Source organism: Psychrobacter phenylpyruvicus DSM 7000 = NBRC 102152 (assembly GCF_000685805.1).
GTDB classification, from domain to species: Bacteria; Pseudomonadota; Gammaproteobacteria; order Pseudomonadales; family Moraxellaceae; genus Psychrobacter; species Psychrobacter phenylpyruvicus.
The window spans coordinates 1-57,671 of the sequence record NZ_JMKP01000012.1 but is presented as its reverse complement, the minus strand read 5'-3'; the positions used below and the strand labels follow the sequence as shown (position 1 = coordinate 57,671).

The 57,671-nt window shown below is 40.6% G+C and carries 42 protein-coding genes and 1 pseudogene (1 of these 43 running past the window's edge); 27 read left to right on the top strand and 16 right to left on the bottom strand.

Translation table 11 applies throughout. From position 1 onward, the window contains the following. The 3 genes from phaC to phbB form a co-directional block, all read right to left on the bottom strand. On the bottom strand, positions 1-919 hold the 5' end (the start) of the coding sequence (gene phaC / locus G561_RS0106675; protein WP_051584418.1) for a class I poly(R)-hydroxyalkanoic acid synthase. The gene continues 1,118 nt to the left of window position 1, outside the view; only the first 919 of its 2,037 coding nucleotides appear in the window; it begins with the start codon at positions 917-919; the stop codon falls past the left edge of the window. Between the two features lie 184 nt (positions 920-1,103). Beyond that, positions 1,104-1,640: a phasin family protein gene (locus tag G561_RS0106670; protein WP_028858845.1), complete on the bottom strand. Its 537-nt coding sequence runs from the start codon at positions 1,638-1,640 to the stop codon at positions 1,104-1,106. Positions 1,641-1,773: 133 nt separating this feature from the next. Continuing rightward, positions 1,774-2,541 (bottom strand): acetoacetyl-CoA reductase, encoded by a 768-nt coding sequence (gene phbB, locus G561_RS0106665; RefSeq protein ID WP_028858844.1) that lies wholly within the window; start codon positions 2,539-2,541, stop codon positions 1,774-1,776. 336 nt (positions 2,542-2,877) lie between these two features. Between phbB and G561_RS0106660 the strand changes: the two genes are divergently transcribed. Together G561_RS0106660 and G561_RS0106655 are read left to right on the top strand one after the other, a co-directional pair. Further along, positions 2,878-3,144: a cory-CC-star protein gene (locus tag G561_RS0106660; protein WP_028858843.1), complete on the top strand. Its 267-nt coding sequence runs from the start codon at positions 2,878-2,880 to the stop codon at positions 3,142-3,144. Between the two features lies 1 nt (position 3,145). Continuing rightward, positions 3,146-4,156: an ArsA family ATPase gene (locus G561_RS0106655; protein WP_028858842.1), complete on the top strand. Its 1,011-nt coding sequence runs from the start codon at positions 3,146-3,148 to the stop codon at positions 4,154-4,156. On the opposite strand, the gene G561_RS0106650 is transcribed toward G561_RS0106655, so the two are convergent. The 12 genes from G561_RS0106650 to G561_RS0106595 form a co-directional block, all read right to left on the bottom strand. After that, positions 4,153-5,610, bottom strand: coding sequence for a DUF3482 domain-containing protein (locus tag G561_RS0106650; protein ID WP_373277683.1), 1,458 nt, complete (start codon positions 5,608-5,610; stop codon positions 4,153-4,155). The two genes, G561_RS0106655 and G561_RS0106650, sit on opposite strands and share 4 nt — an antisense overlap. Before the next feature lie 261 nt (positions 5,611-5,871). Then, positions 5,872-7,212 carry a DUF2868 domain-containing protein gene (locus tag G561_RS0106645; protein WP_028858840.1) on the bottom strand — a complete coding sequence of 447 codons (1,341 nt, stop codon included), beginning with the start codon at positions 7,210-7,212 and terminating at the stop codon, positions 5,872-5,874. 230 nt (positions 7,213-7,442) lie between these two features. After that, positions 7,443-8,027, bottom strand: coding sequence for a GNAT family N-acetyltransferase (locus tag G561_RS0106640; RefSeq protein ID WP_028858839.1), 585 nt, complete (start codon positions 8,025-8,027; stop codon positions 7,443-7,445). A 74-nt stretch (positions 8,028-8,101) separates the two neighbouring features. Further along, on the bottom strand, positions 8,102-9,967 hold the full coding sequence (locus G561_RS0106635) for an ABC transporter ATP-binding protein (RefSeq protein WP_028858838.1): 1,866 nt from the start codon (positions 9,965-9,967) through the stop codon (positions 8,102-8,104). Between the two features lie 195 nt (positions 9,968-10,162). Then, positions 10,163-11,398 (bottom strand): 2-methylaconitate cis-trans isomerase PrpF, encoded by a 1,236-nt coding sequence (gene prpF, locus G561_RS0106630; RefSeq protein ID WP_028858837.1) that lies wholly within the window; start codon positions 11,396-11,398, stop codon positions 10,163-10,165. Between the two features lie 151 nt (positions 11,399-11,549). Next, positions 11,550-14,207: a Fe/S-dependent 2-methylisocitrate dehydratase AcnD gene (gene acnD / locus G561_RS0106625; RefSeq protein ID WP_028858836.1), complete on the bottom strand. Its 2,658-nt coding sequence runs from the start codon at positions 14,205-14,207 to the stop codon at positions 11,550-11,552. Between the two features lie 327 nt (positions 14,208-14,534). Beyond that, positions 14,535-15,665, bottom strand: coding sequence for a bifunctional 2-methylcitrate synthase/citrate synthase (gene prpC, locus G561_RS0106620; protein WP_028858835.1), 1,131 nt, complete (start codon positions 15,663-15,665; stop codon positions 14,535-14,537). 98 nt (positions 15,666-15,763) lie between these two features. Beyond that, positions 15,764-16,657 carry a methylisocitrate lyase gene (gene prpB, locus G561_RS0106615; protein ID WP_028858834.1) on the bottom strand — a complete coding sequence of 298 codons (894 nt, stop codon included), beginning with the start codon at positions 16,655-16,657 and terminating at the stop codon, positions 15,764-15,766. Positions 16,658-17,003: 346 nt separating this feature from the next. Beyond that, positions 17,004-17,960, bottom strand: coding sequence for a LysR family transcriptional regulator (locus G561_RS0106610; RefSeq protein WP_028858833.1), 957 nt, complete (start codon positions 17,958-17,960; stop codon positions 17,004-17,006). Between the two features lie 17 nt (positions 17,961-17,977). Then, positions 17,978-18,760, bottom strand: coding sequence for a hypothetical protein (locus tag G561_RS0106605; protein ID WP_227674043.1), 783 nt, complete (start codon positions 18,758-18,760; stop codon positions 17,978-17,980). Positions 18,761-19,019: 259 nt separating this feature from the next. Further along, a complete protein-coding gene (locus G561_RS0106600) occupies positions 19,020-20,282 on the bottom strand; it encodes an NRAMP family divalent metal transporter (RefSeq protein ID WP_028858831.1) in 1,263 nt (420 codons plus the stop codon). A gap of 78 nt (positions 20,283-20,360) precedes the next feature. Continuing rightward, entirely contained in the window at positions 20,361-21,620 is a 1,260-nt protein-coding gene (locus G561_RS0106595) for an NRAMP family divalent metal transporter (RefSeq protein ID WP_028858830.1), read from the bottom strand. A 416-nt stretch (positions 21,621-22,036) separates the two neighbouring features. Between G561_RS0106595 and adh the strand changes: the two genes are divergently transcribed. The 11 genes from adh to G561_RS0106540 all read left to right on the top strand — a co-directional run bounded on the left by adh (position 22,037) and on the right by G561_RS0106540 (position 34,585). After that, positions 22,037-23,563, top strand: coding sequence for an aldehyde dehydrogenase (gene adh, locus G561_RS0106590; RefSeq protein ID WP_028858829.1), 1,527 nt, complete (start codon positions 22,037-22,039; stop codon positions 23,561-23,563). Positions 23,564-23,608: 45 nt separating this feature from the next. Beyond that, positions 23,609-24,637: an alcohol dehydrogenase AdhP gene (gene adhP / locus G561_RS0106585; protein WP_028858828.1), complete on the top strand. Its 1,029-nt coding sequence runs from the start codon at positions 23,609-23,611 to the stop codon at positions 24,635-24,637. Between the two features lie 235 nt (positions 24,638-24,872). Next, a complete protein-coding gene (locus tag G561_RS0106580; RefSeq protein ID WP_028858827.1) occupies positions 24,873-25,199 on the top strand; it encodes a DUF779 domain-containing protein in 327 nt (108 codons plus the stop codon). Positions 25,200-25,369: 170 nt separating this feature from the next. Beyond that, positions 25,370-25,765, top strand: coding sequence for a hypothetical protein (locus tag G561_RS0106575; RefSeq protein ID WP_028858826.1), 396 nt, complete (start codon positions 25,370-25,372; stop codon positions 25,763-25,765). Positions 25,766-25,929: 164 nt separating this feature from the next. Continuing rightward, positions 25,930-26,322: an Mpo1-like protein gene (locus G561_RS0106570; RefSeq protein ID WP_051584417.1), complete on the top strand. Its 393-nt coding sequence runs from the start codon at positions 25,930-25,932 to the stop codon at positions 26,320-26,322. Between the two features lie 192 nt (positions 26,323-26,514). Then, a complete protein-coding gene (locus G561_RS0106565) occupies positions 26,515-27,225 on the top strand; it encodes a DarT1-associated NADAR antitoxin family protein (protein ID WP_028858824.1) in 711 nt (236 codons plus the stop codon). Positions 27,226-27,512: 287 nt separating this feature from the next. Beyond that, positions 27,513-28,115 (top strand): hypothetical protein, encoded by a 603-nt coding sequence (locus tag G561_RS0106560; RefSeq protein ID WP_028858823.1) that lies wholly within the window; start codon positions 27,513-27,515, stop codon positions 28,113-28,115. Between the two features lie 215 nt (positions 28,116-28,330). Further along, positions 28,331-29,041 (top strand): hypothetical protein, encoded by a 711-nt coding sequence (locus G561_RS0106555; protein WP_028858822.1) that lies wholly within the window; start codon positions 28,331-28,333, stop codon positions 29,039-29,041. 256 nt (positions 29,042-29,297) lie between these two features. Then, a complete protein-coding gene (locus G561_RS0106550) occupies positions 29,298-31,430 on the top strand; it encodes a hypothetical protein (protein WP_028858821.1) in 2,133 nt (710 codons plus the stop codon). 777 nt (positions 31,431-32,207) lie between these two features. Then, on the top strand, positions 32,208-33,233 hold the full coding sequence (locus G561_RS14155) for a bile acid:sodium symporter family protein (protein ID WP_081794399.1): 1,026 nt from the start codon (positions 32,208-32,210) through the stop codon (positions 33,231-33,233). Between the two features lie 221 nt (positions 33,234-33,454). After that, positions 33,455-34,585, top strand: a complete 1,131-nt coding sequence (locus G561_RS0106540) for a flavin monoamine oxidase family protein (protein WP_028858820.1) — start codon at positions 33,455-33,457, stop codon at positions 34,583-34,585. Between the two features lie 182 nt (positions 34,586-34,767). Here G561_RS0106540 and G561_RS14150 read toward each other — a convergent pair whose 3' ends face one another. After that, positions 34,768-36,090 carry an SIP domain-containing protein gene (locus G561_RS14150; RefSeq protein ID WP_051584416.1) on the bottom strand — a complete coding sequence of 441 codons (1,323 nt, stop codon included), beginning with the start codon at positions 36,088-36,090 and terminating at the stop codon, positions 34,768-34,770. A gap of 147 nt (positions 36,091-36,237) precedes the next feature. Here G561_RS14150 and G561_RS0106530 point away from each other — a divergent pair, with 147 nt between their 5' ends. From G561_RS0106530 to G561_RS14115, 14 genes and pseudogenes are all read left to right on the top strand, one after another. Next, positions 36,238-37,002 (top strand): ABC transporter ATP-binding protein, encoded by a 765-nt coding sequence (locus G561_RS0106530; protein WP_028858819.1) that lies wholly within the window; start codon positions 36,238-36,240, stop codon positions 37,000-37,002. A 1-nt stretch (position 37,003) separates the two neighbouring features. After that, a complete protein-coding gene (locus tag G561_RS14145; RefSeq protein WP_244265440.1) occupies positions 37,004-38,116 on the top strand; it encodes an ABC transporter substrate-binding protein in 1,113 nt (370 codons plus the stop codon). After that, positions 38,103-40,211 (top strand): Fe(3+)-hydroxamate ABC transporter permease FhuB, encoded by a 2,109-nt coding sequence (fhuB, locus tag G561_RS0106520; RefSeq protein ID WP_081794398.1) that lies wholly within the window; start codon positions 38,103-38,105, stop codon positions 40,209-40,211. Before G561_RS14145 ends, fhuB begins: the two co-directional genes overlap by 14 nt. Positions 40,212-40,598: 387 nt before the next feature. Further along, positions 40,599-41,948, top strand: coding sequence for a diaminobutyrate--2-oxoglutarate transaminase family protein (locus G561_RS0106515; protein WP_028858817.1), 1,350 nt, complete (start codon positions 40,599-40,601; stop codon positions 41,946-41,948). 80 nt (positions 41,949-42,028) lie between these two features. Then, positions 42,029-43,573 carry a pyridoxal phosphate-dependent decarboxylase family protein gene (locus G561_RS0106510; RefSeq protein WP_051584415.1) on the top strand — a complete coding sequence of 515 codons (1,545 nt, stop codon included), beginning with the start codon at positions 42,029-42,031 and terminating at the stop codon, positions 43,571-43,573. Positions 43,574-43,578: 5 nt separating this feature from the next. Further along, a complete protein-coding gene (locus tag G561_RS0106505) occupies positions 43,579-45,381 on the top strand; it encodes an IucA/IucC family protein (protein ID WP_028858815.1) in 1,803 nt (600 codons plus the stop codon). Positions 45,382-45,439: 58 nt separating this feature from the next. Next, complete coding sequence (locus tag G561_RS14140) at positions 45,440-46,858, top strand: lysine N(6)-hydroxylase/L-ornithine N(5)-oxygenase family protein (RefSeq protein ID WP_037031863.1); 1,419 nt, start codon at positions 45,440-45,442, stop codon at positions 46,856-46,858. 147 nt (positions 46,859-47,005) lie between these two features. Continuing rightward, on the top strand, positions 47,006-47,614 hold the full coding sequence (locus G561_RS0106495; RefSeq protein WP_028858814.1) for a GNAT family N-acetyltransferase: 609 nt from the start codon (positions 47,006-47,008) through the stop codon (positions 47,612-47,614). Positions 47,615-47,715: 101 nt separating this feature from the next. After that, entirely contained in the window at positions 47,716-49,215 is a 1,500-nt protein-coding gene (locus G561_RS14135) for an MFS transporter (protein ID WP_051584414.1), read from the top strand. 231 nt (positions 49,216-49,446) lie between these two features. Continuing rightward, positions 49,447-51,483, top strand: a complete 2,037-nt coding sequence (locus tag G561_RS14130) for an IucA/IucC family protein (RefSeq protein WP_081794397.1) — start codon at positions 49,447-49,449, stop codon at positions 51,481-51,483. Between the two features lie 42 nt (positions 51,484-51,525). Continuing rightward, positions 51,526-53,703, top strand: coding sequence for an IucA/IucC family protein (locus G561_RS14125; RefSeq protein WP_051584413.1), 2,178 nt, complete (start codon positions 51,526-51,528; stop codon positions 53,701-53,703). Between the two features lie 65 nt (positions 53,704-53,768). After that, on the top strand, positions 53,769-54,428 hold the full coding sequence (locus G561_RS14120; protein ID WP_051584412.1) for an RraA family protein: 660 nt from the start codon (positions 53,769-53,771) through the stop codon (positions 54,426-54,428). Between the two features lie 269 nt (positions 54,429-54,697). Next, positions 54,698-57,085: a TonB-dependent receptor gene (locus tag G561_RS0106470; protein WP_028858813.1), complete on the top strand. Its 2,388-nt coding sequence runs from the start codon at positions 54,698-54,700 to the stop codon at positions 57,083-57,085. Between the two features lie 339 nt (positions 57,086-57,424). Then, a pseudogene (locus G561_RS14115) lies at positions 57,425-57,671 on the top strand (IS982 family transposase); the annotation flags it as partial.

Genomic DNA, 57,671 nt, shown 5'->3' with positions numbered 1-57,671 from the left:
GATTGCGATAAACCACTTTTCCTGGAGTGGCAGCAATATTCTCACCTAGCTTAAATGCAGAGTCATCAGTCATTGTAATAGTGAGTAAGTGAGCGCTCTTTTCAAGATCCTCGGCCAATTGCTTCAGGCCACGTAGTAGATTTCTACCCTTGCTTTGTTTGGTGATACGCAATACTTCAGGATTGGTCAGTAAAAAGTTACTGGGTGCAATAGCGTTCAGCCATTGCCTAGTAAAGAAGGAAAGTCTTTGACGGGTTTTGTCATCAATACCTTCTATCGCTTCAATGGTATTCAGAATGCTATTGGCAGAGAGCAGATAACTTTGTTTGATATAATCAAAAAACAGCTGATTAGACCAAGCTTCGTCCATGAAGCGCTTGTCTCCTTTTTCAGGTTTCACCAAGGGCTTAGTTTCGGCACCCATAGCAGTCAACAAGCTGTTTTGTAGTAACTGAATTTGCTTTTGATACAGCTCTAATTGTTGTTGAAATAGCACAGCTGGACTATTGGTGATAGCTGCAGTTGTAAATTGCTGATAGTTATCAATTAGTTCAGTTAATAATGATTGGCTAGTAATGTTGTTTTGGGTAAGACGCGAGAGGTATTCATTACTAAGCTTTTGAGTTAATTTATTTAAATTCTCAAAGGGTTCTAGCAGTAGCTTTCGGGATGTATTCGAAATTGAGTGGTTATCACCGTTATTATTATGATCTCTGTTAGTTTGATTGGACTCATGATTGGCACTATTGGTTATGCTTGAAAAATCAACCGGCATAAAAAGATTCAGATAATCAACAGATTGTTGCCATAAATGTACTGGGGTATTAAATATATGAGGGAGGCTAAATAGAGGCTCTTTGGTGGAATTAGAATCTGACTTAGAGTGATTAGCTCTAATATTACTTTTCCATTTAAACATCTGTCTGCCCATATTAGTATTTGTAATAAAGTGATTTACAATGAAGTGGTTTGCAATGAATAAATTTGTAATAAACTAGTTAGTATGAAAGTCAAAGCCTAATGACTGCCCACTAGACTTAGCTGTTTTAGCTAACACCACATTGCTATGGTGCTAGCCAATTAAACTAATAACATCAACAGCTTTACGCTTTATTGGCAGTAGCTTTAGTTGTGCTACTTGGCGTTTCAGCTTCGGCGGCTTTGCCTGCGGTTGGTTTGGTTGTATTTTTAGTGGCTTGTTCCGCCATTTTATTCACAGTAGAGGTAAATTCTTTTGCCGTTTTTGCAGCTTGATCGGCTGTTTTTTGCATGGTTGACTGCATATGTTCATTAGTTTGACCATATACATCACTCATCACTTTCATGACTTCATCTTGCATGCTGCTACCAAGCTCGGTCATATGCTTTGCATCGGCCATGATTTGTTGGCTAATCTGGTTTAATATATCGGCCTGCTTTGCATTAAACTCTTTTGCTGCTTCTGGTGAGTCTATCTTTGCAATTTGACGCATATTCTCTAATCCCATCTCTGTATAAGTGCGGATGGTATTTAATGAAAACTCAGTCATTTGCTCAGCATTTTTTACAAATGCTTTATTAAGCTCTTGCCATGGTGCTAAAAGCTTTTGAGTATTTTCATTAAATTGATTGATGTAGTCATTAGAATTAAAAAAAGACATGGTATTGCTCCGTATTTTATTTAATTAACAGTTTTATTGAGTTAACAGTGGGTTATAAATAAAGCCATCACTAGGTTTAACAAAAAGCGATAACTTCAAAAGTGAACATTAAAAGGTTACAGGTTAGCCAGTCCTACGACATATACTGACCACCATTGACGGATATCGTCTCTCCAGTAACGAATAAAGCTTCGTCACTGATTAGGTACATACAGGCTGCGGCTATTTCACTAGCATAAGCCAAGCGATTCATGGGAATAGTGGCTTTGATTTTGTCCATGATATGCTCAGGAACGCTTTCTACCATGGGGGTGAGGGTATAACCAGGTGCCACAACATTTGCGGTTACAAAGGAGCTAGCTCCTTCATAGGCCAAGGCTTTAGTGAATCCAATTATTCCAGCCTTGGCGGCAGAATAGTTGGTCTGTCCGTACTGTCCTCTTAGACCATTTATTGAGCTGATATTGACAATACGGCCTGACTTTTGGTTCATCATTTTCAAAAAGACGGGATGGACAACGGTATATAGAGACATCAAATTACAATCAATAACCTGTTTCCATTGATCGAAGCTCATTTTTCTAAAGCTACTATCACGGGTAATGCCAGCGCTATTAATCAAGGCGTAAATGTTGTCATATTTATTAAGCGTCTTTTCAAAGACAGCAATAGATTGTTCGTGATTCATTAAATCGACGGTGATAAACTCAAAATCATTACTATCAAAATCATGGTCTTCACACCATTTTTTTATACGGTCTGGGTCGTCTTTACTTACTGTAGCGATAACAAAATAGTCATTTGATATCAGCTTCTTACATACCTCAGTACCAATACCTCCTAGGGCACCAGTGACCATAGCAACTTTTTTATTTTGTGACCTTGACTCTATATCTGACATGACAATCCTTAATCTTTATAATTATAGGAAGTACAACAATTGAACGTTTTAATGTTAAAAGTCGAGCAATATTTCATTTAGGCTGTAATTGATTTACCGCTCACATCTTATGTAGAACAACTTTAGTCTAGAGTCGTCATATGACAATTTGGCTAAAAAACACAGCCTGCAACATCTTTATTGTTCACTTTATGTTAACTTAACTGTCTTTACTGAGAAATTTAACTTTCTTTGTTTCAGTATATTGTTTAATGATTAATTTCTACTTTAGAACTAAATTAGTTTTTACAAAACTACAGGTTTAAACTTTTTTACTATAATTTTTACGAGGTGTTTATGAGCGAGAACAGGTCACTATTCAGCCGATTTGTAGAAGGTTTAAATGAGTTTTATCATGCGCCATACCGCCAGACCTTAGCTAGAGCAGCTCGTGATGAGGAAGACTTATTTATGCTGTTGCTTTTTTCAGAAAGTTTAGGTATTGATAATCCTGCCAGCTTTTATACCTTAGAGTTGCAGCCTATATTTTTGGAAAAATTCCATGAATGGCACCTACGCATGGGCATGCCGCGTTGCCCCTTGCAGCATGGAGGTTGCTGTTAAAATGGACAACTTAGCCAATTTAGTACAACAACTACAGCAGACTCCAATAATATTTGTTGGCGGCAAAGGCGGGGTGGGTAAAACCACAACGGCAGCTGCTTTGGCCGCAAAATTTGCTCAACGTCAGCAAAAGACCTTAATTGTCTCAACCGATCCGGCGCATAGCTTAGGTGATGTGTTTGCTATGAACCTAGCCAGCAGCTCCGCCAAAAATAAACCCAAAGCATTAACTGAGTACTTAGATGCACTCGAGCTTGATCCTGACCTTATCATTGATGAGCACTTTGCTCGAGTTGAGAAAACCATCAGTAGTTATGCTAACCCCGATATGATGCCGAAGATTAAGGAACATTTGCAGTTATCAAAAAGTGCTCCAGGGGCGCAAGAAGCGGCCATGTTAGAAGCCATTTGCCGCTATTTGGTAGATAGTGTAGAGCAAGGTATTTATCAGCATATAATTTTTGATACAGCGCCTACAGGGCATACTTTAAGATTACTGATGCTACCAGAGATGATGGAGGCTTGGACTGATGGACTGCTTACTCAGCAGCGACGTCAGGCCAAGTTAAAAGGAGCGGCGGATAACTTTGCAACCACAAAGTCAAAATCTGTAATTAATAACCCTTTTAAGGACGCAAAACCAGTTGATAAATGGCAGCAAGCAGTCGATGTGCTAAATGCTCGCAAGAATTTGTTTAAGAAGGCAGGTGAGCTTCTACATGACAGACAGCAGACAGCGGTGGTATTGGTACTTACCGCAGATAATTTGCCTATTGAGGAGACGCGCCGAGCTGTGAATCAGCTAAAAGAGGCCAAGCTGGCTCCAGCCGCCTTGGTAGTTAATCAGCTGATTCAAGCTGAGCAAAGTGATGAGTTTTGGCAAAATAGAGCATTACGTCAACAAAGCTTACTACAAGATATCAAGCAGCACTTTGTTGACTATCCGCTCTATGGCATTTATTTACAGCGCTCTGATGTGCGTGGAATAGAGGCGCTCGCTAAATTGGATTAATCTTTTTCCTCATGTCTTGAGCGCTTTAATTTATCCGATAAAGACCAAGCGGCATCGGCTCTCAACTCTTCGGCTAGGCTGCTTTTACCACTGGTTAAGCTACTCCACTGAGGTTTGCCACGCGCTTTTTTTAACTCGCTTGGCAATTTGTTTGGGTTCCAAGGCGGGGTAGATGTTTCTTGCAGCTCAGCAATAGGGGTATCGGCGTTGGCAGCATGACCCCGATGGCGCAAGGAAGCCAGTAAGTCTAAGGAGCGGGTAGCAAGCAAAGTTAAGGTAGCAGGATCAATAAATAACCGTTTTACACCTGCCAGCTTATCAGCGATAGTACCGGTATTGGACAAAATACCACCTGCCAGACCACCAATGGCCGCGCCAAGCCCCAAAGTAGTACCTAAAGCTGCAGCATCAATACCCAAGCCTAGTAGCGCTCCGGCGGCAGCCCCAGAAGTGGTGCGTAACCCGTAACTTTTTAACAGCTCTGGATCAAATGGATCTTGCTGATACTCGCTTAGCTCAAGCGGGGTAACCACTGCAGTATTGTCATAGAACTTATATAAATTTAATAACTTCTCTTGCATGGCACGCTCGCTTTGACGAACCGCTTCCTGCATCTCTTTTAGTACAGGCATCGGATCGTCATCTTCATCGATTTCACGCACATAGGCTGCCACATCAATTAAGAAGTGGGCAATGATAATAGTGGCCTGCTCATACAGTTGAATCCAATCTTCACGGCGACGCATGATGAGCTGATTCAAAGTTTCAGGATGAGTCAGCATCGTTGCAAGGTTTTGCCAAAGCGTCATTTCATCTTCAAACTCAAAGGCCACCGAATCAAATCTAGTTGAAATATGCAAATTGCGACGTGCCAGCATGGTCTGCCATTCGCTAATATTGGCATCTTGGCTATCAGTGAAGTTGAATACTGGCATTACTGGAATGGCTGACCAAGACAAAATGGCCAACTCATCTTTATATTTGCCCAATACAGGCTCTCTGGCATCAATGACATAGATAGCCATGTCGCTTGAGAGTAGTTGGCGAATAACTTTCGCTTCTTGAGAGTAATCGTTTAATGCATCATTTAGCCCACCGCCTTGGGCATCACTTTTAGCAATGTCACTGGCCAAAAACTGCTGCAAACGCTCAATGCCGTCTCGGCGACTTGCAGTATTGTCCTCAAGCCAGTCCATCAATCCTGAAGCATCTTCTAACCCTGGGGTATCAAACAAGGCTACTAAATTCTCACCGGTCTGACTGTCCTTAATCAAAGCGCGTTCTACGTGCCTTGTGGTAGCTGCTTCATTTTTAACCTCCCCAAAATACATATCGCGTAATAAGGTGCGCAATAGGGAGGTTTTACCAGTATTGGTATGGCCCACAACGGCCAGCTTTAAAGGCTCGCCCTCAGAGACAGTGGTTTTTCTAGCCTGTTGTAGGTAGTCAGACATATTTTTTTTGGAGGAATCACTCGGGATTGTTTCTGGTTCTGTGGCGAGTGCTAGCTGCTGCTGAGCAGAACCGCTATTATTTACAGTTTCAGTTTTGGAGTCAGTAGCAACGGCTCTATCATTAGGGCCATCATTAAAGGCTTTATCACTAAATAACCCACCTGACTTAGAAGTGGTATTGTTGTTGTCTTGAGTACTCATAAATTGCTCAGATTATAATAATTATTAACATAAAATTTGTTGGCTATAAATTAACAGCGGTTAAGAGACCAAGCCGATGTTACGCTCAGCCAGAGCGGTTTGCCATTGTTGTCTGCGTGCCGAATTGTCTTCCTCTAACGTATCACTATCTTGTAACAGCTGGACAATAACCCCTTGTTTGGCATGAGTAGCCAGCTTATCTAATTTACGCATGGTGCCTCGGTCAGGAAGCGCTTTGGCATGAATACCTACTAACACTTGAACATCATGGCTGTCCAAATACTGCAGCATTCGCTCCATGTCCTCTCTATCATCTAATATACCAAAATCTTCAGGAACCGTGCTGATAAAGGGTTCTCCTGCTGCATGATACCAAGTTGGATTGTGATGTTTGTACTCCAATAAAGCCACTAATTTATCCCCTTGGGTCACTTTGGCTTTGGGGGCAACTGGCTGCACTTTTTCTACAAAATCATCTTCATCAACTACTTTGCGTTGCCAAAAACTAATTATCTTTTGATAGTAAGGTAAGCTTAGATCCAGCTTCATTTTTTTACGATTGAACATCACGGCACAAAAAGCCCAGGCTATGGCGCGCGGCACAATGCCGTACATAAGTAAGCTACCCACCAACAAGCTTGCCCATTGTCTAGCGATAGAAAGTGGCATGATATCCGTGACCAACCGACTTTGCACTACCGCATCGGCATCAGGAACATTAAATCCTACCAAGCTAGGTAACCAGCCGAGCCAATGGGTCAAGGTCATTAACGCTTGATCTGATAATAGGGTGGACTCCCAGCTAAAGCTATATTGGCGCACAATTAACAAAAATATAATCGCAAATAGCATACCGGTTAAGGTTGCTAACCATAGCTGATGACTAAAGCGGCTCAGATACCAGCGCATCCCTGTGTGTTGCAGCTGCTCATCGTACAATTCAACCGCAGCTTGAGTCACATCGTCTTTGCCTCTAATAAGAGTTTTTGGGCTGATAAAGCTGGTAATGATGCTAGGCGATTGACTGCCTCTATTGATAACAGTAAAAATCAACCAACCGACCAGCATAAGGGTATGAAAGCCCAGCAGACAAACCAAGACATAGAAAAAGTTCACCACATTAGATTGAAGCAGTGCAAATAAGCCTAAGAATCCTGAGACACACCAAACAATACTCATGATAAGAATGATGCCTTTAATGCGACCATCAATCTTATTTAAGGTACCTGCCAATGCTCCATTACTATCGATACGTTCAGCACGGCGATGTATTTTCTGAAGGGGAGTGGCTTGCTCGTCCTGAAGGCGCTCCGTAATTAATAAAGGATCTGTGGCGAACACATGATTGTTGGTCTCAAGCTTGCGTACCAATTCGGTGAGTTGATCTTGTTTGGATAGCATGGCATTCCTATTGGGCTATTTTGCGTCATATACTAAAAGATAGAGCTGCTTTTAGCCTATCTATATTTTGTAATGATACTACTAAATGGAAGTAAAGACTAAACCGATATAATCACAAGGGCCAAAAAAAAGGCACTGCTTTTCCAAGCTGTGCCTATAAGTAAAACATCAGTTAAAACAATACTTTGATCTTGATTGTAATCTCAGGGATTAGTGGGGCTTTGGGTCTATTAAATCAGTAAATAGAGTAGACCGATAATGCCAATAGCCACTAAGAATAATAACAAATTAGACAAAACTCCCTTAACGGTTACCTCTTTGGCTAAGGCAGGCACTGGCACTTTTTTTCGTTTAGCGACAGTTAATATCATATCGATATGATCTAAGCCATCCTCTTCATAAGGCTGACCTAAAGGCTCAAACCCTAAGGATTGATAGAAGTGAATCAAATAAGTTTGGGCCGCAATCTGAATTGGTTTTTTGCCATATTTAGAATGACAGTACTTAATCGCTCGGACCATCATCTCTCGAGCAACCCCTTGATGTCTGTTATCTGGCAACACCAATACCCGGCCAATACGCGGATTAGGATTGGTGCCATTGCCACCCACTGCTGGCGGTATGATACGACAATAGCCAACCAGGGTTTGATCCATATGAGCGACCATATGCATACAATCAAAATCCAGCTCATCAATATCTTGATAAAGACACTGCTGTTCAATCACAAATACCTGAGAACGGGCACGAAGAATATGGTAAATATCAACGGCACTTAGCTCATCAAAGCCTTTAATAGTATATTTAACGGTCATTTACAAATATCTTATCGGTTGTTTGTCAGTAGTTGTTTGTCAGTAAAAGTACAGCGGCTTAACTTTCGTTTTTGTTAACTTTCGAGGCTATGGTCGCTGTTTAAGGTTTGGCTAATTTTATCTAAATTTAAGCTGTCTGACATGGCATTAAAGATATCATAATACGCGCCATGCTTAGCATACAGCTCTTCATGAGTACCAGTTTCGACCACGCGGCCATTATCAATCACAATCAAATCATCGGCATCAATAATTTGCGAGATATTGTGTGAGACAATAATCACCGTGCGATCTTGCTTAATTAAGTCTAAGCTGTGCTTAATCTGCTGAGTGGCAATAGCATCAAGACTGGCGGTAGGCTCATCCAAGAACACAATGGGTGGATCTTTGAGGAACATACGGGCCAGCGCGATACGCTGCTGTTGGCCTCCTGAAAGCAGTTTGGCCTCGCTTTCATAGCCCTCTGGCATTCCGATAATTTGCTCATGAATAGAGGCCTGTTTGGCCGCCTCAATAATCTCTGCATCGGTGGCGTGCATATTACCATAACGGATATTATCGGCAATGGTTCCAGAAAAAATATGATTTTTTTGGAGCACCAAGCCAATTTGTTCGCGTAGATTATGAGTGTTGTAATCCTCTAGATTATGGCCATCTAAGCAGATAGTACCACTACTAGGCTCATAAAACTTCACCAGCAAGCTAATAATGGTACTTTTACCAGCGCCGCTCAAGCCGACAAGCGCCGTAATACGGTTGGGATGAATTTCAAAGCTTACATCTTGCAGCGCTTGCTTGCCATTGGGGTAGGAGAAGTTGACGTTTTTTAGCTCGATATGACCTTTTAGATCGGTACATTCTACTTTACCAGCACTTTCGATAGCATCGTCATCATCTAAGATATCAAAGAAGCCTTCGGCATAAGTCAGCGCATTATTAATTTGGTCATAAATACGGTGTAGCTCGCGAATGGGGGCAGCAACGTTTTGGAACAGTAAGACATGGAACATAATGGCACCAATAGTCATCTCACCATTCAGCACAAAATAAGCGGTTAAGACAATAATAACCACCACCCCAATTTGCTCAATAAAGCTCTTGCCAGCATTATACATAAACGCAATACTGCGAATACGTAGCTGATTGGTGGTCATGTCTTTTTGAATTTCCCAGTGCTTTTCGGACTCAATAGGCTCACGCACAAAGGACTTGATAACGGTGATAGAGTCAATAATTGAGATAACCAGACCGCTTTTGGTCTCGCGGTATTTGCGCATTTGCTTACGAAAGCCTTGTAAGCGGTTGGCCTGTTTTTGGCTAACAAAAAAGTAAATCGGCACAATAATTAAACCGACCATACCTACCCAAAAATTGGCATTAAACATAATTATTAACGACACAATGGCACTGGCAAACAGTGGTAGCATGTCGATAAAGAAGTTTTGTACCAATTGAGTCAGGCTGCTGACGCCTAAATCGATTCGGGTTTGCAGCTTACCACTGGCGTTTTCATCACTGGTATAAAACGACATTTTGTAGGATAAAATGCGATCAACTACTTTTTGTGATAGATCCCGAGATAGATTGATACGGATGCGCTCACCAAAATAGCGCTGACCAAAGGTGATAATAACGTTAAGCACCTCTTTGACCAACAAGATGGTGCTAATAAGGGTCAACAGTCTTAAGCCCTCAACCCAAGGATCTGGCAAGTCGACAATACCGGTCAAGGTATCAATGGTGTACTGCAACACAAAAGCGTTAACCTGAGCAGTAAACGAGCCCAATACGGTCAATATCAAGGTTAAAATAAATAGACCTCGATAAGGCCGTGCAAACTCGCCCAAGCGCTTTAATATCGACCACAGCAGAGCCCCACGTTCAGACTTTTTAGTAGGTGGTTTAATATCTAAGGGGACTCTACGCGGGGAAGTGGCCATATTTTCACAGCTTCATTAACAATAATTAAGATTGAATATACGTATTAAAAAGGAGAGAGGTTTAACCGGTTCACATTATATCTAGCTATTATATAATTACCTTATAAATGATTACTATATTAATAAAAAGGTAGGCAACTCATCTCGTTGCCCACCCATTCAAACCTACTTTTACAAAATCAGGTTAAAACCAAGTTAGAAACAGCCACCAGGTACAAACACTTGACCCACCATAATACGGCGAGCAGAACGGCTCATAGAGACTTTTTTGGCTTGCCAGCGCCCCTCGACTTGTTCGGTCTTTCCGCCTACTAATAGTGTTCCTGAAGGGTGACCAAAGCGCACTTCTGACAATTCTCTTGAGGTGCCATTACCGCTTGCCGCTTCGTTAACCAATGTCCCTTGTGTGGTGGCTGCTGCAGCTATGGCAACCGCCGCTGTGCCCATCATTGCATGATGCAATTGGCCCATACTCATGGCACGCACAACTAAGTCGATGTCATTCTCATTTACCTCTTTGCCGCTTGAAGCAGTATAACTTTGAGCTGGGGCTACCCAAGCTATTTTTGGAATATGCTGGCTCTTTTCAGCCTCACTCACATTCTTAAATAAGCCCATAGCCACACCGCCTTTGGCACGAATGGTCTCAAGCTTATCCAGTAGCGCTTTATTGCTGTTGATATCAGTTTGAAGCTCAGTTCCCTTAAAGCCTAAGTCTGCTGCCTGCATAAAGATAGTGGGGATGCCAGCATTAATAAAGGTGGCTTTAACGCTGTCCTTTTCAAGACCACAACCAGAGACATCGAAGTCATCTTGCAAATTACCAGTGGGGAACATAGCACTTGAAGCGTCAACAGGATCAATAAATTCAATTTTGACTTCAGCGGCTGGAAAGGTAACGCCATCTAATTCAAAGTCGCCAGTTTCTTGAACTTGCACTTGTCCTTGCTCATCAGTATAAACCGGCACATGAGCAATAATAGTTTTGCTAATATTCTGTTGCCAAATATGTACTTCACAAATACCGCTCTCGGCACTGGCAGCTACTTTATCAGCATCAACCAGACCCATATTGATGGCACAAGCACCGACAGCAGCGGTTAAGTTGCCACAGTTACCTGCCCAGTCAATCATAGGTTTGGCTATATTTACTTGGCCAAACAGATAGTTTACATCATGGTTGTCTTGATCAGATTTGGAGAGGATAACTGTTTTTGAGGTACTCGATGAGCCATTCCCTAAGCCGTCGATTTGTTTACCATAAGGGTCTGGACTACCAATGACGCGTAGTAAAAAGCTATCTCGAGCCTGCCCAGGTTGTTGGCAACGCTCAGGTAAATCATTTAGATTAAAGAACACACCTTTTGAGGTACCACCACGCATATAGGTGGCAGATACTGCAACTTGGGGAGCAAATTTTGGTTGTGACATAAGGCTTATTTCCTTAATTAGGGTTTTTATAATCAGATATAAGATTAATAATGGATTTTATTAGACAAAGACTTTCATAAAAAAAGCGCACAAACACTGGTGGCTTGTGCGCTTCATTTAAACGCGATCTATCAATGGTTTATTCCAAAACCTAAGCCACATTGCCTTCTAAGAACTCTTTTGCAAAGCGCTGCAACATACCACCAGAGTTGTACATCTTAACTTCATCAGCAGTATCTAAGCGGCATTTAACAGGCGCTCTATCTACGCTACCGTCTTTGCGATGAATAACTAGCGTCATTGTGCCACCGGCAGAGACTTCGCCTTCAATATCAAACACTTCTGTGCCATCGATATTCAAAGTCTTGCGGGTAGTGCCTGGCTCAAACTGCAAAGGTAAGGCCCCCATACCGACTAGGTTCTGACGATGAATACGCTCAAAGTCTTCGGCAACGACCACTTCCACACCCGCCAAACGAACCCCTTTTGCTGCCCAGTCACGACTAGAGCCTTGACCATAGCCATCACCTGCAATGATGATTAGTGGCTGTTTGCGGTTCATGTAGGTTTCGATTGCTTCCCACATGCGCATCACTTCGCCTTCTGGTTCAACTCGAGCTAATGAGCCTTGAATAACTTCACCGTTCTCATCGCGTACCATCTCATTAAGCAGTTTTGGATTAGCAAAAGTAGCTCGTTGAGCGGTTAAATGATCGCCGCGGTGAGTGGCATAAGAGTTGTAGTCTTCTTCTGGTAGACCCATTTTATCTAGATACTCGCCAGCCGCACTATCGGCCATAATTGCGTTAGAGGGGGATAGGTGATCAGTAGTAATATTATCACCTAGCACCGCTAATGGACGCATGCCTTTTAGTTTATTTACCTCTGCCATAGTGCCTTCCCAGTAAGGAGGACGGCGGATGTAAGTACTCATTTCACGCCAGTCATACTGAGGATTAACAACCAGTGCATCATTGCGAGTCGCATCAGCTTTGGCTTCATCAAACATAGGGATATACACCTGATTGAACTGCTCAGGCTTCACCGCAGACTTCACAATAGCGTCCACTTCAGCATCATCAAACCAAATATCTTTTAGATACACATCATTGCCGTCTTTGTCTTTACCTAGTGAATCATTTTCGATATCAAAGCGGATATTACCGGCAATGGCGTAGGCCACAACCAATGGGGGAGAGGCTAAGAAGGCCTGCTTGGCATAAGGGTGGATACGACCATCAAAGTTACGGTTGCCCGATAATACAGCAGTGCTAAACAAGTCACGATCAATGATCTCCTGCTGAATCTCTGGATCTAACGCGCCACTCATACCGTTACATGTGGTACAGGCGAAGGCCACCACATCGAAGCCCAGCTTTTGCAGCTCTGGCAATAGACCCGCTTCTTCTAGGTACAATTTAACGGTTTTCGAACCTGGTGCTAAGGAGGACTTAACCCAAGGTTTGCGCACTAGGCCTTTTTCAACCGCATTACGAGCCACAATACCGGCAGCAACCATGTTGCGTGGGTTTGAAGTGTTGGTACAACTGGTAATGGCGGCAATAATAACCGCGCCATCTGGCATTTCACTGTCATCTTGTTCTGACAATGGCTTATTGTTAGCGTGAGCAATTCCTGCTTCCACCAAATCAGTGGTCGACACGCGAGCGTGTGGACGTGATGGACCGGCAATATTGCGCACCACTTTAGATAGATCAAATTTTAATACGCGATCATATTCAGCATCTTTCATACCATCGGCCCAAAGACCAGTTTGTTTGGCATAGGCCTCAACAACTTCGATTTGCTGTTCACTACGGCCTGTTAGACGTAGATAATCGATGGTTTGCTCATCAATATAGAACATTACCGCGGTTGCACCATATTCAGGCGTCATGTTTGAGATTGAAGCTCGGTCGCCAACAGAAAGGCTACGAGCACCATCGCCAAAACATTCTACATAAGCTGAGACTACGCCTTCTTCACGTAAGAACTCAGTCATAGCCAGTACTAAGTCAGTACCGGTAATGCCAGGTTGTAGTTTACCTGTCAATTCTAGGCCAACAATATCAGGCAGACGCATGTATGAAGGATTACCAAGCATAACGCTTTCGGCCTCTAGGCCGCCCACACCAATTGAGATAACTCCTAAAGCATCAACCATTGGCGTGTGACTGTCGGTACCGACCAACGTATCGGGGTAGGCCACCGGCTTGCCGTCTTTTTTATCCGCAATAACCTGCACCACAGGAGACATTTTCTCTAGGTTAATTTGGTGCATGATGCCGTTACCTGGCGGCACTACGTTGACGTTATCAAAGGCGTACTGACACCAGTTGATAAAGTGGAAACGGTCGGCGTTTCGGCGCTCTTCAATTTCGCGGTTTTTCTCAAAAGCGTTTTTCTCAAAACCAGCATGTTCAACCGCCAATGAGTGGTCCACAATGAGCTGAGTCGGAACAATTGGGTTTACTTTTGAGGGATCACCACCCTCAGCAGCAATAGCATCACGTAGGCCGGCTAAATCAACAAAAGCTGTCTGACCTAAGATGTCATGACAGACGACGCGAGCCGGATACCAAGGGAAATCAACTTCCTGCTTGCGATAGATATGCTGAGACAGTGCTTCTTTTAAGTCCTCAGGTGGGCAACGACGCACTAAGTTTTCACATAATACTTTTGAGCTAAAAGGTAGCTTGGCATAAGCACCTGGCTCAATTTCATTCACCGCTTGCTCAACATCGAAGTAATACAAGCCACTGTCCTCACCGTTAGGTAGAGGTAGTGGCTTTTTGAAGTCTTCGTTCATCGGCTGCGGGTGCTTGTGAGTGAGAACTGGCTGTATGGCATTTGACATGTTTGGCTGTCCTTTAAGATTATGAAAGACTGATCGCTACAAGGTTCTATGATTATCGCGATTAAATTAAGTAGATGTAACTTGCTAATAGTGAAGGGATTATGTAATAAGTTTAATGACCGTTTATTTTGTTAATAAGCCAAAATTAAGGTTTTTAAGGTTAAGAGGCCTATGAGGGTTATAGCCACTCTCTGAAGAGCTTATAGGGAGCTCTTCAGAGGTTTAACCAATTGGTATTTTGTGATTATTAGTCATAAATCCCAGTCAGCTACTAGCAAATTAACCTCGCTCACTAATTGCCGGAACTGCTCTTGGCTCTTCACCAATATATTCAGCACTTGGGCGAATAATACGGTTATCGGCACGTTGCTCGAATACGTGAGCGGCCCAACCAGTTAGACGCGAGCATACGAAGATTGGAGTAAACAGCTTAGTTGGAATTCCCATAAAGTTATAGGTCGAGGCATGGAAGAAGTCGGCGTTACAGAACAATTTTTTCTCACGCCACATCACTTCTTCACAGCGTACAGAAACTGGGTACAACACTTCGTCACCGACATCGGCGGCTAATTTTTCAGCCCACTGTTTGATAATAACGTTACGGGGATCTGATTCGCTATAAATAGCATGACCGAAGCCCATAATCTTATCTTTACGCTGTAACATGCCAAGTAGCCCTTGCTCAGCAGCTTCTGGAGAGTCAAAGCTTTCGATTAACTCCATCGCAGCCTCATTGGCACCACCGTGTAATGGGCCACGTAGTGAACCAATAGCGCCCGTGATACAAGAGAAAATGTCTGATAGGGTAGAGGCACAAACACGTGCAGTAAAGGTAGAAGCGTTGAACTCGTGCTCTGCATACAAGATTAAAGAGACGTTCATTACATGCTCATGTAACTCACTTGGTTTCTCACCCTTTAATAGGTGTAAAAAGTGACCACCGATGGTGTCTGAGTCAGTAACACAGTCAATTTTTACGCCCTCATGGCTATAGCGGTACCAGTAGTTAATAATAGCTGGGAAAGCAGATAGCATACGGTTAGTTTTATCTAGCTGCTGCTCGAAGCTATCCTCTGGCTCTAGGTTACCTAGCATTGAACACCCAGTACGTAGAACGTCCATTGGGTGTGCCTCTTGTGGAATACGCTCTAGCACATCTTTCAAGGCTTGTGGTAAATCACGCAGCTGCTTCAAAGTGGCTTGGTAGTCATCAAGCTGAGCTTGCGTGGGTAGCTCACCGTATAATAATAAATAGGCCACTTCTTCGAAGATGCAGTTTTCAGCCAGATCTTTTACATCATAACCACGGTAAGTAAGACCTGATCCTGATTTACCTACCGTTGATAATGCCGTCTTGCCTGCAACTTGTCCACGTAAACCTGCGCCTGATAATTTTTTACCTGCTGCCATAATAAAAATCCTTTTTTTTAGGTGACTTGATAAGTTAAGGTTAATTGTACGTTAAGAATGTAAATATGATTTTTTTCGCTGTTCTAGCGGCTCATGCTTTACTTTTTTTGGGCAAAAAGCTGATCTAGTTTTTGTTCAAACTCATGGTAGTTTAAGAAATCATACAGCTCCATGCGCGTCTGCATAGTATCGACCACAGCTTCTTGAGTACCATCATCTAAGATATGCTGATAGACATTTAGAGCTGCTTTATTCATCGCACGGAATGCTGACAATGGGTATAACACCATATCCACGCCTACTTTAAATAACTGCTCTGTGGTGTACAAATCCGTTTGACCAAATTCAGTCATGTTCGCCAATACTGGGATATCTAGTACGTCAGTGAACTTGCGGTACATTTCGATATCGGTTAATGCCTCAGCAAAAATCATATCCGCACCCGCTTCTTGGAAAGCCACGGCACGTTCCACTGCAGCCTCTAAGCCTTCAACAGATAGCGCATCAGTACGAGCCATAACCACGAAGTCTGAATCCACTTTGGCATCAAGGGCTGCTTTTAGACGGTCAACCATTTCACTGGTTGAAACAATTTCTTTGTTAGGACGGTGACCACAACGCTTTTGTGCCACTTGGTCTTCGATATGTACCGCTGCAACACCAGCTTTCTCCATTTTTTTGATGGTTTGCGCAATGTTAAAAGCACCGCCCCAACCGGTATCAATATCTACCAATAATGGAGTATCGACCGCATTAGTAATACGGCTAGCATCTTCTAATACGTTGTCTAAGCTAGTCATCCCCAAATCCGGTAACCCGTATGAAGCGTTGGCCACGCCGCCACCTGATAAGTAGATGGCTTTGTGACCCACTTGTTTTGCCATCATGGCTGTATAGGCATTGATGGTACCGACGATCTGTAAGGGTTGGTTGTTGGCTTTTTGTTCAGAGATAGCATCGCGAAAGCGCTTGCCGGCAGAGATAGAGGTCATAATCTTTCCTTAGACTTAAGAAGGGGTTGGAACAATAAATTAATAACTGACTAACTGAATAACTAGGGTAATCTGAAACTATGAATATTCTTTACATATCGACTATATTTGCCAATAGATTACCCCTTATTTTGACAATAAGGAAGAGAGGGGGATTACCTTATACGGTATTATTTATAAAGTATGATATTAGATTTTATAATAGTATTCATTTTATGAATGATTGTATTTAAAAACATACTCTTTAAGGCTTATGGTATTTATAAACTGTAAATTGTGAACTATAAATAGAGCTTAAAATACACATTTTGTTACAATTATAATGATAAAATAGGGAAATCAAGCTTTATTTGCCACGGCGATAAGTGATTCCTCGTTGCTCATAAACCTCATAAATGACTTCGAGCAGTGTCTCAAATGCTGGGTGGGTAGGATTTTGTAGAGCACAGAGATAAATAGGTGAGGTTGCATCTTCATGAACCAGCTTGCGATAACTAATTTGTTCAGTACGTACAGACTTTAAGCTATCGGGCACTAAAGTAATGCCTTCACCGGCAGCTACTAAGCCAAGCGCTATTTGAATATCACTAACCGAGGTGGTTTGATGCGGCAAGGCGAATTGCTTAGCAAATAAATGCAATAATGGCTCGCCAATTAGGGCAGGGCTGTCATAGTCTGAACCCTGCGCAGCTGGTATATTGGCGGCTGGCAAATGAGTTTGATGGTAGAGAATAATGCGGCTGTCTTGAAGCTGCGATAGATGAAGCTCTTGCTGATCCGTTAACGGGTGAGTTTTCGGCAAGGCAGCCACATAGCGCTCATGGCGCAACAGCAGCTGTTTAATACTGACATCCTCATGAGCAAAACGACCAAAACCCACATCTATCTCGCCCGCCTTAAGGGCATTAACTTGCTTAAAGGAGCTAATGTCTTTTAGATGCACCGCCAAATCTGGGAGACGCAGTTTGATGCGAGAGATAATGGTAGGGAGCAGGCCATACAGTACCGAAGGCACAAAACCAATATTTAGAGTATCGGGCGGATGCGCTATTTTTTTAGTCAAGTTAATACTGCTCTCAAGCTCCTTTAATATTGAATCTACTTTTTCATAAAAAAACAGTCCCGCAGCCGTCAGTTGTAATGGGCGGTGATAGCGATCAATAAGCTCAACTCCGATATCTTCCTCTAACTGCTTAATCAATCGGCTTAATGTAGGCTGAGATAACTCAGTAGCTGCAGCCGCTTCACTAAAGCTTTTTAGTTCGGCGACCGTATGAAAAGCGGTGAGTCTTTTTAATTGCATTTATTCCTCGTTAGATTTTACTCAAACTCAATGACACGACCATCGGTTAAGACCATTTCACCTTTTGTGACCACAATCTCAATGTTTTGTGGATTTTGAATGGCCTTCATGACATTGGTATCTGAGATACTCACATCAGCAATTATTTTATTGGCATTATTGGGTGCAATTGCGGGCTCAAACTTGGTCAGTGGGATAACCACAGGCTTTGGTTTTTTGAAGGCTGGATAGCGTAAAAGTAGCGTCCCTTTAAAGCTACTAATGGCGGCACTGCCTCTGTTTGCTAACACAAAAGATAACTCAACATTGTTTAAGCTATCTGTCGTACTGGTACGGGCCGGAAGTAAGGTAATAGTAAATTCGTTTTGCTGAGCCTCTTGAGTGACCGGGCTTTTACGACCTGTTGGATTATTTGGATGTAGCAGTTCATATTGGCGTTGTTGTTCTAATGCCCTACCGATAGTCACGCGCGGCATAGCCCCTTTTTCATAGGCTTTACTCATCCGCATACGTATCATATAACGGCTTAATAGTTGTCTGTCTTCTTCTGATAATTGCTCTAGGGTATCCCCCAGTTTATCTTGCCACTTCTCAGCATCGGTAGGGATAGTTTGTAGCATAGGGTCAGTCGGAGGTGGTTTGCATCCTGTTAGCGCTAAAGGAGTGGCGCTCAGTGCTAGCACTAGTATAGCGCCATAGTGGCTATGAACTTTATGGTTATAAGCTTTACCACTGCGAGCTTTGTTATCTTGGTTAAGCGAGCTATTATTTGTTTTTTGAAAAAATCCAAAACCTTTCATATAAGCCTCCAAATTGCTTTATAGGCCCTAAAGTGATGTAAAAAGGGAATAATTAGGACTATATAACGTAACTACTGACCGATACAACAGAAAGTTTATAAAGCTCTCTATTGGTTTTTATAGATTTATAACCGATATAGCAAAAGCTAAAAACCAAAAAAAGAGCTGCTTGGTAATCAAAGCAGCTCTAAACAAATATATGCAGTGTCAGTTGGTTATTGCTAAATACAGGATCAGATAACTATTGGCAGTCGATTAATTAATCAATAATACCTAGTAGCTGAGCCATAAATAATAGCGCGATACCCCCTAAGAAAATCAATCCTGCAATACTATACAGCTTCATGCCTGGCGATAACTGCTGATGATTTTTGGCAAGAGAGTAATTTAACCAACCAAAGATAGGAGCAGAAACAAAGGCAGTAATCATGGCGAATTTCAACATCGCTCCTAGCTGACCTGTGAAGAAGGTAATAATAATAAACCCGCCCCAAACGCAATAGGTGGTCCATACCAGAATTTGTTTTTGCGAGGCAGCCATATCGCCTTTTATCAAGCGCCAGCTTTCGGCATTAACTCGGCCATAACCATCAGCACAGGTAATAGTAGTACCAAACATCACCATAAAAGCAATAAAGGCGACTAGCAGTCTTGACCACTCACCAATGGTAGCAGTATACATACTAATCAACTGACCAACATAGGCGCCGCCTTGCGTCTGAATCTCTACCCCAGAGCCGTATTGGACATACACCCCTAATGCCAAAAACAATAATGCCAAAACAGAAGTGGCAATAAAGCCGACATTGAAGTCGATTAAACCTTGACGGTGCGTTGTATGGTCGTTTCTAATCTTAGCAGAAATCCACATTGAGTTAATGGCAGAGAACTCGAGCGGCGCTGGCATCCAGCCCATAAGCGCCACAATAAAGGCTAGGGTAGCCATATTCCAAGGGGAAGTAGCGACAAAGTCAGGAGCAATGGCAGTAGGCTTGCCAGCAGCAATGATAACTGCCGCTAAAGTTGCCAAGGTCAATGCCACCATAATCCACTTAGTCACTTTATCAAGCATTTTATAGTGGCCGAGGATTAAGAATAGCCACGACACACTCATGACTATTAACGACAAGGTTGTGGTTGATAAGCCCCAACTTTCTGGCAACATAAAGCCCAAAATAACAGCAGTTAATAAAGCAACAGCGCCCGTACTAATTACTGAAGCCGCTAGCGATAATATAAAAAACGCCCAAAGATATAACTTTGACTTTTTGGCATAGCCTGCTACCAAAGAGTCTCCGGTCTCATAGACATAGTCCGTACCGAACTTGAAGAACGGATATTTAAAAAAGTTGGCCAAAATAATCATAATCGCCAGTTGCCAACCGTATAACGCACCAGCTTGGGTTGACGAAATTAAATGCGAACCACCAATGGCTGCGGTAGCTAATAAAATACCAGGGCCAAAATTTTTCCAATTGAATCCAGCGTTGCTTTGGGCTGAATGAGTAGATGAAGTGCTCATTAGTGAATTACCTTAAATGCGTTTGTGTCTTATAAAGGATTTCTGCTAGGCAGAGTCATTAGAGTTATTTATTGCAATTTAAGCGATTAAGCCGGTTAGCTGGGCCATAAATAATAGAGCCACAGCCGCTAGAAATATAAGTCCAGAAATACTATAAATAGTCATGCCCGTTGACAGCTGTTTCTGGCTTTTGATTAATGAATAGTTAAGCCAGCCAAATACCGGAGCCAGCACAAAGGCTGAAATCATGGCAAACTTCAACATGCTTCCAAGCTGACCTTGGAAGAAAGTGATCACAATAAAGCCGCCCAATACGGTGTAAGTGGTCCAAAATAAGGTTTGTTTATTACTGGCTTCAGCATCGCCTTTGATAAGACGCGTACTTTCTGCCAATGAGCGGCCATAACCATCGGCACAGGCCACGGTTGTACCAAACATCACCATAAAGGCCACGAATGCCACCAATAACTTAGACCAGTCGCCAATGGTAGCGGTATACATATTAATCAGCTGACCAATATAAGCCCCACCTTGCATCTCAATTTCAGCGCCAGAGCCGTACTGAACAAAAACCCCTAAGGCCAAAAAGAACAATGCCAAAATAGCACTTGAGATATACCCCGCATTAAAATCAATTAAGCCTTGTTTATACGTGGTCTGATCGGTTTTCACTTTTTCTTTGGTCCACATTGAAGTCATGGCCGCAAACTCAAGCGGTGCAGGCATCCAGCCCATTAGTGCCACAATAAATCCTAACGAGGCCATATTCCAAGGTGACATTTCTACGAAGTCTGGAGCTCTAGCAATTGGCTTGCCAGCAGCAATAAATACCGCCAAGATTGTGGTAATGATGAGTGCAGCCATAATCCACTTATTAAACCGGTCTAACAATTTGTAATGACCCAGCACTAAGAATAACCAAGATACACCCATTACCAATAACGAAACCAGAGTGATAGACATTAATCCTTCAGGCAACATGAACTGTAGAATAACCGAGGTTAATAAGGCCACTGCGCCAACGCTAATCACAGCTGAAGCCAACAATAGTATGCTGTATACCCATAGATAAATAGCAGACTTCTTGGCGTAGCCCGCAATGAGCGATTCACCAGTATCGTACACATAGTCTGTGCTGAATTTAAAAAACGGATATTTAAAGAAGTTGGCCAAAATAATCATAATGGCTAGCTGCCATCCATATAGAGCACCGGCCTGAGTAGATGAAATAAGATGTGAGCCACCGACTGCGCCTGTTGCCAATAAAATACCTGGCCCAAAAATACGCCAACTAAACTTATCGTTATTTTTGTCAGTTTCTGGGGATACTCTGCTCATAAATACCTCAAATAAGAAAAGAAAGTTTGGATCGGGCGCAACTGACAGTGGCGACAGCGACACTAAGCTTAGAGCCTTACTTTCAAAAAACTCAATATACTACCACGTGTAGCAGGGCAACTAATTGAATATGGTTATGTCAAACCACTCTTTTGGTTATAAGACTCTCTGCACTGAATAATTAGCTATTAATCTAATCAGCCTCTTAACTAGGTTAATAGTAAATTAAGTTATAACTATATTTTATAACTCAAGTAAGTATTGCATACAATAAGCAGCTTTTTCTAGCTAGGATTAAGTATTACTATGGCTAAGCATGCAAAGGAATACTGCAGTTTATAAACCCTAGCCTTAACGCTTATTTCTTTATAGATAACAAAAGGTTATGGCTTAATAAAAATCACAAGGAGTGTCACATGTTGTACCAAACCCCTAATACTGAAAATAGTTTAGTTAAGTTCCGCAAAAAATATGATAATTTTATTGGCGGAGAGTGGGTTGCCCCCATTGATGGTGAGTATTTTGAAAACACCAGTCCTATCGATGGCAAGGTCATTTGCCAAGTCGCCCGTTCAAAAGCTGCTGACATCGAAAAAGCCTTAGATGCGGCCCACGCCGCCAAAGATGCCTGGGGTAAAACCAGTGTCACTGAGCGCTCTAACCTTTTGCTAAAAATCGCTGACAAGATGGAAGAGAATCTTGAGAAAATTGCGGTGGCTGAGTGCTACGACAATGGTAAGCCAGTCAGAGAGACTCTAGCTGCCGATATCCCCTTGGCTGTCGACCATTTACGTTATTTTGCTGGAGCAATCCGTGCTCAAGAAGGCGGTATTAGCCAAATTGATGAAGACACTGTGGCCTATCACTTCCATGAACCGCTAGGGGTAGTTGGTCAGATTATTCCTTGGAATTTCCCATTATTAATGGCTATTTGGAAAATCGCACCAGCATTGGCTGCAGGTAACTGTATCGTGCTTAAACCTGCTGAACAGACTCCAGCCTCCATTATGTATCTTATCGAGACCATAGGATTGGCTGATATCTTGCCAAAAGGGGTGTTAAACGTAGTCAACGGCTTTGGGGTAGAGGCCGGTAAACCATTAGCATCCAACCCTCGCATTAGCAAAATTGCCTTCACCGGGGAGACCACCACGGGTCGTCTAATCATGCAATACGCCAGTGAAAACATCATTCCGGTAACGTTAGAGCTGGGCGGTAAGAGCCCGAACATCTTCTTTGCTGACATTATGGACGAGGACGATGACTTCTTAGATAAGGCAGTAGAAGGTCTGGTAATGTTTGCGCTAAACCAAGGTGAGGTCTGTACTTGTCCCTCGCGCGCACTGGTGCATGAAAGTATCTATGATGAATTTATCAAGCGCTGTATTGAGCGTGTTAAAGCCATTAAGCTCGGTAACCCTCTGGATACCGAAACTATGGTGGGCGCGCAAGCCAGCTCAGATCAACTGGAAAAAATATTGTCTTATCTAGATATCGGTAAAAAAGAGGGCGCCAAAGTATTGGTCGGTGGTGAACAGGCCAAGCATGATGGGGATATGGGCAATGGCTACTATGTGCAGCCTACCATCTTTGAAGGCAGCAATGACATGCGCATTTTCCAAGAAGAAATCTTTGGTCCTGTGCTTGCTGTAACTACCTTTAAAGATGATGAGGAAGCACTGCGCATAGCCAACGACACTTTATATGGGTTAGGTGCGGGTGTTTGGACCCGTAGCGTACACAAAGCTTACCGCTTCGGCCGCAGTATCCAGGCAGGCCGTGTATGGACCAACTGCTACCATGTATATCCGGCACACTCAGCCTTTGGTGGCTACAAGCAGTCAGGGATTGGCCGTGAGAACCATCTGATGATGTTGAATCATTATCAGCAAACCAAAAACATGTTGGTGTCTTATAGCCCTAAGGCTATGGGTTTTTTCTAAAATAAGCGCCAATAAGTTTCAACAATCGATTAAAAGGAATTTAATATGTCTAATAAAATGAAAGCAGCTGTACTGCATGAGCTCAACCAGCCTCTAAAGATTGAAGAAGTAGCTATACCCACTGCAGGTCCAGGTCAAATCGTGGTAAAAATGGAAGCCTCAGGGGTTTGTCATACCGATCTTCATGCAGTAGAAGGGGATTGGCCCGTCAAACCGAATCCACCCTTTATTCCAGGCCACGAAGGCGTAGGGATTATTACTGAGGTTGGTGAAAATGTACACCATGTCAAAAAAGGCGATCGGGTCGGAGTGCCTTGGTTGTATTCAGCCTGTGGACACTGTACTCACTGTCTGGGCGGCTGGGAAACTTTATGTGAAAAGCAGGAAAACTCTGGTTATTCGGTAAATGGTAGCTTCTCGGAATATGTAGTTGCAGATGCCAATTATGTCGGCATTATCCCTGAGGGCGTAGACTCTGTCGAAATTGCTCCAGTATTGTGTGCCGGCGTCACTGTCTATAAAGGCCTAAAAATGACTGATACCAAGCCAGGCGACTGGGTGGTTATTTCAGGTATCGGCGGACTGGGTCACATGGCAGTGCAATATGCTATTGCTATGGGACTTAACGTCGCTGCGGTGGATATCGATGATGAGAAGCTAGACTTTGCCAAAAGACTGGGCGCTAAAGTTGTAGTGAACGCGAAGAATACCGATCCGGGTGAGTATCTGCAGCAAGAGATTGGGGGCGCTCACGGTGCTTTAGTCACTGCAGTATCAGCAAAGGCGTTTGATCAGGCTTTAGATATGCTACGTCGGGGTGGTACATTGGTTTGTAATGGCTTACCAACAGGTGAATTCCCAGTTTCTATCTTTGATACGGTACTAAATGGTATTACCATCCGTGGCTCTATTGTAGGCACTCGTCTTGACTTACAGGAGTCGCTAGATATGGCAGCAGCAGGCAAGGTTAAGGCTACAGTCGCTGCGGAGCCTCTGGAGAATATCAACGATATTTTTGAGCGTATGCGACAAGGAAAAATCGAGGGTCGTATTGTAATTGACTATTCTAAGTAGTTAGTGTGTTTATGCAATTAGTTTGATATATATCATAAAACGATTGATATATATTTAGGCATAAACTGCTGTTAACAACGGGGCACATCGTTTTTAATCTCATCACTTTTGATGTGGATTAATGGCGATGCGGCCCTTTTTTTATTTTTTATATGTGCCTATACCTATGCCGATGCCTATGCTTATATCCGCATAACCCTTACTTACAAAGCTTTTAATAACTAGGAGTACCATTATGAAAGTTACAGCCACGCCAGCATGCATTGAGCTGATTGAATTACTTAAATCCAAGCACGGTGATTTAATGTTTCACCAATCAGGGGGCTGTTGTGATGGCAGCTCACCAATGTGTTACCCATTAGGCGAGTTTAAAGTGGGCCAGCAAGATGTATTAGTAGGAGAGATAGGCGGCTGTCCTTTTTATATAGGCAAGGCGCAGTTTGAGCTATGGGAACATACTGATCTAACCATAGATGTGGTAGCTGGGCGCGGTGCCAGCTTCTCTTTAGAAATACCGGAAGGGAAAAGATTTATAGTGCGCTCCGAGATTTGTGAGCGATAAACTTTGATGTAATTTGCTTGATTGATGATATGTCTAGTTACAACTGATAACGCTTAAGATACCAACCGTCTATATAAGGTGACTGCTACTGTCACATAATTGTAATAAAATATTTCAACCTATTGTTTGATTTTTTATTATTTCAATTAATTATATATGGATGTATCACCATGACCCAATCTAAAGCACTGGCCGCAGGCATTGCCGCTGTAATGTTAGCAGTTACCACAGGATGTACCTCAACTCCGCTGATCGTAGATGGTCCTATTTACCATCCTAATGGGGGTGTTTATTATCCTAATGGTAAAGGCGATTATAAAAAACATAATGGCCATAAAAACAAAAATAAGCACAAAAACAAAGATTATAAGAAGAGTGACTATAATAGAGTTAATGCCGAAAGACTGGCTACTCGTAAGCTAAATAGCATGGGCTACCGAGTTGAGAAGGTCGACTACAAGCACAGCCAAGGTATTGTCAAAACAAAGGCATATCGCGGTGGCCAAAAGTATAAAATTGATTTGGCTTATCCCAGCATGAATGTCGTTAAGATGAAAAGAGATTAGTGAAATCAACATATGGCACACACTTATTAATGGCTATGTAGACTTTCAATAGAACCTGCTCATAGTGTGTCCTATCAATGTTTGATATTTGACAGGAAGTCATATTTAAAGGATATTGAATTTAACAAATTCAAAAGTAATACTCATTAAGCAAGGATGCTACTATGACCATCTCATTAGATACCAAGCCTGTAATAACTCAAGAAAACACCCCAAATTATCAAGTAGTTACCACTAAGCCCGTCAATAAAAGCTTTTATAGTTTTTATCTCGAAGAACATCAAAATGTCATATCACGTAGATTACATTTCGCTGGCAGTAGTTTCGGTTTAATTGGATTTGCGACCGCATTAAAAACGGGTAGGTTGAGTCCTGTATTAAAAGGTATTGCTGCTGGTTATGCCTGCGCTTGGGTTGGTCATTTCTTTTTTGAAAAGAACAAGCCCGCCACTTTCAAATATCCGGTACAAAGTTTCGTTAGTGACTTTCGAATGTACTCAGACATTCTTCGTGGCAATGTCAGTTTGAAAGATCCAAAGTTTGATAAGATTAGTTAGGATTAACAAAAATTAATCGCCGCCCTGATATTTATCTAATATCAGGGCGGTTTTTTTATAAGTATATTTTTATACTTTTTAATAAACTAAAGAAATAGCACAAGATAAATCATAAAGAATCCGCTAAACTGCCTCGCTAAGACTAAGTAATATTTATTGATAGTAAGATTTTAAAGTAAAAGGCACCTCGTTATGGAACAAGCAACAACTCCCATGGAATCTAAACCCGTATTTATGCCAAGAGTGGGCAGTGATAATCTGGTAAAAACCGATATGGTTCGAATTGAGCGGCATGTGGGGTTTGCTACTAGACAGAAGAAAAAGACCCTTAATGATCTGCACCGAGTCATAAAAAAGAAATATGGCTTTAAAAATGTATTGGAGCTATCGACCAAATCAGGCAATAAATTAAGCTTTCCGCTAAGTCCTTATAGCTTACAAATTACCAATGACAATGGCCAAAAGAGCAGTGTTGAGAACGCATTTCAAGCCAGCAAGGTGTTTGAGAATGGCGGACCTTACTTAGATTTACTGACTGAAAAACCTAGGCAGGCGAGAAAAGATGACAGTTTAATCTCATCTGGTGAGTTAACGGGTTATGATTATTTTGGTATGGAGTGGGGGGTTGAACCATTAACCACTTTTTATGACTGGCTTTATATCAACGCTCTAAAACAACATCCAGAATTACATGAAGAAGTTGTTCAATATCAGGCTTTTACTGATATCTCATTTAATCCTAAAAAATCTATCCATTGTGCGGCTTACTCACTTGCGATGTTTGTCGCTCTATACAAACGAGAGTTACTAGACAAAGTGGAAGACCCAGGTGAGTTTTATGACTTAGTTACTAGCTTTGAGCTAAGCAATACTGAACATCTTTTGGAAGCAGGTTGGTTTTGATGGCTAGTTTTCACTAACCATGGCATGTATACAGAAAATTAGAGGCATAGGCTACTGTAACCTACTAAGTAGTAGTTGAACTAGACGTCCTTTTTGGGCGTCTTTTATTTTTTATGTCTTTTTTTTCATATATAGATTTCTGATAGGCAACATAATCCAATCATTTAATCGGAGATGTTGGGATATATCATATAAAACCACAGTCCACGTCTGAAGTAAAAATACTCTAAGGTAATGAGAAAATTGCAAAGGCTGCATGGGCTCCAGATACAGATAGCAGAAATGCTATGAGTGGCAGCAGTTTAGTTCAAAGTTTTTTAGTTCAGCCTTTTGATGTTGTAAGACCAGACGGTAGAGATAATCGAGATAATCGTAACCAGCCTTCCATTCATGCATTAGGTATAGCTGATGATATAACTCTAACTGATACACGAGCAAAAAAAGATAGATTAAAAGCTCAAAGGGTGTCTGTGGCAGCTCAAGTTTCATCTTTGTTAAATTTAATAACAAACAACGAAGATTATAAATTAACGACTGCTGATGAAAACTTATTACATCTTTATGGTGATTTGTATGCTCATGATCTTCATGGATTACCTTTTACAGAAGGTACTGGGCATTTATTACCTGGTGCAAAACAAGATAACCCAGGCTATAAATATTCAAAAGAAAATTTTAAAAAATACGCAGAACAATTAAGATACTTTTCAAGTATGTCAAATAATGGCTTTGGTGGAAAGCCAAGTGCTGAGTACACCGAACTACTAAATAAAATAGCACTAACAAAAGATCAAGAAGTACAAATAAGATTGTTAATGGATTTTGCTAAAAGTGAACATGATGTAGATAAAGTTAATCCACCAAAACCTGGTCACCCTATTGGACGATAGTATTAGAAAAATAAATTTGTATAATTATAAGTGGTATAGAACTTATGCATTTGTCAATATCTAAGCTATAAGAATAGACAAACTATAATCAATTAAGATTCTTAAAACAATGTACCCTAGCGACTATATGATATTTAGTCGCTACAATTTCTATTTTAACTAAGACCCAACATAGTTGGATTATAAAAGTATTTTAATTCTATATCAGGTGGGGTATGAAATTTTATAAAGATATCAGACCATTAAAATGGATAGTAGTAGTTTTAGGTGCATTATTATTGACAATGTTACTACCAAAATGTAAAACCAGCGAGAACTTCTTTTTAAAAATTGATAAGGAAAAGGTCGAGTCTGTAAGTGGTAATGAAGCTAATCGTGTTATAAATATTGATGGGAATAGGTATTTTCTAATAAGACGTATCGTATATCAAGAGTTTTATCCTATTATCGAAAGACCGCCAAGAGAAATATTAAGCTACGAATACTACCTGTTAAATGCAGATACTAATGCAAAAATGTATCCACATAAAAATATGTATGTGCTGACAAAAGAGGGACTTATAAAGACTAATAGAGTGCCTGAGTTTGGTCTTGCAAGTGATGGAGTAGTATACAACAATAGCATCTATTATCTCATAGACATGCCAACCAATGAGCCTTTAACTGATTGCAAGGTATTTAACTGGTACAACGACAAAGCAGCAAAAAAAGGTAAAAACCCTTATCCTAATGAATACACTTATATCGCACGTTTTGATAAACAAAATAATCGTTTTATTATCGATTCTACAGCAGTTTACTTATTGAGCGAAAGAGAAAAAGATAGGTTAGAAAGGCATAAAAAACGCTTAAAAGGTGAAATTGAAAGTGTAAATTGGGCTTCTTACCAAATAGATCATATGAAGAAGTTTGACTGTAACAAATAATATAGGGTATTGAGCAATTCAAAAGGTGACCCTTTAATAACCTATGTGCCAACATCCTAGCGGCACAAAACACCTCAAGTAAAAGTAGTGAGAGTAGTACCAAGAAATCAGGTGTCTTTAGTTCAGGTGGACTTGGCTTTACTATTGGTAAGCAAAAACTGAAAATGACAATACTCAAACTGCACTGACCCACACCGCAGGCAATGTAAGCTTAGGTTTAAGTACACAAAACAGTAGCTCTGAAGGTAGTAGCACCATGCAAGTTAATACTAACTTAAGTGTTGACAGTCTAAATGGTCGTGCTGACACAACCACCATTAATGGTGGGGTTATTGACATTAGTGGCGCAAGTGAAGGTGGCTATAGCACAGATAAGCTTTATATTGAAACCGTACAAAACACTAGGGAAAGCAGTAACAAAAGCTCAGGGGCTAACATAGGCATCAGTCTATCAGGCGGTGCACCGACAGGGGGAAGCCTAGGCGCCAACAAAGCAAACGGCAACGCAAAAAGTATTATTGCAGCCGAACAAAGCGGTATCATCGATAGAGGTGATAAGCAATTTATCACGGTAGGTCATACCACCAACATTGGCGGTATTATGGCTAACATCCAAACCGATAGTGAGGGCAATCAAAGCAGTAGCACCCTTAACTTCACTACAGACACCCTGACCACCAAAGATATTATCAACACTGCCACCAATGACCAGCGTAACCTAGGCGGTAGTATAGGTATTGGTACAGGAAAGCAAGGTCAAAGCATCAACAACCTCGGCGTACAAGTTGGCAATAATGCCAATGAATTTGAAAGTGTGATAAAAGCTACGATTGGACAAGGCGCTATCGTTACCACTGATACGTCTACAGGACAAAACAGTCTAGCAGGTGCCAACCGAGATCCATTCAATACCGAAATCATTATTAAAGATCAACAAACCGCAGGACTTGGTGTCGATGCCAATATCGATGCAAGAGTGTTTACTGAGGCGGGTCGGACGCAGATTGCTGATGAACAGAAAAATATTGGTAAGAATGCTAAGAAAGTAGGCACGATAACTATTGCAGATGCGCTTAAAGTACCAGCTATCATTGCCGCTGTGACCGATAAAGGAAACAAAAACCCTGATAGTCAAAATAAATACAATTTAGGTAAAGTTAAAGATAGCATTACATTGATTAATAATATTAATCATACAGGCATGAGTGATGATACTGCTGAACTAAATGCCAAAATAGAAAAGATAGAAGAGGAAGGTTTAACCAATGAGATTGTTAAGCAAGTTGAGCTTAATCAGCTAAAAGATAAATTTGCTAAAGGTACCGATGCAGAAGATGCGACAGTTTATATAAACCCTGACTTAACCAAGTCTCGAGGTGGAGTAGTAGGAACAGTAGTACTAGGCTCTGCCAATGAAACCACAGGTAAAGATATTTACCTAGACAGTGGCGCATTAAACACCAGTGATGGCGTAACTATTGCCAATGGCAACATTGCTCCTATTGGCGATACCTATAATAATGCAAATACATTAACTGAAGAGATTACACATAGTAATGGACAAGGCGAAGCGTCCGCCTCGAAAATGGGTAATTTAGGTGAGATAGTTTATAACGTAGGCAAATGGGCGAACAATGGCGATATTGCAGATGCGAAGGGCAATATAGATACGACTGCGATTAATAATACCAATACCGCTCTAGAGCAGCAAGAAATGTTGGCTGCAAATAAGAAGCGGTTAGAGACTCAGCAAGCTGATGGGGATGCGTTTGAGGATGAAAATATAATTCTACATGGTGGAGGTCTAGGAGATCCGTCTGGAGTTGCTAATTTAGCGAATACAATGTACCAACTAACTAATGGACAAATGGAGGCAGTAAATTCGCCGGATGTTAATAATAGTGAGTTTTATAATAGTAGTCCCGTGGTTGGGGCTGTCATGGCTGAACATTTGCAACATACCCCTAATAGATTAAAAGTTATAGCTGACTTTAGTATGGGTGGCGATGCAGCCTTACTTGCAGGTACACCACGTGGAGTCGGTAAATGGGATTATAGAGTAGTTGCAGGAGCTAGAGTAGATTATGATAATAAAGATTTTGTAGAACAACTTAATTTAGCTTCGCACAACTCTAAAAGGGTTATAGTTATTGCTATTAGAGGTGATAAAGACTTAGGAAATGACGGTGCTCTTAGAGTTGCAGGTAAGGCTTTTGGAGATAGATCTTATGAAGGAGCTATACAAGCAATTAGAAACGACTATGATACTATGGAAAATTATTATAAATTTCACCCGAATGTCGTTATAGTTCCATCTACTGGACCACATGGAGGTGGTGGAAATGCACCTCAATTGCAAGAAGCAATAGAAATTGGAAAAAAGTACTAGACAACAGAGGTATAAAATGAAGTTTCGGACACTGTTATACTTTTTGTCGTTAATGTGCCTATTAGTTTATGCAACTGCATATAGTTTTGATTATATAAATGCTGACCTCAGTTACCCTGGAGGAAAAAATGATGGACTGTCTTTAGTAGGTATGATTGTTTTTTTTCCTTTATATGCCTTATTGGGAGGAATATTATTAATAAATAATGATTTAAGTTGATTCAAACGAATACTCTACAGTTTTATAATTTCAATATTAATGTTTATTGCTATTAGTTTACTCATACATCTTAGGCCTACTTTTTAGAATTTTGATATAACTTTATAACAGTTATACTCTTGTGTCAGGATAGTTGTCATACCTTCTGGATAGATGGCCAAGTCACGACATCTTACAAATTATCTACGATAAAATTGAAACTTTACTTGGTATATTTCTTTTGCTTAGCTCCTAAAATAATACAGCAATAAAGAGTTTTGATATGAGCAAACTAACGACTGAGACACAAATGGGGTTATTTGCTCGTATACCAATGGCATTAGCACCGGCATGGGTTTAATTACACTCTTTACTTACGATGTCGTATTAAGAATGTACCACTGTTCTGTTATTGAAATTTAAATTACTTAGGAATTATTTATAAAAAAAGTTTTATAAATATAATATAAATTCAATTATTGTTATAGACTAAAATTTATTAGACTTTATTTTTATATTATTTGAATAGATTAATAATCTGTTTATTTGATGGAAAAAAATAGGAGTGGAGTCTAATAATGAATGTTTTAGCAGTAATCAGCCAACAATTAACCCGTTTCACTGCATTGGTCATTATCTTAGCGGCAGCTGTTACATTCATTGAGCCTGCTACCTTCTCTTGGGTGAAAGGAGATGCTCAAGTCGTAGTACTAGGCATTATCATGCTGGCCATGGGCATGACTCTAGGTAAAGAAGATTACCAAATTTTAGCAAAACGTCCTTTTGATATATGCATAGGCACATTGGCACAGTTCACAATCATGCCTTTAATAGCCATTGCTATCTCAAAATTATTAAACTTATCCCCTGGATTAACCTTGGGCTTGGTTCTCGTGGGAAGCTGCCCAGGTGGGGTGTCTTCAAATATAATGAGTTATCTAGCTCGAGGGGATGTCGCTTTCTCAGTAGGCATGACCACATTTTCTACCATTCTGGCCCCTGTAGTTACACCGTTATGGATGGTTTATCTAGTAGGACAGACTGTAGAAATGGACGGGTGGGGTATGTTTAGATTTATGCTACTAGTGACTTTAGTGCCTGTGGCTATTGGCTCTATTTTAAACATCATGTTTCAAAACAAGAGTTGGTTTGAGTCAGTACGCAATGTAATGCCAGGGATTGCTGTGTTGGCTTTTGCCTGTATTGTTGGTGGCGTGGCAGCGGTATTTGGGGCGCAATTATTTGAATCAGCACTGATAGCGGTGGCGGCTATAGCCATCCATAATTTCTTAGGATATGTACTGGGTTATCTTTCAGGCACCCTAGTAGGTGCTAATACTGCTAAGAAACGCACATTAGCTATCGAAGTTGGCGTTCAGAACGCTGGATTAGCCACAGGGTTAAGTACTAAGTTTTTTCCAACCAGTGCCGAGTCAGCAGTAGTGGCGGCTGTGGCTACCATTTGGCATTCGGTATCCGGCTCAGTTTTGGCCAATTTATTTACTTGGTGGGATAGACGTAATGGTATAGAGGCTAACTTGGCGAAGGATAATTCTGAAACCGCAAAAATTGCTAAGAGTTTAGAAAAAGATCTGATTTCTTAATCAACCGCTCAATTAAAGCTCTGCCATTCATTTCATTAATAACTAAGCATAATTATCTAAACTAAACGTCTTTCTTGGACGTTTTTTTGTTTTTATCTTGCCTATCAAAAAAGCCTAACACATGAATACTTTTTATTTTAGACTAAGCAAGTTATTTTAACGACTCCTAATAATGAAATAACGATTAATATTAAAGCAATTAATACCCAGCGGAAAAAAATATGAATAAAGCACGTATCGCCATCATAGGCGCAGGCTTAAGTGGCCTCTATGCTGCCTATTTATTACAAAAACAAGGCATCGACTATGTGCTGTTAGAAGCCCGAGATAGAATTGGCGGTCGTATTCATTCGGTTGCGACTGATGGTCAGAGTGTAATAGATAGGAAAGATATATCTGACCGCTTTGACCTTGGACCTTCTTGGTTTTGGCCTGGTTACCAACCACAATTAGGTCAATTAGTACAAGAGCTTGGTCTTAAAAGCTTTGCTCAGTTTGAAGACGGTGACATACTGATAGAAAGATCGCCGAATACAGCACCCATGCGTATGCAAGGCTACGTAAGTTCACCAACTTCCATGCGCTTGATCGGTGGTATGGCTGCGTTAACAGAGGCGCTGTACCAGCGTTTGGATAGCAACCGAGTGTTAATGGGTCATAAGGTTTGTCAATTACGCAAAACAGCGATGGCGATTGAGGTAAAGGTTGAATCAAATGCCACGTCTAGTAATCAAAACGACAATAAAAAGACGACATGGCAAGTATCACAACTATTATTAGCGCTACCACCACGTTTGGTAGAACAAAACCTAGAGTTCACACCGGCACTGCCTGATGATTTGGCAAGACAATGGCGCTCGACTGCAACTTGGATGGCGCCTCATGCCAAATACTTTGCTATATATGATACGCCATTTTGGCGTGAGCAAGGTCTTTCTGGATCAGCCAATAGTGCTGTAGGCCCCTTAACTGAAATCCATGATGCTTCTGCAGCTAATGGTCATGCTGCCTTATTTGGATTCTTTGGAATCACTCCTGAAGTGCGTCAAAGTGTTTCTGAAGATGAGTTGAAGTTATATTGCCGAGAACAGTTGACCCGACTGTTTGGTGCTCAAGCACAGTCACCTGTGGCTGACTTCATCAAAGATTGGTCGCAAGATACATTCACGGCGACAACCATTGACGCCCAAAGTGGTGGGCAACATCCGCATCCACCGGCAGCTACTGCTACAACAGGGGTATGGCAAGATAATCTAATAGGTATTGGCAGTGAGTGGTCTCGTCAGTTCCCAGGTTATGTGGCTGGCGCGGTTGAAGCAGCAAGTGTTGCAGTTCATGCTTTACTGCAATAGTCACAAGCTCGCTGTGTAAATAATGGATATGGATAAGTAGGGTAGGTTCAGGTTTATGATTTGAGATGAAGATTATCTTCAAAAGTTGACATAAAAAACTCCGACCTTGGTAGGGTCGGAGTTTTTTATTATCCTTTATCTAAGTTAGTTAAAAAAGGGGTCTCAAGGTAATAGGGTTTAAGCTAACGACGCCAATATACTTTAATCACTATTTCGGAGCGTGTCAGTCCCAACCTTTGCTGTAGTAGACGCCGCAGTCGCTTAGTTACACTGGCTTCAAGTGCGCCCCATGCTTTGTTTATAGTTATGGAATGTTGGCTTAAATAGCGCCCCAAACAATCATCAATGCGATTAGCCAAGGTATCTAACTCGTCATCATTAGACTGAAGTTTCAAAATAATAGGTTTTTCAGTCAAAGTTTCACTGAGTTCAATATGCTCAAGATAATTTTGATCTGCTATATCCTGCGTAACAAATATAATTATGGGTGCTGTAGGTTGTTGCCAGAGCTCTAATAATCTAGCCACCGTCGGTATTGATGTTTCATCTGCAATTAATAAGTTTCGTGGCCCGGAGCTATCATTGCCTATTTTTACATTATCAGTTATTGACTTGATATTTGCGATTTCACCAAGCGCGTTAAGATGAGCTAGTTTTTCAGGGATTTCACGTTTTATTTTGACAATATCTCCCTGCATTAAATTCAATGCCCAGCGCGCTCCAGAAGTATCACCATGAATATAAATATCTATCCAAACTAGTAGCTTTTGTGGGTCATTTTTATCTTGCCATGCCTTACGTAGTGTGTAATAACGGTGTTGCCGAGATTTTTTTTGATGCTCTGAGTCATTACTTGGAGTACGTAAAATTGTTGAATCTAAATTTTCTGTATTTTGTGATCCTTCAAGATTAAAAGTCGCTAGATCAAACAAATAAGCGTAACCCGCCTCGTGGATTAGTTCTGACTGTATGTTTTGGTGTTTGAGATGAGGATTATTGACGTCAGCCGCTAAAGAGGAGAGCACAAGACGATACATATTGTCAGTCACATAATAGCTGTCTACTACCTCAAAAAACTTATCGGTTAACTTGATGGTTTTTTTACCAATAATTTTGTCCGCTTTTTGTTTAAGTAAAATATATTGAAACGCCAAATCTTCTACATCTGCAATAATCGACTCAAAACCAATGAAATAGGTGTTGTTTATTTCATCATCTGAAAGGCTATAAAGCGAATGAGGTTCAGGGGAAGTCTTTTTATTAGCCACCTCTTTAGAATGTAACCGAACATCAAATCCTTGAGTATAAATTTGGACCAGTTCAACCTCTTTTTTTTGTAGGATTTCTGAATCAATACGGTGAAATACACCTATTAAATCAGCCAAGTCTTCTGCATGTTCTTCATTAATATGATCAATGATGTGCTGGATTTCAGGATGATTAATTGGTGTAAGTGACTCAGATTTTGTTTGAGTTTTAGAGTTAGAGTCAATGTTATTAGTCATACAGTATCTCGATAAAAGTTGCTTAAGTATTTAAAATTAATACATAAATGAGAATTGTTTTTATTATCGTTCGTAAGTATAATACGATTTTTAGCCTATAGTATCTACTATAGTTATATTTTTTCTCACTTTATACGTGGCAATTTTATGTTACAGGCCAAGAATCTTTTACTTACTCGTCAGAAATCTGTCTTATTACAAGATATTAATTGTCAAATTTCTCCCAACCAGTTGGTTTCGCTTATAGGCCACAATGGCTCTGGAAAATCCACGTTAATTAAAGTCTTAGCAGGTGAGATGTCACCCAACTCCGGATCATTAATGCTGGATGATATACAGCTTAGTGAATATGGCAGTAAAGATTTGGCAAAGAAGCTGGCATATTTACCACAGCAGCTTCCAGATGCAGCCTCTTTTACTGTCAGTGAACTTGTAATGTTAGGGCGCTATCCGCATCAGAAATGGTTACAAAAACCCAGTAAGATTGACCAAAATAAGGTCACGGAAGCGATGCGGTTGACCCAAATTGACACTTATGCCGATCGTATAGTTTCTACACTTTCAGGCGGCGAGCGAGCACGGGTTTGGCTTGCTATGTGTTTGGCCCAAGACACTCAGTATCTGTTACTTGATGAGCCATTAGCGGCGCTAGATGTACGCTATCAGATTGAAGTTATGGCGCTCATTAGAAAGTTGGTTGATACCCAAGGATTGGGAGTAATGATGATTGTGCACGATATCAATTTGGCTGCTCAATATTCAGACCGTATTATTGCGTTAAAGGCTGGGAAGATATGTCATGATGATACCGTGGATAATATCATGCAACCACCGGTTCTTAAGGACATCTTTAATGTGGATATGCAGCTGCTAACACACCCCGTTAACGGTCATCCAGTCGCAGTGGTGTAGTATGAAACTGATATTGCAATTAAAAACTATACTAGGGCAGTTAAAACAGTCCTCATTTAATAAACATTTATTGTCATCAAAGCCAGTAGCGGTATTAATGTATAGTGCTATTGGGCTAGTATTAATAAGTTGTAGCAGCTCCAACGTTGACAATGATAACAATACTTCGTCGGTACAAACACAAAAAAATCCTAATGATTCCAATCATTTATCATCAAATTCAAACCGATCATCAGATTTAAATAACCTAGATCAATCAGACACTGTTAGTAATGATTTAAATGTTGTTTCGCCTGATTGGGGGGTAGCCGCTACTCTCATTGCCATGGGACAGCCGCCAATTGCTACAGGTGATAACCGTGTTTGGGATCAATGGGTGTCCGATCCAAAGTTGCCTTCCTCCGTACACGATTTGGGTATACGTTATCTGCCTAATGCTGAACTTGCGGCTCAGTTACCTGTTGATTTAATTATTGATAATTTCTTTTATGAGCATTCGCGTGGCATCTATGGAGATGTCCCAGCTCAGACAATTATGTTTGCCGGTAAGGGAGACACTGCAAAATGGGAGGACTATGTTGAATCAACCCATCAACTTGGAAAGATTATCAACAAACCACAACAAGCAAATCACTATATCAATGAAAGCCATCAACAAATTGTAGATGCCGGGAAGCAGTTCCAGAAGCGATTTCCTAATGTTAAAAAATTCGCAGTGATTCAATTCGTTGATGACAATAACATGCGTATGTACTCCAACAATAGCTTATTCAATGTGGTGTTCAATAAAATGGACCTGCAACTTGTGGCATTAGGTAAAGGTAATAATTGGGGCTTTGTTCCTATTCAGATGGGTGATCTGACGCAGCTTGACTCAGATGTATGTTTACTAGTCATTAAACCATTAAACACCCTCACTCAAAAGCAAGTACAAGACAGTTTGGTATGGCAGCGCCTTGGATATGGAGCTGATACAAACGCCATGGGCGATAGTCGTTGTATGGCCGTTTTACCACCCGTATGGATTTATGGTGGTATGGCTTCACTTACCAGCTTAGCGAACAACCTTGCCGCAGCGAATTTAGTCGGAGGTCCTGCTAATGTCAGCAAATAATTATCAGTTTGAATCTAAACCCAATCGTCCTAAAAACACCTCACCAAATCAGAAGCAAATAGATCAAAACCAAACAGCACCTCATACCCCATTGAAAGTATCTTCTTTAGCTACAGCAGTGGAGATGAAACATTGGCGTGCTTGGGCTTTATTACTATTACTTCTTGTCGGTATTGGTATCAGTAGTGCGCTATTGATTGATAAGTCGTGGTCTTTGCCAATCACTCAACTGCTCAAACCAAGCTTTGAGCTTGATGTGGCAGATATGGCGGTACAGCTACGATTGGTTGCTACCAGTGTAGTAGCATTATTGGCTGGGGGACTACTTGGTGTAGTCAGTATTTTACTACAACAGTTAGTCAAAAACCCTTTGGCTTCTGATACCACTTTAGCCATTGGTACAGGTGCTCAATTGGCCCTACTTATTGCCACTTTATTTGTACCAAGCTTAGCCATTTATGGGGGAGTATGGATTGCATTTGTAGGCGCTTTAATAAGTTTGGGCTTGGTATTTATCTTATCCCTACCAAGCCGGTTTAATCCTCTGATATTAGTGCTGTCAGGATTGGTAGTTAATATTTTATTAGCAGCATTTGCTAGTACGTTAGTGCTCTTTTATACCGAGCGTAGCGTTGGTATTTTGTCATGGGCAGCAGGTTTTTTGACCCAAAACAACTGGCAGACTAGTATTAAATTAGCCATTACTTCAGCCATATTAGTAGTTGTTAGTATTCCATTATTAAAGCCGTTAACGTTAATGAGCCTTGATGATCTGCAAGCCAAGCGCTTGGGAGTACCCATTAATAGTATAAGGTTGGTGGTAATAAGCATTGTTGCGGTAGTAACAGCCTTAGTAATAAGTGAAGTTGGTCTCATTAGCTTTATCGGGCTTGCCGCAGCCAGTTTGGTGAATGCACTAGGTATTGCTCATATCGGACGCCGATTAATAGCTGCCTTTGGGTTTGGTGCTTTGTTACTTTGGCTAACCAGTAATATAGGTCTATTGTTAGAGCCAATATTGGGGATGCCAATACCTGCAGGATCTATCACAGGTATTTTAGGGGCACCGCTTATTATCTGGTTAATATTACGCCAGCGCCGACAAAGCGTCGCACCGATTACACCGATGTTTAGTGGTCAACGTCAACCAATAAACTGGTGGCGGTGGGCAATCAGTTTATTGGTATTACTTGCTATTGTGAGTCTTTTGGTCAAAGACATTTCAGGTATTGCCCTCAGTACAGACTGGGCATTAACGACTCAATTTCGTTTGCCTCGTACGCTAAGCGCGGCTGCTACTGGGGTGATGTTAGCAACCGCAGGGGTATTGCTGCAAACCTTGACCCGAAACCCGATGGCGAGTCCCGAGGTGCTGGGTATCAGCTCAGGAGTAGCATTAGGGGTAATTGTTGGTTTCTTATTATTGCCCATGTTTGGTGTGAAACCCGGAGCGTTAGCTTTGGTCGGCTCAGGCTTATTAGGTTCCTTGTTGGTATTACTGCTAATTATTTGGTTGGCACGTAAGGTAACCCCAGCTTATTTATTATTGGTCGGTATTGGTATCGCAGCAATGATGGATGGCGTTATGAGTATGGTGAAAATCTCCGGTGACCCGAGACTAAGAGGGATGCTTAGCTGGCTCTCGGGAACTACTTATAGTGCCAGCCCCGAAACTGTTTGGTATCTCATCTGCTCCGCAGTGATTTTGGTAGCAATTAGTATGCTACTAATCAAACCGTTACGCGTATTGGGATTAGGGGGTTCTGTCGCCCGTAGCTTAGGGGTTAAGGTAGTAGCGTACCAATTAGCGCTACTGACAGTGGTAGCAGCGCTTAGTACCGTAAGTACCCTAGCAGTTGGACCACTTAGTTTCATTGGGTTAATGGTGCCTCACTTGGCAACTTCTTTAGGGGCAATACAGCTTGAGAAGCAATTGCCACTGGCTGCTTTACTTGGTGCGGGAGTGATGATACTGGCCGATTGGATTGGTCGTTATATTATCTTTCCCTACGAGCTGCCAGCAGGGGCCATAGCAGCCATTATTGGTGGAATCTATTTCTTATGGTTAATTCGTCACAGTACAGTACACCAATAGAGAAGGATGAAAGTCAATTTTATTGTACTGATGCATAACGGTCACTTGTCAGCTCTGGTTAGTGACCAAATAAGTCAAACATGGCTTATTTTTTACTTTCATAGCATCTTTTATGTTTCTAGCAATATTTGTCGTAAAGTACTGTAACGATTAAAAAAATCTAGAATTTTTATTGACAACAAGCTAAATGTAAGTGAAAATACACTCATTAAATGATAATGATAATCATTTACAAAAAAGGATATTTATGAATAACATCATAAATATCCTTTTTTGATTAATGCTAAGTAAATTCACTTTTGCAAAAAATAAAGTATGACCTCTTCGTAAGTTTCGGGTTCATAAGTTTATTTAGGCTTAAGTTATTACAACTATTAGGGATTCACTATGTATCTGTCTTTGTCAGCAAAAAAAAGAAATAACCAAAGTTATCTAAGTCGTCAACATCAGGTCGAATCTGAAGTACTGAGCTATCCGCGTAAATTTCCTTTTGCCATTCAATCCGCTAAAGGTGCCTGGATCACGGATGTTGAAGGTAACAAGTATATCGATTGTTTGTCTGGAGCTGGAACGTTGGCATTGGGGCACAACCATTCGGTAGTAACTGACAGCATTAAGCAATTATTAGATAGCGATATGCCTATGCACACTTTGGATATTACTACCCCCCTAAAATACGAGTTTAGTGATTTTATGTATAAGCTGCTGGCTACTGATAATGCCGAATATTGCTTGCAGTTTTGTGGCCCTACTGGAGCTGATGCAGTAGAAGCAGCACTTAAACTCGCTAAAAAAGTAACAGGACGCTCTAGCATTATCAGCTTTAGTGGGGGATATCACGGCATGACGCATGGGGCACTGGCGGTTACAGGTAATCTTAACCCCAAGCAAGGGATAGAGGGGTTGATGGGGCAGGTACAGTTTTTACCTTATCCAAATACTTATCGTAGTGCTTTTGGGTTGCCGCAACAACAGAGTCTGGATGCCCATATGGCCTATTTTGAAAACTTTCTGACTGATGTTGAAAGTGGGGTTACCAAACCAGCAGCAGTGATATTAGAGGTAATACAAGGTGAAGGAGGAGTAAATCCAGCGCCTATCGAGTGGCTAAAACACGTCCGAAAAGTTACTAAAGAGCTTGATATCTTGTTAATTATTGATGAGGTACAAACAGGATTTTGTCGTACAGGACGTTGGTTTGCTTATCAGCATGCGGATATTGATCCCGATATGATTGTGATGTCAAAAGCAATAGGTGGAGGGTTACCCTTAGCAGTACTAGGTATTAAGAAGCAATATGACAAATGGCAAGCGGGTAATCATTCAGGAACATTTAGAGGCAATCAATTAGCGATGGCTGCAGGGCTTGCTACCTTAAAATATTTAAAAGATAACAATATAGCCGAACAAGTTGCCACGGTGGGTGATTGGTTTATGAGTCAATTACAGCAACTACAACAGAGTGAGCCACGTATTGGGGATATCAGAGGCAAAGGATTAATGATTGGTGTTGAGATTATTAATCCACAATCAGAAAAGCAAGCAGATGGACTTCATCCTTCTGATGGAGAGATGGCTGCAAAAATTCAACAGGCTTGCTTTAAACAAGGTTTAGTGATTGAAAAAGGAGGACGCAACGGGTCTGTACTTCGGTTCCTACCGCCATTGAATATCACTAAATCTGAGCTCGAGCAGGTTTTAAGTAAATTTCAAACGGCTTTAAAAGATACTTACTAAAAAAGAGTTTTTAATAAGTTATTTTTTATTCTGACATGTATTTAGACATGATAGCCCTATAGCCAATAAAGAGGAATGTTTTGCAAATTTTAACCCATGAGAGTAGTGATCAATATCTTGCCGATATCCAGCAAGCAAGTCGTTTGATTAAGCGATGGCTAGATAAAAACAACTTATATTTAGGGGGTAGTTGTGATCAGTTAAAAGACACACTTAATCTTAATATTACTCCCCAAGGCCGTGATAAGCAGGCAATATTCAAAGACATAGAAAAGCAGCTACTGCCTAATTGTGTCGCAACATCACATACGCATTGTTTGGCTCATTTACACCCACCAACTTTAATTATTGGCCAAGTTGCTGAGCTTATTATTTCAGCTACCAATCAAAGTATGGATTCATGGAATCAAAGTCCAGCTGCCACTTATATTGAACAAAAACTTATCGACTGGTTGTGTCAGTTATGTGGCTTTAAAGATAAAACAGGTTTTGAGAAAAATACTGAGGCTGGCGGAGTATTTACCAGTGGCGGTACTCAGAGTAATTTGATGGGACTGCTATTGGCACGCAATCATTTTTATCAACAGAAAGATATTGATATTCAGCGCGACGGTCTAACTGGCCTTGCACCATCATTTATTTTATGTTCAGACCAAGCCCACTTTTCAATTGCCAAAAATGCCAGTTTATTGGGGTTAGGAAGTAATGTGGTAAAGACCATCATCACAAATGATAAGGGTGTAATGGATATTGAAGAGCTTAAATCTCAAGTTGAGAGGTATGGCGCTGATAATATCATGGCTATCGTAGCGACAGCAGGAACAACCGATGCCGGAGCGATAGACCCTTTACCAACTATAGCGGAGGTGTGTCAGCAACATAATATCTGGCTACATGTTGATGCTGCATGGGGTGGGGCTTTACTTTTATCGCAGCGTTATCAAGATTGGGTTGCGGGTATCAATCAAGCAGACTCAATTACTCTTGATTTTCACAAACACTTTTTCTTACCTATTAGCTGTGGCGCATTTTTGTTAAAAGACAAACATCATTTTTCAAGCATTCGTCAACATAGCGATTATTTAAACCCCAGTGATGATGATCAAGACAATATTCCCAATTTGGTGACTTATTCACTTCAAACCACACGTAGGTTTGATGCCTTAAAACTGTGGCTAGCCCTCGATTTATTAGGTACCAATGGTTATGGCGAGCTGATTGATAAATGCATTGATACTGCCCAGCAAGCAGCCGATATGATTGATATACATCCTGACTTTATTCTGGTGCAAAAGCCCATAATTAGCAGCGTTCTATTTTATTACTCCCCACAACAAATAGAGTTAAGTGGTATCAATCCATCAAATCAACAAAGTATAAAGGGTTTAGATACAAAGCTATCAAAAAACAAATTAACCATTTTAAATAAAAAAATCGCCCAACAACTACTAATTAATAATCAGGCCAATATTGCAACTACTGAGTATAAACAGCAGTTTTGCCTTAAGTTTACGATTTTAAACCCTGAAACGCAGCTATCGGACATCAAAAATATTTTGGATGACATCAGGGTAATGGGTAAGGCAATTATCAATAAAAATAATTTGAAAAATAATCAAGGATAAAAAAAATGATTCAACAAAAAACTCTCGATCGATTGGTGCTACAAAATCTAATAAACACTTATGCGTTTGAAACACAGCAGGGCAGAGTAATTGATATCGAGCAACAAGATGCACAGCAAAAACAACTGTCTCAGGGCAAACCTATTTTAGAGTTCACACTCGAGCCTTTAAACGTCACGATGGCAGTTACTTTAGATAAAGTAAGCAAGTTGGGGCAACATCGCCTAGCTGATACTCCTTTTATTCTACAAGAAGAATCATGGAAGAAACTGACACCAGTTAGTGTGGCTGCGCTAATCATTGAAGACTTAGCTTGTCGTCAAAACAATGATGCGGTTCAGAATGGCATTATTCTTGATAGTAATGGCGTGATGAAACGCTGGATTGAGAGTTATGAAGGGCTAAAAACTATTTTGGAACATCGCAATGATGAGATGGATGACATTATTAAAGAGGATTTAAACTTTATAGAAACCGAGCAAAATCTTATCTATGGTCATGCTATGCATCCAACACCAAAGGGCAGGGCGGGATTTTATGATAAGCAGTGGGCACAATATTCGCCAGAGACTAAGAGCCAAACTCAATTACATTATTGGTTGGTAGATCCAAAGTATATCGCTGAAGATTATGTTGATGGAGATAGCATAAGTACCACATTAAAAGAGAAGCTTATTGAGAACAGTGGCGACACTAATATAAGCAATTATCAAAATGCGTTACTTAAGCAATACCCCAACTATAAATTATTACCTCTGCACCCTTGGCAAGCAAAGTTTTTACAACAACAAGATTGGTATCAGCGTTTACTTGAGCATGGCGAATTGTTCGATATAGGGGAGATGGGCTGGTATTTACACCCAACCACATCAGTACGCACATTAGCTTCATTTAAAGCGCCTTGGATGTTTAAAGTATCTTTATCGGTAGCTATTACCAATTCAGTGCGTATCAACTCATCGAAAGAATGTTACCGAGGTATGTACGCTTGCCGTATATGGCGCAGTGACTATGGTAAACAATTAAAAACTCAGTATCCCACTGTTGAGGTGCTAAATGATCCCGCTTGGATAGCCCTTACTATAGATGGCTCTATTGTTGATGAAACCATCTGTATTTTACGTGACAATCCTTTTGATGCTAAATCCTCTATTACAAATTTAGCAAGTTTGAGTCAAGACCATCCAATGCGTTTAACCAATCGCTTTGCTACTTTATTTGAGGCCATTCATAAGCGCACCAATGAGCCTCTACCTCAAATAGCACGCCAATGGTTTGATACTTATTTAACAGTCGCTTTTGTTCCACTTATCCAGATGTATTATCAGCATGGTTTTGGCTTTGAGGTGCATCAGCAAAATAGTCTTATTGAGTTAAAAGATGGATATCCTACTAAGTTTTGGGCACGTGATAATCAAGGCTTTGGCTATATTGCTGAGTATGCGGCAGCGTTAATTGATGCCAATCCACAGCTCATCAATGAAGCTGAATGCGTTATCCCTGAAGATTTTGCAGATTCACGAGTGACCTATTATTTGGTTGGCAATAGTATCTTTGGCTTAATTACCGCTATTGCTCGTACAGGTTTAGTTAGTGAAGAGCTGCTTTTAGAGCAGTTCAAGCAGTGTCTGCAAACCCTTGAACAACAGTTCCCACATCGCTCACTATTTGACCTGTTGTTACGCAGTCCGACCCTACCTTTTAAGGGTAATCTATTGACACGGTTATATGCGCTAGATGAATTAACCGCCCCTGTCGAAACACAGTCAGTCTATGTTGAAATCCCCAATCCATTAGTGGCGGGTTAGAACAAATAGATAAGATGAATAGATAATAAATGACGACTATAAAAATGTGGAGCGAATGATGTTAGATCTTATTGGTATAGGTATTGGGCCATTTAATTTATGTTTGGCTGCGTTAATAGATAAGCAGCCAACACTGAGTAGTAAGTTTTTTGAAAAAAAACCAAACTTTGATTGGCATAAGGGAATGATTCTGCCACACACCACTTTGCAGGTTCCGTTCATGGCAGATTTGGTGACCCTTATTGATCCCACCAGTCGTTATAGTTTTTTAAACTACTTGCATCACCATCACCGCTTATTAAAGTTTTATTTCCTTGAGGATTTCAAAATTTTCCGTCAAGAATACAATGACTATTGCCAATGGGTAGCTGGGCAGTTAGACAGCTTGGTATTTGACACGGAAGTAGTAGATGTTGCTCTTATGGAGGAACAAGCGGGCTATGTCGTACGTGTTAATGAGCAAGGAGAAATAAAAACCTACCATGCCAAAAATATAGTCATTGGCACAGGTACCCAGCCAACCCTGCCAGCGGTGTTGCAGTCATTGGCAGATAAAGCACCACATCGCTGTATGCACACAGCAGACTTTGCAAATCTCTTCAATTATGAGCAAATAAAACAGTCAGATACCCCGCCTAAAGTATTAGTATTGGGCTCAGGTCAGTCTTCAGCTGAAGTGTATCGAGCTTTATTTGATCAGCAGCTTGATCCTTATGGTCAGCCTAAGTTTCAGTTAGATTGGTTTACCCGTTCTGCTGGCTTTTTCCCAATGGAGTATTCACCTCTAGGACTTGAACATTTTAGCCCGGCATATACAGATTATTTCTATCATTTACCAGATAGCACCAAATATTCTTTATTAAAAAAACAAGACCTTCTTTATAAAGGTATGGGCTTTAGCACTATCAGAGATATTTATAGTCGACTTTATGAGCGTAGTATTGCCAATCAGCCAACCCATTCAAACTTGCTTGCACACTGTGAAGTAATTGATGCAAAGGCCGTAAATGATGATTCTGATAAAAATAATCATGATCTAAAACTACAGTTGACTGTAAAGCAGCGCGAGCAGCAGCGTCAGTTTACAGCCCAGTATGACTGCGTTATCGCTGGTACCGGCTATCGCCATGGACTACCCAGATGCTTTGATTCATTACTGCCCTATATCGAACATAATGAATTTGATCAACCTAAGATCAACCTAAATTATACCTTGGAATTTAAAGATGACAGGGTACCAAAACTCCAGCGACAAACACCTCAAGATGCGCATAAAAATAGGGTAGTGGGCCAAGTTTTCGTGCAAAACCAAGAAATTCATTCACATGGTGTTGGGGCGCCAGATTTGGGTCTAGGTGCTTATCGGGCGGGATATATTATTAACCAGTTACAAGGAGAACAAGTCTATGACACCAAAGCCCTCAGCGTGTTTCAAGACTTTGGTATCTCGGATTGTAGACCATCACTAAGTGACTAGTCTTTAAATAACTATGTTTAAAACGCAGGGTTTAAAAAACAGGACTTAAAACACAGGGATTTAATCGTATCTGTAATAGCAAAAGACTTGTATTTTTAAACCCTAACGTATTCATTTTTTTACTGAAACCTATTTGTAGGGCCTTATATGCTAACCATTGCTCAAAGTTTACCCGATAGATTCTCCGTTGATGCCAATCAAAAAAAGTTCGGATTACGTCCCGTTAATTATCCTGAAGATATGCCTATGTTGTATCGCTGGATGCATGCAGAACATGTGGTGGAGCAGTGGCAACTGCATTTGCCAATGCCTCAATTAAAGGTACATTTTGAGAAAATGATTGTCGATGACCATCACCGTCTTTACATCGTGTTATGCGATGACAGACCTATAGGTTATACCGAAATCTATGAGGCTTACCGTGATCGTTTGTCTTTATATTACAAAGCAAAACCCACCGATATGGGATGGCATATTTTAATCGGCGAGACGGATTCTGTAGGTCGTGGCTATATTAAACCGATAGGTATGATGATTTCTAGATTCATTTTTGAGCATACGGACGCCAAAAAAATTGTCACCGAACCGGATAGCAAAATTGAGGTATACAAATGGGTAACTGACAGATTTGCTTATAAAATTCAAAGGTTAGTCGATATGCCAGAAAAAAAGGCTGCCCTTTATTTTTGTCATCGTGATGAGTTTTATAAATCTAGAGGTTATTTGGGTTTTTATGGCGAGACTTTAGAATCCTGAAGTCAATTCAAGTGAGCCATTTTTTCAAATGAGCCGTATTTTATTAAATTTGCACCACTGTCATTGCACTCTAATGATACTAATAGTACTAAGCCCTTATCATGACAAATAATTTACAGCAGCGCCATGCCCCTTCTGAAGGTAGTAACTCTGGAGTTCTCAACCCCAGCCAAGTACGCTGTGTACTTTGGACCTTATTGCTAGGGGGTACTGTGGTGAGCTTTAGCAATAGTGCTCTAAACCCCGCTATTCCAATATTTATGTCGGTGTTTTCGGTGGATATTGTAATGGGTGGCTGGGTACTAAATGGCTATGTATTAGCGATGAGTGTAGGGTTAATGCTCAGCGGTTACTTAAGTAAAAACTTTGATTTTAAGCGAATATATGTCGCTGCGATTATCGGATTTATGGCAGGGTCACTACTAGGTATGCTGGCCACTAGTATGGCATCTATTATTGTGGCTAGAGCTATTCAAGGATTATCAGGTGGCTTAATCATTCCATTATCCATAGGTATGCTGTACCAAATTTATCCTAGCAATAAGCAAGGCCAAGTGATGGCATTGTGGGGCATTGTAATTATGCTGTCCTTAGCACTAGGTCCCTTGGCGGGTGCTTATCTAGTGGCACATTTTGAGTGGTGGACTTTATTTGCCATAACGATACCCCTTAGCATACTGGTAATTGCCATGACCCTGTGGTGGGTTCCGTCACTGCCTAAATCGCAAATACATAACGACCTGCATAAAGCTGCACCATTTGATATGAAAGGCTTTCTCGCACTGATTTTATGGCTAATGGCACTAACATTATGGCTGAATACGCTAAAGTCGCACCTAGTAATAGGTCAACTTGGGTACATGGTGGTATTTATTATCACTGCTAGTATTTGGTGGCGCTATGAGCTTAAACACACTAATCCCTTACTTAATGTGAGATTATTTGCTAATAAAACGTATTTGCATAGCATTATTTTGAGTATCACCCAGACCCTTGGAATGATGATGGGGCTTTTATTCCTCCCTATAATTATCCAAGAAGTGATGCATAAAAGCGCAATATGGACAGGTGTGGTGTTAATGGTAGCAACTTTAATTACCAGTATAACAACTCATTTTGCCGGCAATATTGTCGATAAACAGGGCGCTAGAAATATAGGTAGTGCTGGTGTCATTATTTGTGGTGTAGCAATGATATTGCTCAGTGTTTGTCTGTTCGATCCCAATATTTGGGTGATTATGCTGATTATGAGTATACATGGCGTGGGTGTAGGACTGGCTTATTTACCTACCACAACAGTTGGTCTGGGTAGTTTAAATAAACACTTAGTTACTGATGGTGCAGCGCTAAACAACATCAGTCGTCGCATCCTATCAACAATTTTTATTACCCTAGCTACTTTATATATCAATAGCGGCGGGTTTGAGTTGCTAACCAAACTCTTATCCAATTTAGACATGCCAGGTTTATTGGCTAATCCTTTAGTTAGTCCATTAATAGCTCCTATGCAAGAGGTGTTCTTTGCACTGGGGATTATGATGATAGTAACGCTAATATCTGCACGCAGTTTACCCTCATCAAATTCGTCTGATTATCATTAGTAATGGACGATTAATACCCTAAGTTTGCGATTAAAAGTAGTATAAATACGGATTAGGGGAGGTAGTCAGTGCTACTGAATAAATATAAGTATAAGTATAGTTTTACCCATCAATGATAATAAATATTATTTACATTATCTTTATCTTTTATAAATCAATTTATAAACCCTTATTAATTTATAAGATTAGACACTAATAAGTTTTCATAAAAAGTTTAATAGGAAGATACCCATGCAGCAATCAGAGCCTAGTTATAATTCAAAAAATGTTGATCATCATCAGCAAAATCTACCAGACTTATTACAACCAAGTTGGCCATGGCAAAACCCATTAGTGGACCATTGTTTAGACCAAACCAAAGAGAGTAGCGGTAGGGTAGATAATAGTGTGATGGACACGCGCTTTGAGGTGCCAAGAGTATTGTCCAAACAGCGGATGAGTGATATAGAACAGCGGGTTATCAAACAATTATTACAAGCTTTATTGTTTGAAGATATCGTAGATTACCAGCTCAGTCCAATAGCAACTAGTGAAACTAATCCGTTACATACTGTTGTTATTAAGGTATCTGATGAAATTAGCTATGTAGCCCAAGGTCACATTCATTATAGCTTTGATCTGATTCGCTTTAATGAGGCAGAAGTAATGCGCGTACAGCATGATAACACGCAGCCTGCGACACTAGAGTGTGTAATTAATGACGTTATATTAAACATCAAGGCACTTGCTACTGATACTGCACAAGCCAATACAGCAGATAACAAGTTACCAAAGCTTGTAGATTCCTTCATTGAAGAGTTACGCCATACCTTAATCAATGAAATTCAAGCGCAAGCAATGACACCATTTGTGGCTACTGATATTAATGCATTGACCTATCCGCAGCTGGAGGGCTACTTGATGGCAGGGCATCCATATCATCCATGCTTCAAATCTCGTATTGGATTTAATATTACTGATAATTATTTCTATGGCCCAGAGTTTGCGCATGATGTGCCTGTTGTATGGTTGGCAGTAGAGCGCAGTATATTGGTCAGTAATAGTGTTGAATCGATAGCTATTAACCAATGGATAAAGCAATACTTAGGCGATGATGCTTATAGTGAATTGGTTGATAAATTACAAAACATGATCACTACTGAGACTGAGTATGGTTTGATACCAGCGCATCCCTGGCAATGGCAAAATACGCTAATTTACGCACTGCAACCTTTAATAAACAGCCAAAAGGTAATTTATTTAGGTCCGACATCCTCAGAATACCGGGCTCAGCAGTCTATACGCTCATTAACTATGCTAGCGGAGGATAAGCCATATCTCAAATTAAGTATGCACATGGTGAACACCTCTAGTACCCGCATACTTGCAAAACATACGGTAATGAATGCTGCCATAGTTACCCAATGGCTTAACCAATTGATTGCAGAAGATGAGACAGCACAGTTATTAAATTTTGCATTTTTGGGTGAGACGATGGGGATTAGTTTGGATCATGAGAAATTGAGAGAACAAGGCTATCAGCACCCTAATATTTATGGCGGTCTTGGGGCAATTTGGCGAGAAAATGTGAGTCAGTATTTACAATCCAATCAACAAGCATTTCCCCTAAACGGAGTAAGTTATATAAATGCTGACGGTAGTTTACTTATCGACCCTTGGCTTAAAAAATATGGGGTTGATAGTTGGGTTAAACAGCTGGTTAAAGTGACCACATTACCTATTATTCATATGCTATTTGCTCATGGTATAGCGCTTGAATGCCATGCCCAAAATATTGTTTTGGTACATGAAAATGGATATCCGGTTAAAGTGCTATTAAAGGATTTGCATGATGGGATTCGTTACTCTCCAGAGCATCTAACCAGGCAAGATCTGCGTCCTCAATTCTTTAGTTTACCTGCTGTGCATGCCGCTTTAAATAGAGGTTCATTTATCGAAACTGACGATACTGATGGCATCCGTGATATGACAGTAGCCTGCTTGTTTTTTGTTGCATTTGCTGACATGGCTATCTTTTTGCAAACCCATTATGGCTATTCAGAACAGCTGTTTTGGCAGCATGTGGCACAGTGTATTTTAGATTATCAGCATAACCATCCTGAACATCAAAGTCGTTTTGAGTTATTTGATGTCTTTGCTGAGCAAACCCGTATCGAGTCTTTAGCCAAAAGACGGCTGTTTGGTGATGCGGTATTCCCCATAAAATATATTAATAACCCGCTATACAAAGTAGTGTGTAACGATACTAATGACAATAAAAACCTTTAACAGAAACGACTTTTTTAATTAATAGCAAAAGAGATAAATGCTATGTTGAGCCTATTTCCAGTACAAACAAAAGACCATTTAGAGGCTAAAGAAATAACCCAGTGGCAATTGATAAACCAGCTATTAGAGTGTTGCCAACTTGAACAGTGGCTAACTCCTGATAAAGTCACCTATACCTGTAGCGGTGAGTATTTTGGTAAATCATCCCAGCAACAGAGCCAAAAAAACAGTCCTTTTTATCTTAATAATCAAGAGCTATATACCCAGCTGCAACAATTAACCCTAACTTATAATAAAGAGTTTGCGGCTGCCCTGTGTAATCACAACACGCCAATGGTAGTGCTTAGATTGTCTAATGATGAGCAGTTACTGCTGTTGACTAACCCACGTCACTGTTCAAAGTGGCAATTAAAGAAAGCTTGTTTGCCTATTTTGTTTACGCCTTATGATCCTTGTATCAAGGATACGCAGGATAGGGACAAAACTGGTAATAGCGCAAGTCAATCTGACACTAAGTTTGATAGGCAGTCACAGGTGATTGATTCAGCTGAGCAATTATTGTCTTTGTTATTACTAGCTATGGATGAAAAAAACACGCTATCTGATGACGGTATTGTAAAGTTGAAGGAGAGCTTGAAAGCGTCATCTTTGGGACAGCAGTGGTCAGCGCTGGCCTATATAACTCCATTGGTTTATAACCAAGAGCATTGGTATCAAACCCTTATTGCTTCCGAACGATGGGCATCTTTAGCAGACCGCCCGTTTCATCCTTTAGCAAAAGGTAAACTTGGCTTTAAGCAGCAGGATTATCAGCATTATATGGCTGAATTTAGTGAACCCATTTATCTAAATTGGGTAGCAGTAGATAAAAAACATCTTATGTTTTCTACCTTATTAGATCAAATAGAGCTTATTAAGACGCCTGCTCAGTATTTACTTAACCCTCATCAGCAACAAAATTTGCAACAAGAATTACAAGCACGAGGGGTTGTTGATAGCCATATTGCTATTCCGGTACATCCTTGGCAAATGGCTAACGAAATTGATAAATTCTTTAGTGATGATTTGTCAAATAAGGCAATAGTTAAACTACGCTTTAATCAGTTAGCAAGTTATGCAAGTTCATCAATGAGAAGTATGCTGCTATGTGCTGATACGCCTTATAGCATTAAACTACCACTTGGTATATATGCTTTAAATTCCAAGCGATACTTGCCAGCCTTAAAGCTAATTAATGCGGAGAAAAACCAAGCCCTGCTATCACGTGCCCAACAGCAAGATGCCATTTTAGATAAACAAATGTGGCTATGGGATGAGCGTTTATGGTGGGGGTATATGCCTCCCGAACACCGTGATGATAAAAGTTCAACCAACCCCTGCTTTTACCAAGAAAAGCCCACGCATCTTGGAGTATTGTTGCGCTGCCTTCCTGAAGAATTATGTGATGATTCAGTGCGACTATTACCCATGGCAAGCTTGGGAATGATGGTATATCAACAGCAATCTTCTTACCATATCTTTGACGAGCTGTTACAAGGCTTTGGAAGTTTACAAGGAACTACAAGTCAATTAAGCAATGAGTCTCAATACCAGACCGAAACATTCACTACTACGCAGGCAAGCGTTATCAGCTACTTTAGCAATCTTTGCCAGATTTTTTTAGGCACGATGCTGCGCTGTATTCGTCTTGGTTTTGTACCTGAGTTACATGGCCAAAATGTGCTTATGGTGATAAAAAACAATCGTTTTAGTGGCGTATTATTGCGAGATCATGATTCGGTACGTATTCATCTACCTTGGCTGGCTCGGCATCAAATAGACGATCCTCAATATTTGAGCCCACCTAATTTTAGAAATAGATTATACAGAGATACCCCTGAGGCACTGATATTTTACTTAAAGTCCTTGGGCATATTAGTCAATATTCGTGCCATTATCGAATCGTTAGTGGAGCATTATAAATTAGAGGAAGTCGCACTGTGGACAATAGTTAGAGAAATAATAGAACAGACATTAGAGCGTTTAGACTTTGATAACGATCAATACCTGGTACTTAAGCAATGCTTGTTAGACAGTCCCTTTTATCCCCATAAAACATTGATGCTGCCTGTCATCGAACGGGGACAACAAGCACATGGCAGTATGCCTTCAGGTGAGAGTATGGTGACAAATCCTATATCCATACAAGCGCTTGATATTCAAAGTCGTTCAAGCAGCTAAGCTAGTTTACCTTAAGTAGTGATTGACAAGGCATATGAAACTTTTACTCAACTATAGGACAAAAAATGACAAATTTTGTTTCAGACTCTCTTATTGCCGCGTATCAGAAAATTGATACCTCAACTATAGGTCACCTGACAGAGCAAGGGTATCTAGTAGGAATAAAGCCTATACAGGACTGTAATCAAAGTTTGGCTGGTCGAGTTGTGACGGTGCGATTAAATTCAGATAATACCGACATGATTAATGAAGCATTACGATTGGCACATACCAAAGACGTATTGTGTATCGATGCGCAGATATTAGGTAATAAAGCATGTTGGGGGGCTTTACGCACTTGTGCTGCTATATTTGAACAGTTAAGCGCTGTAATTGTATTAGGGAAAGTAACAGACTCTAAAGCTTTGAAACAGTTAGGATTTCCGGTATTTGCATCGGATATCAGTGCTTTGACCACTCACAAATCTATAGGTGAACAGGGTGAAATTAATTGCTGTTTAAAATACCAAACAGATGATAACAACACGGTTACTATAAATTCAGGCGATGTGGCAGTAATGGATAACGATGGGGTATTTATCCTACCATTACCAGTTGCAGAATCTTTAATAAAAGACTGTCAGCAAAAGCAGCAAAAAGACGATGCAAAACTACAGTTATTTATGGATGCTTATAAAAATAATGAACTGGATCAAATAATTAAAAAACTTAAAGCTGATAAATAAAATTAAAGAAATTACATTATCTTCCTATAAAAGCCTAGAAATAAGAATGATTATTGTTTACAATGCGATTATTATTTACGTAATTAGTACTATTAGTATTACTGTGGTATTAATCGTAACTATGTTTCATTCTGCAATATATTCTTACTTTAATTTAGTAAATTTTGATGAGATATAGGGCTATTGATCTGTTCATCATTTATTAGATAAGGGTAGAGAGGATATAAGTAAGCAGCCTTGAGTCAAATCCACAAAGAGAAAACAATGTCATGAAAAAAAATCACCTCGTATTATCTGTTCTCAGTCTATGTATTAGTCAACAGCTTTATGCTCAAACAGATACATTAATCAACGATACTCAAAATCAACAAAATATAGATAGCTATAATTCAACTGATTTAGAAGAGAAGCAGATGCCTTCTGCTATCTTCGAGACTATCAAGGTTAAAGATAAAGCAAAAACGGGTATAGCTTTGGCTCAAAAGATTAGTGAAATGCCGGCTGTGACTCAAGTCATTACAGAAAATGAAATTCATGCCCAATCTGCTGGTAGTCGTACCACAGGTGAAATATTGGCTCAATTAATCCCAAGCTTAGGTACAACCAGTGGGTCGACCAGTAATTATGGCACAACTATGCATGGACGACCTGTGCAGTTTTTATTAAATGGTGTGCCCTTAACAGGGTCACGTAATTTATCTCGTGAGCTTAATAGTATTGACCCCGCACAACTTGAGCGTGTAGAAGTATTATCAGGAGCTACCAGTATTTATGGGTCAGGTGCTGCAGGGGGGTTAATTAACTTAGTTACTAAATCAATGGATGGGTATGGATTTAAAGGTCAAACCCGTATTGGTATGAGTAGTGCACGTGATTTTGACTCTGATTCACTGGGTCATAAAGTAGGTCAAACAATGGCTTACGGTGGTGAAAGTGTGTGGGGCCGTTTGGATGTAGATTATGAAGACAAAGGGGGTCAATTTGATAGCCATGGTCGTCGCATCAGCCCAGACGTCAATCAAACCGATCAACAAGATACCCAGTCTTTAAGTGTGAATGCCAATATTGGGGCAAATATTGATGACTCACAAAGTATAGATTTGGCGGTTACTTATTATAAAGATGAGCAAGACACAGACTATGGGCCAGATTACGGCGATAATTTAAAGGTATTGCTTGGAAAACAAGAGCCGTCTCTTCGTGCTGTGGATGGAGCTCATGTTAAGCATCAACCCGAGACTCGCAAAACATCTGTTAATTTAAGCTATAACAACGATGATTTTCTAAATTCAAATCTGAATATTACAGGTTATTATCGAGATGAAAAAGGACGTTTTTACCCCTCTGGTAAAACTGTAGACGAACAAGCAGCCCAGATTTGGGCAGCTAACGGAGTTACTGATAAAGATAAAATTAAAAAATTAGCTGGTGCCGCTGTTATTGTTGCTCAATCTGAGGCAGATATTGAAGTAGCTGGTTTGCGTGCAGCTATGCAAACTGAGATTGATTTGGGGAACAAACCAACATTGATAAGCTACGGTGCCGACTTTGAGCGTGAAAAAAGTGAGCAGACATATTACGGCCAGGACTTTAATAAGTTTTGGGCTAGTAATGGCTTGGTGTCTACACCTGATGGTCAAGCCTATAATGGCGGTCCTGATACGACAACTGATAAGTATGGCATCTTTGTCAATGGTGATATTGATTTGAGTGACAAATGGCATGCCAGTGCAGGGGTTCGCTATCAAAAAATAAAAGCTGAGACAGATCGCTTTGTGCCGCTTGCAGAACAAGTATTAGAGAATTATTTTAATGACCCTAGTATTGCGCCAAAAGCAGCTGCTTACGGTATTGATTATAAGGCCGGTTATGTTGAACCCGGAGATACCAATCATCACAAGACTTTATTCAACATAGGCACCAGTTATCAAATTACACCAGAAGATCAAATCTTTGCTAATTTCTCACAAGGATTTACTACCGCTGATCTTCAGCGAGCACTCCGTGATGTGCGTGGAGGGTTTGTGGTAAATTCTGACAATGTTGATCCTATTGAAGTTGATAACTATGAACTAGGCTGGCAAGGAACACATGGCAATACACAAGCCAGACTTAGCGGGTTTTATAATGAGTCGGACAAAACCGTTCGCTTTAACGACGATTACACAGTTGAAGTGATCGATACCGATGAGCGTGTGTATGGTGCGGAAGCATCAATTAGCCAAAAACTCAATAATAACTGGCAACTGGGCGGCACACTTGCCTATACCCGTGGTCAATACAAAAAAGATGGCGAGTGGTTAGAGCTGGGTGCGGATCGTTTAAGTCCATTAAAGGGAACGGCTTTTGCACAATATAACTTCGATGAAGGCAGTAATATTCGCTTACAAGCCTTGGCTATTGGAGGTTCTGATAGAGCATTTAAGGATCAAAAAAAGGACAGCGACTCGAGTGCCAATGCAATTTCAGGTTATGCCACCTTTGATTTGTTAGGTCAGGTGCAATTGGGCGAGGGTAAAGGTAAGGTTGATTATGGTGTTTATAATCTACTTAATAAAGACTATATAAACGTTTACCATCAGGCTAACTATGGAGCGATGAACCGTTTACCATCACAAGGTACCACCTATGGGATAAGTTATACAATCGATTATTAATCTTTAAAAGCAGCTAATATAATTATAATATAGTCTAACTAAGCCCTATAAGTTGAACACAATTTATGGGGCTTAATTCATTTTAGCTGTTCCAATAATCTTAAATTAATAGGCTCTCAGATTTGCACAGAATAGTTAAAGCAGGGTAATAGTCCTGCTCTATGCAAATCTGAGACTAAGCTTTTAGGCGAATATTCATACAAAAAGATTGAGGCATCTAATTAATATCTACATATACCAATCGAACAGTTACCCCACTCTCAACACTTTTAGGGGTTGAAAAAAAATGACACCTCACTATCCTTAAAGTTTTCGACCAAGAAGACCAAGGACAATGAGATGCCACTTGACGAATTTATCATTAATATCTATCTGATGGTAGAGCAATATTACAACTTAGTCGTTCAAAAACCGTTAAGAAGAGGCGGATTTGCGCCTAAACTTAGCGATACTGAAATTATATGTATGGAGCTAGTTGGTGAGTTTATGGGCATGGATCAAGACAAACAAATCTGGCAATATTTTAAAAACCACTGGCTGTCTTGGTTTCCAAACCTTGGCTCTTACCCTAACTTTGCTAAACAAT

What these genes read in the sequence shown, in the direction of transcription:
- acnD (WP_028858836.1), bottom strand. Translation starts at nt 14,207, where the DNA reads ATGAACGAAGACTTCAAAAAGCCACTACCTCTACCTAACGGTGAGGAC.
- G561_RS0106660 (WP_028858843.1), top strand. Translation starts at nt 2,878, where the DNA reads ATGAGCGAGAACAGGTCACTATTCAGCCGATTTGTAGAAGGTTTAAAT.
- G561_RS0106600 (WP_028858831.1), bottom strand. Translation starts at nt 20,282, where the DNA reads ATGAGCACTTCATCTACTCATTCAGCCCAAAGCAACGCTGGATTCAAT.
- fhuB (WP_081794398.1), top strand. Translation starts at nt 38,103, where the DNA reads ATGTCAGCAAATAATTATCAGTTTGAATCTAAACCCAATCGTCCTAAA.
- G561_RS0106645 (WP_028858840.1), bottom strand. Translation starts at nt 7,212, where the DNA reads ATGCTATCCAAACAAGATCAACTCACCGAATTGGTACGCAAGCTTGAG.
- G561_RS0106570 (WP_051584417.1), top strand. Translation starts at nt 25,930, where the DNA reads ATGACCATCTCATTAGATACCAAGCCTGTAATAACTCAAGAAAACACC.
- G561_RS0106580 (WP_028858827.1), top strand. Translation starts at nt 24,873, where the DNA reads ATGAAAGTTACAGCCACGCCAGCATGCATTGAGCTGATTGAATTACTT.
- G561_RS0106670 (WP_028858845.1), bottom strand. Translation starts at nt 1,640, where the DNA reads ATGTCTTTTTTTAATTCTAATGACTACATCAATCAATTTAATGAAAAT.
- G561_RS14135 (WP_051584414.1), top strand. Translation starts at nt 47,716, where the DNA reads ATGACAAATAATTTACAGCAGCGCCATGCCCCTTCTGAAGGTAGTAAC.
- G561_RS14150 (WP_051584416.1), bottom strand. Translation starts at nt 36,090, where the DNA reads ATGACTAATAACATTGACTCTAACTCTAAAACTCAAACAAAATCTGAG.
- G561_RS0106555 (WP_028858822.1), top strand. Translation starts at nt 28,331, where the DNA reads ATGAAATTTTATAAAGATATCAGACCATTAAAATGGATAGTAGTAGTT.
- G561_RS0106575 (WP_028858826.1), top strand. Translation starts at nt 25,370, where the DNA reads ATGACCCAATCTAAAGCACTGGCCGCAGGCATTGCCGCTGTAATGTTA.
- G561_RS0106550 (WP_028858821.1), top strand. Translation starts at nt 29,298, where the DNA reads ATGCAAGTTAATACTAACTTAAGTGTTGACAGTCTAAATGGTCGTGCT.
- G561_RS14120 (WP_051584412.1), top strand. Translation starts at nt 53,769, where the DNA reads ATGACAAATTTTGTTTCAGACTCTCTTATTGCCGCGTATCAGAAAATT.
- G561_RS0106640 (WP_028858839.1), bottom strand. Translation starts at nt 8,027, where the DNA reads ATGACCGTTAAATATACTATTAAAGGCTTTGATGAGCTAAGTGCCGTT.
- G561_RS0106540 (WP_028858820.1), top strand. Translation starts at nt 33,455, where the DNA reads ATGAATAAAGCACGTATCGCCATCATAGGCGCAGGCTTAAGTGGCCTC.
- adhP (WP_028858828.1), top strand. Translation starts at nt 23,609, where the DNA reads ATGTCTAATAAAATGAAAGCAGCTGTACTGCATGAGCTCAACCAGCCT.
- G561_RS0106655 (WP_028858842.1), top strand. Translation starts at nt 3,146, where the DNA reads ATGGACAACTTAGCCAATTTAGTACAACAACTACAGCAGACTCCAATA.
- G561_RS0106515 (WP_028858817.1), top strand. Translation starts at nt 40,599, where the DNA reads ATGTATCTGTCTTTGTCAGCAAAAAAAAGAAATAACCAAAGTTATCTA.
- G561_RS0106505 (WP_028858815.1), top strand. Translation starts at nt 43,579, where the DNA reads ATGATTCAACAAAAAACTCTCGATCGATTGGTGCTACAAAATCTAATA.
- G561_RS14145 (WP_244265440.1), top strand. Translation starts at nt 37,004, where the DNA reads ATGAAACTGATATTGCAATTAAAAACTATACTAGGGCAGTTAAAACAG.
- G561_RS14130 (WP_081794397.1), top strand. Translation starts at nt 49,447, where the DNA reads ATGCAGCAATCAGAGCCTAGTTATAATTCAAAAAATGTTGATCATCAT.
- phbB (WP_028858844.1), bottom strand. Translation starts at nt 2,541, where the DNA reads ATGTCAGATATAGAGTCAAGGTCACAAAATAAAAAAGTTGCTATGGTC.
- G561_RS0106595 (WP_028858830.1), bottom strand. Translation starts at nt 21,620, where the DNA reads ATGAGCAGAGTATCCCCAGAAACTGACAAAAATAACGATAAGTTTAGT.
- G561_RS0106635 (WP_028858838.1), bottom strand. Translation starts at nt 9,967, where the DNA reads ATGGCCACTTCCCCGCGTAGAGTCCCCTTAGATATTAAACCACCTACT.
- G561_RS0106650 (WP_373277683.1), bottom strand. Translation starts at nt 5,610, where the DNA reads ATGTCTGACTACCTACAACAGGCTAGAAAAACCACTGTCTCTGAGGGC.
- G561_RS0106610 (WP_028858833.1), bottom strand. Translation starts at nt 17,960, where the DNA reads ATGCAATTAAAAAGACTCACCGCTTTTCATACGGTCGCCGAACTAAAA.
- G561_RS0106605 (WP_227674043.1), bottom strand. Translation starts at nt 18,760, where the DNA reads ATGAAAGGTTTTGGATTTTTTCAAAAAACAAATAATAGCTCGCTTAAC.
- G561_RS14140 (WP_037031863.1), top strand. Translation starts at nt 45,440, where the DNA reads ATGTTAGATCTTATTGGTATAGGTATTGGGCCATTTAATTTATGTTTG.
- adh (WP_028858829.1), top strand. Translation starts at nt 22,037, where the DNA reads ATGTTGTACCAAACCCCTAATACTGAAAATAGTTTAGTTAAGTTCCGC.
- prpB (WP_028858834.1), bottom strand. Translation starts at nt 16,657, where the DNA reads ATGACCTCTATCTCTGCCGGCAAGCGCTTTCGCGATGCTATCTCTGAA.
- G561_RS14125 (WP_051584413.1), top strand. Translation starts at nt 51,526, where the DNA reads ATGTTGAGCCTATTTCCAGTACAAACAAAAGACCATTTAGAGGCTAAA.
- G561_RS0106470 (WP_028858813.1), top strand. Translation starts at nt 54,698, where the DNA reads ATGAAAAAAAATCACCTCGTATTATCTGTTCTCAGTCTATGTATTAGT.
- G561_RS14155 (WP_081794399.1), top strand. Translation starts at nt 32,208, where the DNA reads ATGAATGTTTTAGCAGTAATCAGCCAACAATTAACCCGTTTCACTGCA.
- G561_RS0106565 (WP_028858824.1), top strand. Translation starts at nt 26,515, where the DNA reads ATGGAACAAGCAACAACTCCCATGGAATCTAAACCCGTATTTATGCCA.
- G561_RS0106495 (WP_028858814.1), top strand. Translation starts at nt 47,006, where the DNA reads ATGCTAACCATTGCTCAAAGTTTACCCGATAGATTCTCCGTTGATGCC.
- G561_RS0106530 (WP_028858819.1), top strand. Translation starts at nt 36,238, where the DNA reads ATGTTACAGGCCAAGAATCTTTTACTTACTCGTCAGAAATCTGTCTTA.
- prpF (WP_028858837.1), bottom strand. Translation starts at nt 11,398, where the DNA reads ATGTCACAACCAAAATTTGCTCCCCAAGTTGCAGTATCTGCCACCTAT.
- G561_RS0106560 (WP_028858823.1), top strand. Translation starts at nt 27,513, where the DNA reads ATGAGTGGCAGCAGTTTAGTTCAAAGTTTTTTAGTTCAGCCTTTTGAT.
- prpC (WP_028858835.1), bottom strand. Translation starts at nt 15,665, where the DNA reads ATGGCAGCAGGTAAAAAATTATCAGGCGCAGGTTTACGTGGACAAGTT.